The sequence below is a fragment of the Brevundimonas sp. genome, from assembly GCF_041648615.1.
Classification (GTDB): domain Bacteria; phylum Pseudomonadota; class Alphaproteobacteria; order Caulobacterales; family Caulobacteraceae; genus Brevundimonas.
Map to the genome: position 1 here is coordinate 1 of NZ_JBAZOS010000018.1, position 53475 is coordinate 53475.

Annotated in this window: 47 protein-coding genes and 1 pseudogene; 29 read left to right on the forward strand and 19 right to left on the reverse strand. The window is 66.2% G+C overall.

From position 1 onward, the window contains the following. The 10 genes from WC555_RS08590 to WC555_RS08635 form a co-directional block, all read left to right on the forward strand. Positions 1–1650 (forward strand): ATP-binding cassette domain-containing protein (locus tag WC555_RS08590; RefSeq protein WP_373252888.1); only part of this gene is annotated, 1650 nt, incomplete at its 5' end. Next, positions 1647–2741: an ABC transporter permease gene (locus WC555_RS08595; protein WP_154725701.1), complete on the forward strand. Its 1095-nt coding sequence runs from the start codon at positions 1647–1649 to the stop codon at positions 2739–2741. The genes WC555_RS08590 and WC555_RS08595, both read left to right, overlap by 4 nt. Further along, entirely contained in the window at positions 2741–3844 is a 1104-nt protein-coding gene (locus WC555_RS08600; protein WP_154725702.1) for an ABC transporter permease, read from the forward strand. The genes WC555_RS08595 and WC555_RS08600 overlap by 1 nt, the downstream gene beginning before the upstream one ends. A 17-nt stretch (positions 3845–3861) precedes the next feature. Then, entirely contained in the window at positions 3862–4899 is a 1038-nt protein-coding gene (locus tag WC555_RS08605) for an NAD(P)-dependent oxidoreductase (RefSeq protein WP_154725703.1), read from the forward strand. 157 nt (positions 4900–5056) lie between these two features. Then, positions 5057–6001 carry a ribose-phosphate pyrophosphokinase gene (locus WC555_RS08610; protein WP_154725704.1) on the forward strand — a complete coding sequence of 315 codons (945 nt, stop codon included), beginning with the start codon at positions 5057–5059 and terminating at the stop codon, positions 5999–6001. A 770-nt stretch (positions 6002–6771) separates the two neighbouring features. Then, positions 6772–8004 (forward strand): TolC family protein, encoded by a 1233-nt coding sequence (locus tag WC555_RS08615; RefSeq protein ID WP_305758990.1) that lies wholly within the window; start codon positions 6772–6774, stop codon positions 8002–8004. Continuing rightward, positions 8001–9314 carry an efflux RND transporter periplasmic adaptor subunit gene (locus tag WC555_RS08620; protein ID WP_373252890.1) on the forward strand — a complete coding sequence of 438 codons (1314 nt, stop codon included), beginning with the start codon at positions 8001–8003 and terminating at the stop codon, positions 9312–9314. The genes WC555_RS08615 and WC555_RS08620 overlap by 4 nt, the downstream gene beginning before the upstream one ends. Then, positions 9311–12460 (forward strand): efflux RND transporter permease subunit, encoded by a 3150-nt coding sequence (locus tag WC555_RS08625; RefSeq protein ID WP_373252891.1) that lies wholly within the window; start codon positions 9311–9313, stop codon positions 12458–12460. The genes WC555_RS08620 and WC555_RS08625 overlap by 4 nt, the downstream gene beginning before the upstream one ends. Next, a complete protein-coding gene (locus WC555_RS08630) occupies positions 12457–12834 on the forward strand; it encodes a copper-binding protein (RefSeq protein ID WP_373252893.1) in 378 nt (125 codons plus the stop codon). The genes WC555_RS08625 and WC555_RS08630 overlap by 4 nt, the downstream gene beginning before the upstream one ends. 438 nt (positions 12835–13272) lie before the next feature. Continuing rightward, entirely contained in the window at positions 13273–13659 is a 387-nt protein-coding gene (locus WC555_RS08635) for a cytochrome c (RefSeq protein WP_373252895.1), read from the forward strand. Between the two features lie 183 nt (positions 13660–13842). On the opposite strand, the gene WC555_RS08640 is transcribed toward WC555_RS08635, so the two are convergent. Beyond that, positions 13843–14271 (reverse strand): hypothetical protein, encoded by a 429-nt coding sequence (locus tag WC555_RS08640; RefSeq protein WP_373252896.1) that lies wholly within the window; start codon positions 14269–14271, stop codon positions 13843–13845. A 215-nt stretch (positions 14272–14486) separates the two neighbouring features. Here WC555_RS08640 and WC555_RS08645 point away from each other — a divergent pair, with 215 nt between their 5' ends. From WC555_RS08645 to WC555_RS08655, 3 genes are all read left to right on the forward strand, one after another. Continuing rightward, entirely contained in the window at positions 14487–15128 is a 642-nt protein-coding gene (locus WC555_RS08645) for a Crp/Fnr family transcriptional regulator (protein WP_373252898.1), read from the forward strand. A 61-nt stretch (positions 15129–15189) separates the two neighbouring features. Beyond that, positions 15190–15735, forward strand: coding sequence for a pyridoxamine 5'-phosphate oxidase family protein (locus WC555_RS08650; RefSeq protein WP_373252900.1), 546 nt, complete (start codon positions 15190–15192; stop codon positions 15733–15735). After that, on the forward strand, positions 15732–16670 hold the full coding sequence (locus WC555_RS08655; protein WP_373252901.1) for an L-lactate dehydrogenase: 939 nt from the start codon (positions 15732–15734) through the stop codon (positions 16668–16670). The genes WC555_RS08650 and WC555_RS08655 overlap by 4 nt, the downstream gene beginning before the upstream one ends. Positions 16671–17094: 424 nt before the next feature. On the opposite strand, the pseudogene WC555_RS08660 reads toward WC555_RS08655, so the two are convergent. The 8 genes and pseudogenes from WC555_RS08660 to ppk2 all read right to left on the reverse strand — a co-directional run. After that, positions 17095–17784 (reverse strand): annotated as a pseudogene (locus WC555_RS08660) (PAS domain S-box protein); the annotation flags it as partial. A gap of 316 nt (positions 17785–18100) precedes the next feature. Then, complete coding sequence (locus WC555_RS08665; protein ID WP_373252902.1) at positions 18101–20383, reverse strand: glycoside hydrolase family 65 protein; 2283 nt, start codon at positions 20381–20383, stop codon at positions 18101–18103. A 14-nt stretch (positions 20384–20397) separates the two neighbouring features. Continuing rightward, positions 20398–21147, reverse strand: a complete 750-nt coding sequence (locus WC555_RS08670) for an HAD family phosphatase (RefSeq protein ID WP_292072334.1) — start codon at positions 21145–21147, stop codon at positions 20398–20400. A 255-nt stretch (positions 21148–21402) separates the two neighbouring features. After that, complete coding sequence (locus WC555_RS08675; protein WP_221205264.1) at positions 21403–21963, reverse strand: DDE-type integrase/transposase/recombinase; 561 nt, start codon at positions 21961–21963, stop codon at positions 21403–21405. Positions 21964–22112: 149 nt separating this feature from the next. Continuing rightward, complete coding sequence (locus WC555_RS08680; protein WP_373252904.1) at positions 22113–22643, reverse strand: hypothetical protein; 531 nt, start codon at positions 22641–22643, stop codon at positions 22113–22115. Positions 22644–23230: 587 nt separating this feature from the next. Continuing rightward, positions 23231–23857 carry an RNA polymerase sigma factor gene (locus WC555_RS08685; RefSeq protein ID WP_246331797.1) on the reverse strand — a complete coding sequence of 209 codons (627 nt, stop codon included), beginning with the start codon at positions 23855–23857 and terminating at the stop codon, positions 23231–23233. 142 nt (positions 23858–23999) lie between these two features. Then, positions 24000–24518 (reverse strand): ParB-like protein, encoded by a 519-nt coding sequence (locus WC555_RS08690; RefSeq protein ID WP_373252905.1) that lies wholly within the window; start codon positions 24516–24518, stop codon positions 24000–24002. A 130-nt stretch (positions 24519–24648) separates the two neighbouring features. Continuing rightward, entirely contained in the window at positions 24649–25428 is a 780-nt protein-coding gene (gene ppk2, locus WC555_RS08695; protein ID WP_183197591.1) for a polyphosphate kinase 2, read from the reverse strand. 732 nt (positions 25429–26160) lie between these two features. On the opposite strand from ppk2, the gene WC555_RS08700 reads away from it, so the two are divergent. From WC555_RS08700 to WC555_RS08745, 10 genes are all read left to right on the forward strand, one after another. After that, positions 26161–27474 carry a cyclopropane-fatty-acyl-phospholipid synthase family protein gene (locus WC555_RS08700; RefSeq protein WP_183197589.1) on the forward strand — a complete coding sequence of 438 codons (1314 nt, stop codon included), beginning with the start codon at positions 26161–26163 and terminating at the stop codon, positions 27472–27474. A 319-nt stretch (positions 27475–27793) separates the two neighbouring features. Then, on the forward strand, positions 27794–28879 hold the full coding sequence (locus WC555_RS08705; protein ID WP_183197587.1) for a type II glyceraldehyde-3-phosphate dehydrogenase: 1086 nt from the start codon (positions 27794–27796) through the stop codon (positions 28877–28879). An 87-nt stretch (positions 28880–28966) separates the two neighbouring features. Continuing rightward, positions 28967–31396 (forward strand): cation-translocating P-type ATPase, encoded by a 2430-nt coding sequence (locus WC555_RS08710; RefSeq protein WP_183197585.1) that lies wholly within the window; start codon positions 28967–28969, stop codon positions 31394–31396. Continuing rightward, the gene (locus WC555_RS08715) at positions 31393–32667 is read left to right on the forward strand and encodes an MFS transporter (RefSeq protein WP_373252906.1); all 1275 of its coding nucleotides are present in this window, start codon (positions 31393–31395) and stop codon (positions 32665–32667) included. The genes WC555_RS08710 and WC555_RS08715 overlap by 4 nt, the downstream gene beginning before the upstream one ends. A gap of 93 nt (positions 32668–32760) precedes the next feature. Then, entirely contained in the window at positions 32761–33222 is a 462-nt protein-coding gene (locus WC555_RS08720) for a DUF305 domain-containing protein (protein WP_230307565.1), read from the forward strand. 80 nt (positions 33223–33302) lie between these two features. After that, complete coding sequence (locus tag WC555_RS08725) at positions 33303–33797, forward strand: pyridoxamine 5'-phosphate oxidase family protein (protein WP_373252908.1); 495 nt, start codon at positions 33303–33305, stop codon at positions 33795–33797. Further along, positions 33794–34243 (forward strand): hypothetical protein, encoded by a 450-nt coding sequence (locus WC555_RS08730; protein ID WP_373252909.1) that lies wholly within the window; start codon positions 33794–33796, stop codon positions 34241–34243. The genes WC555_RS08725 and WC555_RS08730 overlap by 4 nt, the downstream gene beginning before the upstream one ends. Positions 34244–34439: 196 nt before the next feature. After that, a complete protein-coding gene (locus WC555_RS08735; protein ID WP_373252927.1) occupies positions 34440–36821 on the forward strand; it encodes a xylulose 5-phosphate 3-epimerase in 2382 nt (793 codons plus the stop codon). After that, the gene (locus WC555_RS08740; RefSeq protein WP_373252910.1) at positions 36818–38176 is read left to right on the forward strand and encodes an MBL fold metallo-hydrolase RNA specificity domain-containing protein; all 1359 of its coding nucleotides are present in this window, start codon (positions 36818–36820) and stop codon (positions 38174–38176) included. The genes WC555_RS08735 and WC555_RS08740 overlap by 4 nt, the downstream gene beginning before the upstream one ends. Beyond that, entirely contained in the window at positions 38173–39699 is a 1527-nt protein-coding gene (locus tag WC555_RS08745; RefSeq protein ID WP_373252911.1) for a thymidine phosphorylase family protein, read from the forward strand. The genes WC555_RS08740 and WC555_RS08745 overlap by 4 nt, the downstream gene beginning before the upstream one ends. Here WC555_RS08745 and WC555_RS08750 read toward each other — a convergent pair. The 3 genes from WC555_RS08750 to WC555_RS08760 form a co-directional block, all read right to left on the reverse strand. Continuing rightward, the gene (locus tag WC555_RS08750) at positions 39657–40241 is read right to left on the reverse strand and encodes a sigma-70 family RNA polymerase sigma factor (RefSeq protein ID WP_325740744.1); all 585 of its coding nucleotides are present in this window, start codon (positions 40239–40241) and stop codon (positions 39657–39659) included. The two genes, WC555_RS08745 and WC555_RS08750, sit on opposite strands and share 43 nt — an antisense overlap. A 381-nt stretch (positions 40242–40622) precedes the next feature. Continuing rightward, complete coding sequence (locus WC555_RS08755; protein ID WP_154725716.1) at positions 40623–41282, reverse strand: isoprenylcysteine carboxylmethyltransferase family protein; 660 nt, start codon at positions 41280–41282, stop codon at positions 40623–40625. A gap of 11 nt (positions 41283–41293) precedes the next feature. After that, positions 41294–41422: a DUF2933 domain-containing protein gene (locus WC555_RS08760; protein WP_230307571.1), complete on the reverse strand. Its 129-nt coding sequence runs from the start codon at positions 41420–41422 to the stop codon at positions 41294–41296. On the opposite strand from WC555_RS08760, the gene WC555_RS08765 reads away from it, so the two are divergent. Genes WC555_RS08765 through WC555_RS08775 form a run of 3 tightly spaced genes read left to right on the forward strand, consistent with a single transcriptional unit; the run spans position 41363 to position 44310 of the window. Then, positions 41363–41635: a hypothetical protein gene (locus WC555_RS08765; RefSeq protein ID WP_230307572.1), complete on the forward strand. Its 273-nt coding sequence runs from the start codon at positions 41363–41365 to the stop codon at positions 41633–41635. The genes WC555_RS08760 and WC555_RS08765 overlap by 60 nt on opposite strands. Before the next feature lie 52 nt (positions 41636–41687). Then, the gene (locus WC555_RS08770; RefSeq protein WP_305758998.1) at positions 41688–42902 is read left to right on the forward strand and encodes an acetate/propionate family kinase; all 1215 of its coding nucleotides are present in this window, start codon (positions 41688–41690) and stop codon (positions 42900–42902) included. 49 nt (positions 42903–42951) lie between these two features. Further along, positions 42952–44310 carry a hypothetical protein gene (locus WC555_RS08775; RefSeq protein ID WP_373252913.1) on the forward strand — a complete coding sequence of 453 codons (1359 nt, stop codon included), beginning with the start codon at positions 42952–42954 and terminating at the stop codon, positions 44308–44310. On the opposite strand, the gene WC555_RS08780 is transcribed toward WC555_RS08775, so the two are convergent. The 5 genes from WC555_RS08780 to WC555_RS08800 form a co-directional block, all read right to left on the reverse strand. Continuing rightward, positions 44295–44819 carry a hypothetical protein gene (locus tag WC555_RS08780; protein WP_304881369.1) on the reverse strand — a complete coding sequence of 175 codons (525 nt, stop codon included), beginning with the start codon at positions 44817–44819 and terminating at the stop codon, positions 44295–44297. The two genes, WC555_RS08775 and WC555_RS08780, sit on opposite strands and share 16 nt — an antisense overlap. A 251-nt stretch (positions 44820–45070) precedes the next feature. Beyond that, positions 45071–45364: a hypothetical protein gene (locus WC555_RS08785; protein ID WP_373252915.1), complete on the reverse strand. Its 294-nt coding sequence runs from the start codon at positions 45362–45364 to the stop codon at positions 45071–45073. Between the two features lie 327 nt (positions 45365–45691). Beyond that, a complete protein-coding gene (locus WC555_RS08790) occupies positions 45692–47326 on the reverse strand; it encodes an oleate hydratase (RefSeq protein WP_373252916.1) in 1635 nt (544 codons plus the stop codon). A 178-nt stretch (positions 47327–47504) separates the two neighbouring features. Continuing rightward, positions 47505–47762: a DUF5676 family membrane protein gene (locus WC555_RS08795; RefSeq protein WP_292100470.1), complete on the reverse strand. Its 258-nt coding sequence runs from the start codon at positions 47760–47762 to the stop codon at positions 47505–47507. A gap of 57 nt (positions 47763–47819) precedes the next feature. After that, the gene (locus WC555_RS08800; protein WP_373252918.1) at positions 47820–48008 is read right to left on the reverse strand and encodes a DUF2933 domain-containing protein; all 189 of its coding nucleotides are present in this window, start codon (positions 48006–48008) and stop codon (positions 47820–47822) included. Positions 48009–48346: 338 nt separating this feature from the next. Here WC555_RS08800 and WC555_RS08805 point away from each other — a divergent pair, with 338 nt between their 5' ends. After that, positions 48347–49003: a DUF6629 family protein gene (locus WC555_RS08805; protein ID WP_373252920.1), complete on the forward strand. Its 657-nt coding sequence runs from the start codon at positions 48347–48349 to the stop codon at positions 49001–49003. A 379-nt stretch (positions 49004–49382) separates the two neighbouring features. On the opposite strand, the gene WC555_RS08810 is transcribed toward WC555_RS08805, so the two are convergent. Together WC555_RS08810 and WC555_RS08815 are read right to left on the reverse strand one after the other, a co-directional pair. After that, positions 49383–50489, reverse strand: a complete 1107-nt coding sequence (locus WC555_RS08810; protein ID WP_373252922.1) for a glycosyltransferase family 4 protein — start codon at positions 50487–50489, stop codon at positions 49383–49385. Further along, complete coding sequence (locus WC555_RS08815) at positions 50486–51265, reverse strand: lysophospholipid acyltransferase family protein (RefSeq protein WP_373252924.1); 780 nt, start codon at positions 51263–51265, stop codon at positions 50486–50488. Before WC555_RS08815 ends, WC555_RS08810 begins: the two co-directional genes overlap by 4 nt. Positions 51266–51482: 217 nt before the next feature. Between WC555_RS08815 and WC555_RS08820 the strand changes: the two genes are divergently transcribed. Together WC555_RS08820 and WC555_RS08825 are read left to right on the forward strand one after the other, a co-directional pair. Next, complete coding sequence (locus tag WC555_RS08820) at positions 51483–52703, forward strand: class I SAM-dependent methyltransferase (RefSeq protein ID WP_373252925.1); 1221 nt, start codon at positions 51483–51485, stop codon at positions 52701–52703. 96 nt (positions 52704–52799) lie between these two features. Next, complete coding sequence (locus WC555_RS08825) at positions 52800–53384, forward strand: general stress protein (RefSeq protein ID WP_373252926.1); 585 nt, start codon at positions 52800–52802, stop codon at positions 53382–53384. The last annotated feature ends 91 nt before the right edge of the window (positions 53385–53475 follow it).

Genomic DNA, 53475 nt, shown 5'->3' on the forward strand with positions numbered 1-53475 from the left:
GTGCTGGAGAACATCGATCTCGACGTCCACGCCGGGCAGGTGTTCGGCGTGGTCGGCCCCGACGGAGCGGGCAAATCCACCCTGCTGCAGATGCTGGCCGCCATCCTGCGCCCGAGCGCGGGGACATGCCAGGTTCTGGGGCGCGACGTCCGGCGCGATCCGGCCGGGGTGCAGGCGCGGGTCGGCTACATGTCGCAGGGCTTCTCCCTGTACGATCGCCTCACCGTCGCCGAAAACCTGGCCTTCGCGGCGGACATCCGCGACGTCACCGGACCGGACCGGGCCGTGCGCGGCGCCGAGCTGCTCCGCATGGCCGGGCTGGACCGATTTCAGCACCGCCGCGAGGGACAACTGTCGGGGGGCATGCGCAAGAAGCTGGCCCTGTGCGCCAACCTCATGCACGAGCCCCCGCTGCTCATCCTCGACGAGCCCAGCCTGGGCGTGGACCCACTGTCGAGACGGGAGCTGTGGCGAATCCTCGACCGGGCGCGAACCGAGGGCCGGACGATCGTGTTCGCGACCTCCTACATGGACGAGGCCGACGCCTGCGACCGCGTCCTGCTTCTGCGGGATGGAAAGCCCCTCGCGCTTGGAGCCCCGCAGGAGTTGCGACGCGACGTGGCCGGGCAGGTCTACAGGATCACCGGTCCGGCCCTGGACCGGATCGAGGCGGCGCTCGAGACCGACGTCGGCGTGATCAGCTTCCAGCGCCGCGCGGGCCGGGAAGTGCGAGCGCAGGTCCGGGACGGGTCGAGGCTGGCGCCGATCGAGGCGGCCGTGGCGGAGGCCGCCGTTCCCACCATGGAGGACGTGTTCACCTTCGCCTCGGCGCCCCCGCCCGCGCCGCCTGGCGCGGCCTCCGCCGCGCCCCCGCAGCCGCCGCCGCCGCGCATCCGGAATGACGTGATCGTCTCGCGCGGCGTCAGCGTTCGGTTCGGGGATTTCAAGGCTGTGGACGATGTGACGATCACGGTCGCCGAGGGGGAGATCCTCGGCCTGCTCGGCCCCAACGGCGCCGGCAAGACCACCCTGATCCGCATCCTGTGCGGGCTGCTCTCGCCCGGGGAGGGGACCGCCGAGGTGGCGGGGTTCGACGTGGCGCGCCAGAGCGAGGCGGTGCGCGCGCGCATCGGCTACATGTCCCAGCGGTTTTCCCTCTACCCCGACCTGAGCGCGCGCGAGAACCTGACATTCTTCGCGCGCGCCTATGGCGTGCCCCGATCCGAACTGCACGGCCGAATCGCCTGGGCCAGTGCGCGCGCCAGTCTCGAGGACGCGGGGGAGGGCGCGGTGCGGGACCTGTCCGGGGCCACGCGCCAGCGGCTGGCGCTGGCCTGCGCCATCGTCCACCGGCCCAGGGTGCTCTTCCTCGACGAGCCGACCTCCGGGGTCGACCCCCTGTCCAGATTCCGGTTCTGGCGCCTGATCGCGGCCCTGGCCGCCGACGGCGTGGGGATCGTCGTCACCACCCACTACATGGAGGAGGCCGCGTTCTGCGATCGTCTGGGGCTGATGATGGACGGCCGGCTCATCGCCCTGGGCCCGCTGACGAGGCTGACCGACGAGCTTGGACTCGTGACGCCCGATGTCGAGGCGGTCTTTCTCGGCTTCATCGAGCGAGAACGCACCGGGCAGGGGAGGGCGGCGTGAAGGCGCGGCGCGTTCTGGCCTTCGCCCGCAAGGAGGTGCTGGAGATCTCGCGCGACCGCTTCACCATGGGGGTGGCGCTGCTCATGCCCCTGATGATGCTGTTCCTGTTCGTCTACGGCATATCGCTGGATGTCGACCGGGCGCCGCTGATCGTGGTGGACCATGACCGGACCGCCGCCAGCCGGGAGCTGCAGGCCCGGTTTCTCAACTCGGGATATTTCATCCTCCAGGCGGCGCCGGAGGACGAACGCTCGGCCGAACACGCCCTGATGCGCGGGACGGCCCGGGCGGCCCTGTTCATCCCGCCGGGCTTCTCCGGCCGCCTTGGACGCGGCGAGGACGCGCCCGTGCAGTTCGTGGTCGACGGCACCTACGCCAGCACGGCGGCGATCCTGTCGGCCTATGGCCGGGCCATCCTCCACGCCTATCCGGAGGAGGTGCGCCTTCCTCTCAGGCCCGAGGTGCGCGTCTGGTACAATCCGCAACTGCGCAGCCGCAACTTCATCGTACCGGGCCTGTTCGCGGTGATCCTCATGGCCTTTCCGCCGTTGCTCACGGCGCTGGCCGTGGCGCGCGAAAAGGAGCTGGGCACCATCGCCCAGATCTACGCCTCGCCCCTGACCGGGAGCGAGTTCATCGCCGGCAAACTGCTGCCCTACGCCGTGATCGCCTATGCGGAACTTCTCCTCGTCGTCTTTGGCGGGGTAGTCTGGTTCGAGGTGCCCGTACGGGGAAGCGTGGGGCTGCTCCTCGCCGTGGGGCTTCTCTACGTTCTTTGCACGGTTTCCATCGGACTGCTCGTCTCCACCCTCGTGCGCACCCAGCTGGCCGCCATGTTGACGGCCCTGATCGTGACCCTGATGCCGGCCTTCCTGTTTTCCGGCTTCGTCTATCCGCTTTTCACCATGCCGCCGGCGTTTCAGGCCTACGCCTCAGCCCTGCCCACGCGGTATTTTCTCGAGTTCTCACGCGGGGTCGTGCTGCGGGGCGCGGGGCTCGGGGACCTCTGGCCCAACGTCCTCGTGTTGGCGGCCTATACCGCGACGGTGTTCGCGCTCGCCGCCTGGCGGTTCCGCAAGAGGATCGCCTGATGCTGTCCGGCCGTCTCGCGGGATTGATCACCAAGGAATTCGCCCAGTTTCTGCGCGACCCGGTGATGCTGTTCGTGGTGATCTTTCTCTACACGGCCGAACTGGTCATGTGCACCATGGCCCTGGGTTTCGACGTCCAGCATCTCAAGCTGGCCGTGGTCGATCACGACCGCTCCGCCGTCAGCCGCGCCCTGATCGAGGAATTGACCACGGGCGACAATTTCGTGCTCGCCGATCAGTTCACCAGCCTGCGCGAGGCGGAAGACCGGCTGCGGCGCGGCGCGCTCGACGTGGTCGTCGAAATACCGCCGCGCATGGGCGCCCGGCTGGCCGCCGGACGCCCGGCGTCGTTCGGAGTCGTGGTCGACGGATCCAACGGCAATGTCGCGGCGCGCGCGCGCGCCTATGTGATCGAACAGAGCGCCCGCTTCGTGGAGAGCCGGCGTCCGGCCGGGGATCGGCGGGCCGCCGTCCGGCCGGAAGTGCGGGTCTGGTACAATCCGGACCTGACCAACACCCGGTTCATGGCCCTGTCGATGCTGGCCCAGGCCGGTCTGATGCTCGGCGTGGTCCTGCCGGCGGCCGCGATCGTTCGGGAAAAGCAGGAAGGCACCATCGAGCAACTTCGGGTTACTCCGATCCGCGCCCACGAATTGTTCATCGCCAAGATCACCCCGACCCTGGTGATCTGCACCGGCGCGGTGTTTCCCGCCCTGGTCATCATGACGCTGATGGGCGTGCCGATGCGGGGCGATGTGTTCATCCTGCTTATTCTCACGGTCGTCTACCTGTTGAGCGCCGTCTCGCTCGGCACCTTCGTGGGCGCCATCACCCAGACGCTGCAGCAGGCGATGCTCGTGGGCTTCTTCGGCCTGTTTCCGCTTCTCTTCCTGTCCGGGAGCATCGCCCCCATCGAGAGCATGCCGCCGTGGCTCCAAACCGCCTCGCTGGCCAGTCCCCAACGCCACTATGTCGAGATTGTATCGGGGCTGTTCCTGAAGGGGGCGGGACTGGCCGAACTGTGGCGGCAGGCGCTGGCCTTGGGGGCCATCAGCGGCGCTATGTTTCTGAGCGCCTGGCTGGTCTTCAGGCGCCGCTGGTAGGACAGGGAGGGCCCGAAATGAAGATCGTGATTTTCGAAACCGAGCAGTGGGAGGCGGCCGCCTGCGCCCGCCTCGCCGGGCCCCATGCCCTGGCCTGCACTCCGGAACCACTCCGCCCGGACAACGTCGCCCGCTTCGCCGATGCGGAGGTGATCAGTCCCTTCGTCCATTCGAACCTCGGCGCCGCCGTTCTGGCCCGCATGCCCCGGCTGCGGCTGATCGCCACCCGATCGACCGGATACGACCATGTCGATCTCGCCTATTGCCGAGAGGCCGCAATCACCGTTTGCAATGTGCCGGACTACGGCGATCATACCGTCGCCGAGCACGTCTTCGCCCTGCTGCTGGCCTTGTGCCGACATATTCCGGAGGCGACGGAGCGGGTGCGCCGGGGCGATGTCCGGGCGCGGGACCTCCGCGGGGTGGAGCTTACGGGAAAGACCCTCGGCGTGATCGGCGCCGGCCGGATCGGTCGCCGCGTGCTCCAGATCGCGCGCGGCTTCGGCATGCGGACGCTCGCTTCCGACCCGTCTCCGGACGCCGCAGCGCGAAAAGATCCCGACTTCCACGCTGTTTCATTGCCGGTGCTTCTCGCCGCCTCGGACGTGATTTCGCTGCACGCCCCGGGCGGCTCCGGCCTGCGCCTGTCGGATCCGGAGTTTGCACTCATGAAGACCGGCGCCCTGCTCATCAACACGGCGCGCGGCGGAGCCGTCGATCCCGCCGCCCTTCTTCGCGCGCTCTCGTCGGGCCGGCTCGCGGGCGCCGGCCTCGACGTCATCGCCGAGGAGCAGGCGTTTGGCGATGAGGCGGAGATCTTCCGGCAGGACGCCCAGGTCGACCCCGCCCGGCTGCGCGCCTTGCTGGCGGATCACGCCCTGGTTCGGCTGCCCAATGTCCTGGTCACGCCCCACATCGCCTACAATACCCAGGAGGCGGTCGACAGGATCATCGAGACCACCCTTGGCAACATCGAAGCCTATGCCGCGGGCGCGGCCCGGAACGTGGTGACGGCGGTCACGCCGGCCTCACCATCGCCGGGGGGGCCGACCTGAGCGTCGTCGGACATGCGGTTCCGACCGCCGGAGCCGCATCCTTCCGCGCTCGCCGACACCCGCTTTCGCGATCAGTCCGGCGCCGCAGTAAGATTTCACGCGCGCCTGCGTCTGTCGGAGAGCCTGCCGGCCGTCCGCCGGTCCATCGGAGGTTCTCGTGCGACTGATCGTGCCGCTGCCTGGAAATGAGGCCTTCGCCGAACGGCTCGCCACGGCCGGCGGGTTCGAATTGGGCCGTCTCGAAACCCGGCGCTTTCCGGACGGGGAGAGCTACGTCCGTCACCTCTCGGATATGGCGGGTCGGACGGTCGATCTGGTCTGCAGCCTGGCCCGCCCGGACCCCGGCTTTCTGAGCCTGCTGTTCGCGGCCGACGCCGCGCGGGATCTCGGCGCCGCGCAGGTGAGCCTGGTCGCGCCCTACCTCGCCTATATGCGCCAGGACCGGCGGTTCAAGCCCGGAGAGGCGGTCACCTCGCGCCCGTTCGCGCGTCTGCTGTCCGGGGCGTTCGACCGGTTGATCACGGTGGATCCCCATCTGCACCGCTATCCGGATCTGGCGGCGCTGTACGCCATTCCGACCGCGACGCTGCATGCGGCGCCCGTGCTGGCGGACTGGATCGCGGCCGAGGTTCCGGATGCCCTGATCATAGGTCCGGATGAGGAGAGCGAACAATGGGTCGCGGCCGTCGCCGCCAGGGTGGGAGCCCCGCACATCGTGTTGCGCAAGATCCGCCGGGGCGATCGCGAGGTCGAGATCGTTCTGCCCGATCTCGGCGCCTGGACCGGCAGACGGCCTGTGCTGATCGACGACATCGCCTCCTCGGGTCGGACCCTGATCGAGGCTGCGCGACGGCTGCAGGCGCAGGGCCTGAAGCCCCCGGTCTGCGTGGTCGTGCATGCTGTGTTCGCCGATAACGCCTTCGAGGAACTGGCCCGGATATCCGATCAGGTGGTGTCCACTGACAGCGTGCCGCATCCGAGCAACGCCATCTCCCTGGCGCCGCTGCTGGCGTCGGCGCTGCGTGAACCTGACGCAGCGGGGCCGGCCCGCCGCCGCCGCAGGTCCGAGTCCGGCGCCGTGACCACCGAGGGTCCGGGATGAACATCTCGCAAGGGAGAGGCGAATGAGACGCGGACAGTGGAACCTGGTTCGTTCCCACTTCATCGGCGCCCGGAGGCTCGCCCGGGCGAGCTTGCGGCACGGCCGCAGATCCCTCTCGTTCGGAATGTCAAGCCGGGGTTTGAGCGGAGCGCTCGCCGTCTTGACACGCCGGAGAGCGAAGCGGAACGTCGATGGCATGTGGCGCATCGTTCGCACGCTTTTGTTCGCCCTCGCCCTGGCTGGCTCCATCGGCCAGGCGTCGGCGTTCGCCGCGCCCCAGCGGCCGGGCGTGACCGCAGACGCCATGGCCGCCATGCCGGATTGCGCCGAAATGATGATGCAGGCAGGCGCCGAAGGTCCGGCGCCCTGCGATGACTCTGGGCCCCACTGCCTGGGCCTCGCTGCCTGCGCGGCAGTCGCGGTTCCTCTTCCGTCCGACGCGGGCGTCACGGCCCGGCCGTCGGCGCCGCATCGCCAGCAGGTCGCATTGAGCGCCGATGACACCCGTGCAGGGGAGCGGCCGACGCCCCTGGGCGACCCTCCCAAGTCTCCGGCATAGCCCGACTTCGCTGACCATGGCCCGCGCTCGCGTGGGCGGTGATCGAACGACTAGCATCCCGCGTCGCACCAAGGTGATCGACGCGGGGCTCGAGGACATTCCCATGAACTCCGGCTCTCGGACGGCTCCAGGCCGTCACATGTCGAGCGCCGCGGTCGATCCCGATCGCGGAAAATCACTCCAGTTGGCCAGGATCGCCCCCAGGGGAACGGTGGCCGCTGCCGCGGCCGCCATCGGCTTGTTCGCCGCCATTGGCATGCCCGCTGCGGCGGAGCCGATGACTTTCGACGAGGCCCTCGCGCTCGCCGCAACCACCGCTCCGCAGCTGCGGGCCAGCGCCCTCGGCGTGGAGGCGGCCTCGGCGGCCTCGGCGGCCGCGGGTCGGCTCCCGGATCCACAGCTCCGGTTCGGAATCGACAACCTGCCGGTCTCGGGCCCCATGGCCGGGCGGTTCGGCGACGACGAAATGACCATGGCCCGCATCGGCCTCATGCAGGAGGTCCCCAGCCGCGCCCGGCGACGGGCGGAACGCGCCATGGCGGAGGCCGACATCGACGTGGCCGCCGCCGCCGACGCGATCGCGCGCCGCGAGGCGCGGGTGGCCGCCGGCGTGGCCTGGCTCGATCTGCACTACGCCGGGCGCCGGCTCGCGACGCTCGAGGAGGTGCTGTCGGCGCTGGAGCCGCTCTGGGAGGCCGCCCCCGCGGGCGTGGCCGCCGGAACGGACCGGCCGGCCGGCGCCCTGGCCCCCGTCGTGCTGCAGGCCGCCCTGCAGGACAGGCACAGCAGGCTCATGGCCGATGTGGCGAGGGCGCGCGCCGAACTGACGCGCTGGACGGGCGACGCGGACCCGGCGGCGAGCGGGCCGGCTCCCGACCTCGAGATCGACCCGACCGGTCTGAGGGCGGGTCTTGAGCGCCTTCCGACCCTGCAGGCCTGGCGGGCGGCTGGAAGCCGCGCCGATGCCGAGGTCGCCCTCGCCCGATCGGGGCGACGGCCCGATTGGGCCTTCGAGGTCAGCTACGGTCGCCGCGATCCGATGTTCGGAGACATGCTGTCGGTGGGCGCCAGCGTCCGTTTGCCGCTCTTCGCCAATCAGCGCCAGGAGCCGCTGATCGCCGCCCGCTCGGCCGACGCCCTGGGCGTCCGGCTGGAGCGCGAGGCCGCGGCGCGCGAACTGCGCGCCTCCCTGGACGCCGACCTCGCCGATCTCGCCGCACGCCGCGACCAGTGGGTCCGGTCGCGCGATGTCATCGTCCCGGCCGCCCGCCAGCAGGCCGATCTGGAAACCGCCAGCTACGCCGCCGGGCGGGCGGGCCTGGCGGATGTCCTGAACGCCTTCACCGCCCTGGCCGACGCGCGTCTGGAAGCCCTCGACCGCGAAGCCGCCGTTGCTCGCGACACCGTCCGCATCACCCTCGCCTACAGGAGCGACGACCAATGACCGGTTCCAACCCTCGCGTCGCGCTCGTCGCGGGCGCTGTCCTGGTCCTCGGCGTGGGCCTCGCGGCCGGCCTGATCGGCCGCCCCATGCTGGAGCGTGCGAATGGGGCCGCCGCCGGCCAGACCGCATCCGCGGAGCGCGAGATTCTCTACTGGTACGATCCGATGCTGCCCAATGAACGCTACCCGGGTCCGGGCCGCTCCTCGATGAACATGGAGCTGATCCCGAAATACGCCGACGAGGCGGACGGCGCGCCCGGCGTGCGCATCGATCCCTCCCTGACCCAGAATCTCGGCATGCGTCTGGCGACGGCGCGCCGGGCGTCGCTGGAGGGCGATCTCAACGCCTCCGCTGTCATCGACTACAACCAGCGCGACGTGGCCATCGTCCAGGCCCGCGCCGCCGGTTTCGTCCAGCGAGTCTACAGCCGCGCGCCCGGGGACGTGATCGCCGCCGGCGCCCCCCTGGTCGACCTGCTCATCCCGGAGTGGGCGGGGGCCCAGGGCGAGTATCTGGCCGTCCGCCGGACGGGTGACGCGGCCCTGATCGAGGCGGCCCGGCGGCGGCTCCTGTTGCTCGGGATGTCCGAGGCGTTGATCGTCCAGGTCGAACGGACCGGACGGCCGAGGACCACGGTGACCATCGTCAGTCCGTCCGCCGGCGCCATCCGCACCCTGGGCGTTCGGGCCGGGATGAGCGTCACCCCGGGCATGACCCTGGCCGAGATCAGCGGACTGTCGACGGTCTGGCTGAATGCCGCCATACCCGAGCTCCAGGCGGGCCGGCTGCGCCTTGGCCAATCCGTCGAGGTCGCGCTCTCGGCCTTCCCCGGCGAGCGGTTCAGCGGACGTCTGACGGCGCTGCTGCCCGAGGTTTCCGGGGACAGCCGCACGCTCACGGCGCGCATCGAGATGGCCAATCGCGCGGGACTCCTGCGGCCCGGCATGTACGGGCAGATCACCTTCGGCGGCGGCGGCGGAGAGGTGCTGGTGGTTCCGTCCGAGGCCGTGATCCGAACGGGCGAAAGAACCCTCGTCATGCTGGCCCTGCCCGAGGGGCGCTACCAGCCGGCCGAGGTTCGGACCGGACGGGAATCCGGCGGGATGACCGAGATCGTAGCCGGGCTGGCGGAGGGCGAACGCCTCGTGGCTTCGGGTCAGTTCCTGATCGATTCCGAAGCCAGCCTGTCCGGGATGGCGGCCCGCCCGATCTCGGGCGAGCGCCCGACTGTGCCTCCGGCTTCATCCGCCACGCCCCCTGCGCCGGCCGCGGCGAACGGGCACGCCGGCCACGGGGGAGCCGCGCAATGATCGCCGCCCTCATCCGCGCCTCCGTTCGCGCTCGCTTTCTTGTGCTCATGGCCGCTGTCGCCCTGGCGGCGGTGGGCCTCTGGGCGGTGCGGACGACCCCGGTCGACGCCCTGCCGGATCTGTCCGACGTCCAGGTCATCATTCGCACCAGCTATCCCGGCCAGGCCCCGCAGATCGTCGAGAACCAGGTCACCTATCCGCTGGCGACCACCATGCTGTCGGTGCCCGGCGCGCGCACGGTGCGCGGCTACTCCTTCTTCGGCGACAGTTTCGTCTACGTCCTGTTCGACGAGGGGACCGACCTCTACTGGGCGCGGTCGCGGGTTCTCGAATACCTGAACCAGGTGCAGGCCCGCCTCCCTGAGAGCGCCCGTCCCGCCCTGGGTCCGGACGCCACCGGCGTCGGCTGGGTCTATGAATACGCCCTCGTCGACCGCTCCGGCCGCCACGACCTGGCCCAGCTGAGAAGCCTGCAGGACTGGTTCCTCCGATATGAGCTGAAAACCGTTCCAGGCGTGGCCGAGGTGGCCAGCATCGGCGGCATGGTCCGGCAGTATCAGGTGGTGCTCGACCCCGTCCGGCTGGCCGCCTATGGCGTCACCCACCAGGCCGTGGTCGAGGCGATCGGGCGCGCCAACTCGGAGACCGGCGGGTCGGTGCTGGAGCTGGCCGAAGCCGAATATATGGTCAGAGCCAACGGCTATCTGACCAGTCTCGATGACTTCCGTGCCGTCCCCGTCCGCACGGCGGCGGGCGGTGTGCCCGTCACCCTCGGCGACGTCGCCACGGTTCAGGTCGGTCCCGAGATGCGGCGCGGGATCGCCGAGCTGAACGGCGAGGGCGAGGTGGCCGGGGGAGTGGTCATCCTGCGCTCGGGCGGCGACGCCCGGGCCACCATCGCCGCCGTCGCCGACCGGCTCGAGACCCTGAAGGCCGGATTGCCTCCCGGGGTCGAGGTGGTGACGACCTATGACCGCTCGCAGCTCATCGACCGCGCCATCGCCAATCTCAGCACAAAGCTGATCGAGGAGTTCATCGTCGTCGCCCTCGTCTGCGGTCTGTTCCTGTGGCACGCCCGGTCCGCCCTGGTGGCCATCCTGACCTTGCCGCTCGGCGTGCTCGCCGCCTTTCTGGTCATGAACCTGCAGGGGGTGAACGCCAACATCATGTCGCTGGGCGGCATCGCCATCGCCGTGGGCGCCATGGTCGATGCGGCCGTAGTCATGATCGAGAACGCCCACAAGCATATCGAGCGATGGGAGCATGAGCACCCCGACGAACCACTCGCGGGAGAGATCCGCTGGAAGGTGATCACCGACGCAGCGGCGGAAGTCGGTCCGGCCCTGTTTCTGAGCCTGGTGATCATCACCCTGTCGTTCATTCCGGTGTTCAGCCTGCAGGCCCAGGAGGGTCGGCTGTTCGCGCCGCTGGCCTTCACCAAGAGCTACGCCATGGCGGCGGCGGCCATTCTTTCGGTCACCCTGGTGCCGGTCCTGATGGGCTACCTGATCCGGGGGCGCATCCCCGCGGAGCAGTCCAATCCCGTCAACCGATGGCTGACGCACGTCTATCGCGGCCCGCTCGACTGGGTGCTGCGGCGACCGCGGACGACCCTGGCGATCGCTGTCATCGCGTTCGCCACCACGGCCTGGCCGCTCAGCCAGATCGGTGGCGAGTTCATGCCCGCCATGGACGAGGGCGATCTGCTCTATATGCCGTCCGCCCAGCCGGGTCTGTCGGCGGCGGCGGCGTCAGCGCTGCTGCAGAGGACAGACCGGATGATCCGCACCATTCCCGAGGTCGCCACCGTGTTCGGCAAGGCGGGGAGGGCGGAATCCGCCACCGATCCAGCGCCGCTGGAGATGTTCGAGACTACGATCCAGTTCAAACCACGCGACCAGTGGCGCCCCGGCATGACGCCGGAGAAGCTGGTCGAGGAGCTCGACCGCGCGGTTCAGGTTCCGGGCCTGGCCAACGTCTGGGTGCCGCCAATCCGCAACCGCATCGACATGCTGGCGACCGGCATCAAGAGCCCCATCGGCGTCAAGGTCTCCGGGGCCGATCTGGCCCTGATCGACCGCATCGCCGGCCGCGTCGCCGAGGTCGCGGGGGATGTGCCGGGGGTGAGCTCGGCGATCGCGGAGCGCCTGACCGGCGGCCGGTATGTGGATGTCGATATCGATCGCGCCGCCGCCGGCCGCTACGGGCTCACCATCGCCGATGTCCAGTCGATCGTCGGCGGCGCCATCGGCGGCGAGACCATCGGTCAAACCATTGAGGGGGTGGCGCGCTATCCGATCAGCGTCCGCTACCCCCGCGAACTGCGCGACAATCCCGAACAGCTGCGGAATCTTCCGATCCTGACCCCGGCGGGCCAGCAGATCACCCTGGGCGCGGTCGCCGACATCCGCATCGCCGACGGGCCGCCGATGCTCAAGTCCGAGAACGGACGGCCGTCGACCTGGGTCTATATCGACGTCCGCGGTCGGGATCTGGCGTCGGTGGTGGGGGACCTGCGGCGGGCGGTCGCTGCGGAGGTCGATCTCGGTCCCGGGGTGAGCATCGCCTACTCAGGCCAGTTCGAATATCTCGAGCGCGCCGCCAACCGCCTGAAGATCGTCGTGCCGGCGACGCTCGCGATCATCTTCCTGCTGCTCTACCTGACCTTCGGCCGTCTCGACGAAGCCGCCCTGATCATGGCCACGCTGCCCTTCGCCCTGACCGGGGGCGTATGGATGCTCTACCTGCTCGGCTTCAACCAGTCCGTCGCGACCGGGGTGGGGTTCATCGCCCTGGCCGGCCTGTCGGCCGAGTTCGGCGTGGTGATGCTGATCTACCTCAAGCACGCGTTGAGGGATCGGGGGCCCCACCCAGACGCTTTGCAGGTCGAGGATGCGGTCCGGGAGGGCGCTCTGCTGCGGGTTCGGCCCAAGGCCATGACCGTGGCCGTGATCCTGGCGGGCCTGTTCCCGATCCTGATCGGCCACGGCGCCGGCTCGGAGATCATGAGCCGGATCGCCGCGCCCGTTATAGGCGGCATGATCACGGCGCCTTTGCTGTCGATGCTCGTTATCCCCGCGGGCTATCTGCTGCTGAGGCGCCGCAGGTTCCGTTCGACCCCCGTCCTTCGAGGAGACACACAATGAAGCGCCGTATAATCCTGCTGACCGGTATCACTGCCGTTCTGGCCGCCTGCGGTCAGCAGGCGGAACCCGAAAGCCCGGCGATCCCGATGGCCCAGCCCGGATCACCGACGGTTGGCGCGGGTGGCGCCTCGACGCCGCCGACCGCCGACGCCACGACCGCAGACGGCGCGGGCGTCATCACAGCCGTGGACCCGGCGGCGGCGACGATCACCATCAACCACGAGGCCATCCGTTCAATCGGATGGCCCGCGATGACCATGACGTTCAAGGCTTCGCCGGCTGTGTTGCGGGAGGCCGCCGTCGGTGACCGCATCCAGTTCGATCTGACAGTACGGGACGGAGCCGGAGAGGTGACGGCGATCTACCCTCACTGATCCCCGGAGCGTCATGCGATGAGGACGGTCCATCGATCAGGTTGGAGGATGGCGCCGGGCCGGCCACCGATGTTGTGCCCAGCTCAAATGGCGGAACCGGTTCGGCCCGTCTGCCCCATGCAACGTCCTGCGTTGTGGAGGCGACGATCTTTTCACCCTTGCCGGCATGCGGAGCATGCTTGCCGGCGTGCTGAGCATTGAGCCGACGGAAGACGTAGAAGCCTCGCTCTACCAAGGCCCTCACCAGGTCTTCGGGGTCAGGTGAGTCCTGGACGGAAGGCGGGGTTTGCGCGCCAGCGAGGACGACATTTTTCACGGAGTTTCCGCTCCCGATAGGCGTCGAAGGTCCAACGGGTGCGCCACGATGACATTGATCGAGATCAATGCCGGGCGCCTCGTCGAGGATCAGGCTGGTTGATGTGCGGTATGGAGAGCGTCTTGAGGCTGATCGCGATTGCCGCCGTGTTGATGCTGACGGGATGTACGGCTGGTCCCGAATTTCGCGAGGCTGCTGGCACGGCTGAAGCGGCGAAATACTATCCCAAACAGGCTGTGGACCTCGCCTCGGCGGCGCGGGGCCGAGCGCTCGTGCAGAGCCGGTGCGCGGCGTGCCATTCGGTCGGGCCGACCGGCGAAAGCCCGGTGGCGGCCGCGCCCCCGCTCCGCCACCTGGGAACCCGTTATCCCGTGACGGATCTTCAGGAAGCCTTCGCCGAGGGCATAACCAACGGCCACAGGAAGATGCCGGAAATCACCCTGGAGGGCGACCAGATCGCGGATTTGATCGCCTACCTTCAGGATGTGCAGAACCATTCGAGACCTTAGCCGGCCAGCGGGCGCCGGCCGATGCTTCAACGGCGCCCCGCCTTATCGTTCTGGCCGAGGTCGTCACAGTACCGGTCTTGGGCGGAGACAATTCGCAGACGAAGCGACCGCGACTCTCCTATCCCTCCGGGATGTCGGGCGGGCTTGCGGATGAGAGGAATGACTTGACGCAGACCGCTCCCCTCAGAACATCTGGCATGCAACCGACGTCTCGGACGCCAGAACCAGGGTCGTTGTGTCGGCGGGCGGACGGCAGGGGCGAACCAGGCTCAGGCTGTCGCAGCCAGCCAGATGACCCATGCGCATGACCTCCGAGACGAGCTTGTCGGCGACAGATCGGGGGGAAGAGACGTCAAAGCTCACCAGTCGCTCGATCTGCACGCACGGCCTGGCCGCGATGCAGGCGGAATGCGAATAGAGCACCAGACCATTCAGGCGCCCGACGGCGTCCCGGGCGATCAGGATGCCCCCGGTGGCAGCGCTACGGTCAAGCTGTCGCCGCGCAGCCCGTCGCCAGGCGATCAAGGTCAGGTCGGGGTATCCCAGGCGCGCCAGGACGAAGGATTCGTCAATCGCGGCTCGGACCAATCGACTAACGACAGCGGCGGTCATCCGGTCAAACTGGAACGTCCGGGGTCACCGCGCTTTGATTCACGTCAACAACATCTGAGAGCGGAACCGCGTCCGACGCCATGGAAGCCAGGACGACACCAAGGCTGGCGCTTACCACCCTTCCAGCCGGGTGTGCGGATCGGCGACCTTTAAACGTCTGTGGTAGCTGTGGGGCGCGAGCCTTCAGCGTTTGCGGCAGCACAGACGATATCGCCATGGATCGGCTCGCAGCCATTGCTGAACCCGTCATGCTCGCGGCGGGTGAGGTCCTGATCCGTGAAGGCGACCGCGCGCCGCATATCTTCAACATCTCCTCGGGTTCGATCAGGGTCTACAAACTCCTGCCCGATGGTCGCCGTCAGATCATCGGCTTTCTCTTTGCGGGTGACTTTCTCGGTCTGGCCGTCGGTGACGCCTATGTCTTCTCCGCCGAGGCGATGGAGCCGGCGTCGGTATGCCGGTTCCGGAAAACCGCATTCAGGTCGCTGATCCAGGACTGTCCCTCCCTGGAGCACGCCCTGTTGAACCGGACCTCGCATGAGCTGGCCGCCGCTCAGAACCAGATGCTCTTGCTCGGGCGCAAAACGGCGATCGAACGCGTGGCCTGGTTCCTGCTCGATCTCCCCGGCCACGACCCGTTGCGTCCGACCCGGGCCGATCATGTCAGGTTGGTGATGACGCGCGGCGAGATCGCGGACTATCTGGGTCTGACAATCGAGACCGTGAGCCGCGTTCTGACCAGGTTGAAAAAGCAGGATGTCATCCAGCTGTTGTCACGGTCGGAAGTCAGAATCGTCCATCGTGAGATGTTGCGCGCTCTCGCAGACGGCGAACCGCAATACGCCGGTGGTGCTTGAGCCAGATCAAAGCCGTTGTCCCTGAGCCGGGCCAAGGGTGATTCAGCGAGGAATTTTTCCGATGCCGATCCAGGACGTCACGCCGGGCTGTACACCCATCCACGGGCGGGCGGTCGACGCCGTTGTGGTCCTTTTGACCAGCGAACGATTGATGAGCCTGGGCGTCAACCGACCGGACGGATGGCCCCAGGTCACGACGCTGAGTTATGTCAACGAGGGGCTCAATCTGTATTTCGTGACCGCACGGGACAGTCAGAAGCTGGCGAATATTCAGGCCGATCCCCGCGTTTCCGCCGCGATAAGAAGCGAGAGCGCCGCGGACGGCGCCGTGGGGCTGTCCCTGGCCGGCAGGGCGGAAGAGGTGACCGTCGCCGAGGATATCGAGCATCTGAACCAGCTCGTTTTCTCGCGCTATCCGGGCCTCAGTGTCTATTGCCCATCGGGCGACTCGGTCGCCCTGATCCGGATCAAACCCGAGATCATCTCGGCCGTAAGCGTCAGCCAGGGCCGCAGTCGATCAGAGTGTTTCTCCGTCGGCGCCGCCGGTCAGGAAGGCGGCGCGGTGAGGCCGACACCAGCCGCGCCGACAGGAAGGAATATCCGATGATCGCACACGACCGGATTGTGATCGTCGGTGCAGGCCACGTCGGATCGACGGCCGCCTATGCGCTGATGCTTCGCGCGTTGGTCCGCGAGATCGTCCTGATCGACAGTGACGCCGGGCTCGCCGAGGCCGAGGCCGCCGACCTCTCCGATGCGAACGCCCTTGCCAGACCCGCGCGCATCTGGGCGGGAAGCTACGCCGATGCGGCAACAGCCCGGATCGCCGTCATCACCGCCGGAGCAGCGACGCACGGCGCGGAAAGTCGCCTGTCGGTCGCGTCGCAAAGCGCCATGATCGTCTCGACCTGCGTCGGAGAACTGGTCCAGGCCGGTTTCACGGGGATCATCCTTGTCGCCGCCAACCCGGTGGATTTGATGACGCTGGTGGCGCTGCGGCGCTCAGGCTTGTCCGCAGCGAGGGTCATCGGCACGGGCACATTGCTCGATTCCAGCCGTCTCAAACAAGCCCTCGCCGAGAGCCTGAGGGTCGCGGCCGGGTCCATTGATGGGGTCGTTCTGGGTGAGCATGGCGATACCGAGGTGGCCGCATTCTCTACGGTCCTGGTCGGAGGGCTGCCGCTAAGCGATTTCTGTCCTTCGGGACAGGAACTCGACCAGGACCAGATCGCCACGGAAGTGCGCGACGCCGGCTACCGTATCGTCCAGGGAAAGGGCTACACGTCCTTCGGCGTCGCGACCGCGATTGTGCGGATATGCGAGGTCATACTGCGCGATGAGCGGGCGGTGCTGCCGGTGTCGACGCTGTTGACCGGACAATACGGCTTCGCCGATGTATGCCTCAGCCTTCCGTGCATCCTCGGGGCCGGCGGGGTCGAGAGGATTTTGCTGCCGGCGCTGTCCCCCGCGGAGAACACAATGCTGGGTGCATCCGCAAAGGCTTTGCAGCAAGCTCTCGCGAGTATGGACCTGGCCGGCTGACATCCTGACCTCGCCAGGCGCCGCCGCCGGCAAAAGTCATCGGCTCCGCCGAGGGGCCGGAGTTGCAGTCATTGAACAGGATTGTCCGCCGGTCGGCTGACGCTACGGAACGGCAGCCTGATGAGGCAGTTGACGCCCTGCGGTGCATAGGTCGAGGCGGCTTTACCGCCATGGGGGCCAAGGCTGCGAGCGATAAGTTCGCTTCCAAATCCCCGGCGCGTCGTGCGACAACCGTGGGCCCGCCCCGTTCCTCCCAGAGGAGTTCAATCAGAGGGATTGCGTCCGCCGACACTTGCCAATCCACGCGCAGCAGCCCGGCTGACGTTGAAAGCGCGCCATACTTGGCCGCATTTGTCGCCAGTTCGTGGAGGACAAGCGCCAATGCCACGGCGACCTGCCCATCGATACTGATATCCGGTCCTGTGAGGGTGATCTTTCCCTCGCTGTCCTGGTAAGGGGCCAGCTCTGTTTCAAGGAGAAGGCGAACGCTGGCCTCGGTCCATGAGCCGCGAATAAGGGAATCGTTCGTGCGCGATATGGCCGCGAAACGCCCCAACAGCGCCTCTTTGAATTCGGCGACAGACGGCGCCGTCCGGGCGGTGAGCGTCACGATCGAATCGACGACCGCCATAGTGTTCCGCAGGCGATGAGCGACCTCGTTCGCGACGACCTGACCCTGCCTTTCCGCAGTTTTCCGGTCACTGACATCACGGACCACGGCCGTGACGATGTGTTGGCCCCCGATCATTTGCCGAGAGAGCGTCGCCTCGATGGCCAGTTCCCGACCGTCCTTTCGTCGTCCGAGGACTTCGCGGCCGGCCCCCATGGATCGGCGCAACGGGGCGTTTGACGAACAGAAGCGCTTGACGTCTTCGCGATGGTGGTCATGAAAACGCGCTGGAATGAGAGTATCGATTGAATAGCCAAGCACTTCGTTCATCGTGTAGCCAAAAATGTCTTCGGCCGCTCGGTTGAACAGAATAATGCGACCATCCTGGTCGGTGCTGACCACGCCATCCCCGATCAAGGACAGGATGGTTTGAAAATCTTCGCCGAAGGGGAACTCTGCCGGAGGCCGCTTCTGGTCCGGGGTTACGCGGTCGCTGCGTTTCATCTGTTTTCGCCCCGCAACGCGACGCTTGCAGCGAAACGAAAGTGATGTCCAGTGACGCTCGACAATGGGCCGCTCGCCACGCCTGTCGGCGCAGTGTCAAAAGCCAACGCAAATGAGCGCGACTGAGTAGAGCGCGCGTTACGCGCCTGAATAACATCTGGCGCGCGCCGCGGGCGTCGTCGCCGCCGACGAGGAATTGGCTATGGTCGTCCTGAGCAAGTTAAGCCGGTGTGAGGCGTGACCTCAAGGGAGGCGGGCGCACGCCTACCCGTTGCGTCGACCTCGGCTAAGACAATGCTGACCGTCAGTTACCTGATCAAGACGGAGGCGACTCGAGGTGGAGGATAAGGGGGGCCTCGGAAGCGAGCGGGTATGGTCGGCCACCGACGATCAGGATCATCGGTTCGCCGACTTCCAGGGAGGCTTCGAGTTGCTGATTGACCTGGTCTACCCTGACGCTCAGGCGTCGCCCTCGCCACTGGACGCTGAAGCTCAGGCTGGACCAACTTGCGGGCAAGTGCGGCGCAAAGGCGAGGCCGTCGCTCCGCAACGACAGTCCGGCGAACCCAAAGACCGACATCATCCAGAGGCCGCCTTGGGCCGCGATGTGAATGCCGCCGCCGATCGCCACCTTGGTGTCGGCGAGATCGATCGCCGCCGTCCTGTGGAAATAGTCCAGGGCCATCTCGACATCGCCTAGGCGTGCGGCGACGAGCCCGTGCAGGGCGGTGCTCAGTGAACTGCCGTGACCGCACCGTGGTTCGTAGTAATCGAAGTTTTTCTTGCCGGCGGCGCCCGCGAATTCCTCAGGCAGCAGGGCCAGCAGAGCCACGACATCGGCCTGTTTGATCACTTGGGACTGCTGCGTGCGTTCGCGTCCGAGGACCACGTCCATCGGGACAGTGCGGCCCGCGTAGGCCGACAAGTCCACGTCCTCGAGATCGAAATAGCCCGTGAACTGCTCGAACAGGCCCGTGCCCGAACCCAGGCCGGTCGCCATCGTCTCCGCGACGCCGGTCCAGTGTTCGAGTTCGGACTCGTTCAGGTCGAGGCGGCGGGAGAGGGCGGTCCATTGTGCGGGCCACTGCTCGCGCAGCATGGCCGCGACCTCAAGTGCGCGCCGGATGTTCCAGCGCGCCATGACGTTGGTGAAGGCGTTGTCGTCGATATTCTCGTGATACTCATCCGGGCCGATGACGCCGCGGATGTGGTGCAAGCCGTCCGCCTCGGGTTGGGCCCGACTGGCCCAGAAGCGTCCGGTTTCGAGAAGGATTTCCGCGCCGGCCGCGACCAGGAATTCGTCGTCGCCCGTCGCCTGCCAGTATTGCCAGACGGCATAGGCGACGTCGGCGCTGATGTGTTGCTCCTGGGCGCCGGTGAGGATGTCGATGATCTGCCGGTCCGGACCGACGGCCTGCTCAGGTGTCGCCTCCAGGCCGGTGTCGGTGGACTCCCAGGCGTAAAAGGCGCCCCGCCAGCCCCTCTCGGCCGCCTTCGCTCTCGCGCCGTCCAGGGTATGGAAGCGGTACATCAGCAAGGACCGGGCCGCCTCGGGCCAGGTCAGGATATAGAAAGGCAGCAGGAAGATTTCAGTGTCCCAGAATACATGGCCCCGGTAATCGGCTCCGGTCAGGGCCCGGGCGCCGATCGAGACTCGCGGATCCTCCGGGTTGGCTGCGCCGTTCAGATGATAGACCGCGAAGCGAAGAGCCTTTTGCGCGGTGCCGTCACCTTCCACCTTGACGTCGCTGCGCGACCAGCGGTTTGACCAGGCCGTTTCGTGTTGCTCGACAACGCGACGCCAGCCCTTTGTCCGAGCGCCATCGAGAACATTCCGCGCCCTCTCGCCTGGGTCCTGATCGGGAGCATCACTTCGGGCCAGAGCAACCAGCCGGTCGAAGCAGACGACCTGTCCGGGTCGCGTTCTCCAGGTCCAGGACCATCTGAACGGGCTGAGCACGGTCGGAAGAAGTGTCTGGCCGTCGATCCGCAAGGCCACGGCGGCGGACATGGCGAGGCCTTTTCCGGAAAGATGGGTGCGCCAGACGCCGAACTCGTGCTCAAGACGCTCGGACGTGAGATCGCTATCGAACCCGTCCATGGAGGCTTCGAGCGTGATCTCGGTCTCGCCCTCGTCGGTCTCCAGGTGAAGCAACTGCAGACCCAGCGCTCGCTGGTCTTGTGAGGTCAGTCGTAGCAGGCGCAGGCGGAGGCTCACGGCCGACCCTTCCACCAGGCGACATTCGGTGAGCAGCAGGCCTCTGCGCATATCGAGTGTCAAAGGATGCGACGGCCCGGGCCCGAAATGCTGGATAAGGGGGCCTCCCGGCAAGGAAACGCGGATCTGAAGCCAGTCCGGTGCGGGGACCAGTTCCGGCACCGGGCGCTCGATATCGCGCGTGTCGAACAGCCCGGCGACATAGGTACTCGGCGGAGCGATGCGCTGCCGTGATTGATTGATCGCCCGAGAGGCCCGGGCGGCCAGGAAACCGTTGCTGACGGTGAAGCGGGTTTCGCGATCGCTCTCCCGGAGCGCGTCGCAGCCATCGTCAACAAGAACCCATGCAGCGTCCGCTGTTGGTTCAAGCGTCTGTTCCATGGTCCCTGGTTCCTTCACGGTGTCCGAGCCTTGAGCCGGCCTTGCGCAAGATCGACCAGCGCGATCTCGTCCAGGGTTTCGACCACAAGATGCGAACCTGCCGTCCGCAGTTGATCCGCGTCGCCCAGTCGAGCCACGCCGAGCGCCGCCATCCCGCCCGCGCGAGCGGCCTGAATGCCGGCCGGAGCGTCTTCGACCACCAGACACCGGGTCGGCGACACGCCGAGTTCGTCGGCCGCGATCAGGAAAAGCTCCGGGTCCGGCTTGCCGTGCTTCACCTCTCGACCGGAGACATTCACGCGGAAGATATCCAGCAGGCTTTGGCCGGTGCCCAGGCGGATTGATCGCATCATTTCGGTGGCGTTTCTGGACGATGAGGCGGCGGCCACGGGCCAGCCGAGGGCGGCGACCGCCTCGATGAAGCGCAGGGCGTCCGGGAAGGCCTCGATCCCGCCGGTCCGCATTAGTTCCTCGAGGCGAGCCTGTTTGCGTTCTGCATAGGCGACCGCGTGGCGCCCGGCGTTGTTCACGCCCAGGGCCTCAAGCGCCGATCGAGCGCCGTCGAGTCGTGGCTTGCCCGCGATCTGGGACTGATACATCGCCGTCGTGAAGCGCTCTGTTTCGGCGAAGCCGGCAAGCGCCTCACGCCACGCGCGCTCATGAGGCGATGCGAGCAGGACGCCATCGACGTCGAAGATGGCCGCGGTCAACATCCGCGACGATCCATCCACGATGTCGTGTCTTTGATCGTATGCGTCGGACATTCCGTCTCATCCATCATTGCAGACTTGCATGCGTCGGCACAGCCACGCCTTGATGTGCATCAAGGCGTGGCTGCTTCATCTCCTGTTCTGTGAACTCACAGAAGATGAAGTCGCTATGATCAGACCAACCCGGGTTGCCGTGAAAGGATACGGCGTCATCGGCAAACGGGTCACTGATGCGGTCCGGGCCCAGAAGGACAGGACCCTGGTGGGGGGCGCTGACGTCGCGACGGACTGGCGCACTCGTGGGCGCTGTCAGTTCAACGCTAACTTGTCTCCACCGGGCACAACTAGGGCAGGGAGCTCATCGTCAGGCGGCGAGCGTGTTCCATTCGGCAAAGGTGGCCGTGCTTCGGGCTTTGAAATCGTCTCGGCTGATGAGGTGGCGGTCCTGGTTGAAGTGGTTGTAGAAGGCGTCGTGGACGGAGCTGAACTTTGCAGCGTCTTCATCCGCCGGAAGCGGAGCATGGCCCGTTCTCGTCGTCGAAACGGCAGATGTGAGTTCTCTGCCCTGTTGCAGAGCCAACGGCCGAGCACCTGCTTTTCAGCGTTCCCCAGCTGCTTCATCGCGACCTTGTATGAGCGGAGCCTGTCGGTGACGACGACCTTGGGTCGGCCGTGACGCTTCATGGCTTTCTTGATGAATTTCAGCGCTGCGGGTTTGTCTCTGGTCCGCGTGACAAAGGATTCCAGCACCTCGTCCTCGCGATCCACGTTTCGCAGCGACAGCGGGTACTTCACGTACATCAGCACTATGAGGCGGATCACCTCGGGCGAACTGTCAAACCAGCGGAACGGGTTGGTCGATTTGGCCATGCCATGAGCCTGGCGCGAGCCGTCTTACCGGGCGGATAAAGTTTGGGCTGACAGGGCCGACCGCGGCAATCGCTGACGAACTGATGAGCGCGCGCTAGAGCAGAAAACGGACCCGCCGCTAACCCGAAGGCCGGCGGCGGGCGCTGGCCTCAGTGCTGGTGGGCCGGTTCAGCCGCGGCGGCTGGGGCCGGGTCGTTCGCACCGTGGTCCATACCCGCCAAACCGCCGGCACAGGCCGCCATCATGGCCTCGTGCTTCGCCTTCATCGCCGCACGCTCTTCGCTCGACATGTTGGAATGGTCCATGCCGGCCATCATGGTCTGACGTCGTTCCATCATCGCGGCCCGCTGCTCGGGGGTCATGGACGAATGATCCATACCCGCCATGCCTGCCATACCGGCTCCATCGGCCGAGGCCGCGCCATGGGTGGCCATCATGGTCCGATGTCGTTCCATCATCGCGGCCCGTTGCTCGCTCGTCATGGACGAATGATCCACGCCGGCCATGCTGTGACAGGCCGACATGTTCGTCGCCGGCGCTTCAGGTGCCGCCTGGGCTGCTGCGGCGTGGGCGGCGTGGGCGTTGGCCGCCGGAGGCGCGGTCTGGGCGGCGACGGGACCGGACGCCAGCGCAGCCAGCAGACCGGCGATGGCGAGCGACGAAATTCGGGTTCTGGTCATGAGGTGTCTCCAATGATCACCGCCGGATGGCCATGCCATCGGGCACGGTCTCGACCGATCAGTTTTCTCTAGGTTCTACGCACCGCCGGCCGTCTGCCCCCAAGGATAGCCGGCACTGCGGCCGCATGCCGCAGTGCCGGTGCAAATGATCTTTTATCCCTTCAGCCGCCAGGTTGCGCCGCCGGGGGCTGTCCATCACCAACACGTTCAGGGCGTTGAGCCTGTCGCGGAACGGCTTACCGAGCGACTAAAGTTTGGGCTGACGGGACCTCCAGGGACGACTAAGCCGATCCAGAAACTGCTTGCCTCAATTAAAGAACCTACATCAGCATCACGAGGCGGATCACCTCGGGCGAACTGTCAAACCAGCGGAACGGGTTGGTCGATTTTGCCATGCCATGAGCCTGACGCGGAACGGCTTACCGGGCAGATAAAGCTTGGGCTGGCAGAGCCATCAGAATCGTTCAGGTCATAGGTTCCCGATTCCGTGCCACATGACCAACAGATCGAGCCGTTGAAGTTTCCCGACCGGTGCGGTATATGCGTGGGGAAGCGGTTGTTGAATGATTAGCGCGGTGTAGGGTCTTTCATGACTGACTAATCTTCTCGACCCGGCTATTTCCTTGGCGGATGTCGTGGATGTGCTGACCCGTGTCACACTGACAGTCTAGGTAACCGTGCTCCGGACAGGTCAGGCAGACATCCTCCAGGCGAGTCTTGAGCGCCCGGCGGGCGCGGTGGAGTTTGACATTGACGTTGTTCAAGTTGAGTCCAACGCTCACGGCGACCTGATCGCGCGGCTCACCAAGCAGATCGATGCGCCAAATAAGGTCGCTATAATCCGCCTTGATCGTCGGCAGGAGTCGATAGAGACAGTGGCAAACGGCCGCGTCAATTTCGTCGTCGGGTTCGCCGACAAAATCTTCCATCTCACTGGGTTCGCGGAGCGTTTCTTTGCGGCGCGACGTCCGACGATAATGGTCAATGAGCGTGGTGGCTAGAACCCGGCTCAACCAGCCACGCAAGGACTGGATGTCTCGCAGGTCGCCGGCGCGCCTCAGCGCACGTTCCATGAAGTCCTGCAGAACTTCCTCGGCGTCCGCTTGATTGCTGACGCGCCGGCGCAGGAACATCAGAAAAGCGCGATGGCATTCGACCAATTCTTGTCGCACAGCGGCGTCGGTGACATTGGCCACATCTTTGGCGTCATCCAACGAAAAATCTGACTCGTCACTCGGCATTGTCTTCAACAATTCTCGCACCACCTGAACACTGACGCACTGCCAAGCTTACTGGTGCGCCCTTTCTCGCGAAAGGGACAAACCTCCTCAATGGAAAAATCTTCGATCCTTTTGTCTACCCAAAGGAACCAGGAAGGCCAGCGGCTTCCGGGCGGCGAGCAAGTTGCAGCGCGGTCTCAACTGCCGTCTCGAAATCTCGCTCCACTAGCGCCTGAGCAATGTGCGTTCGAAGGTGATCGGCCCAGCGGAACTCGCTAAAGAGGCCTGCGGACTTGCTAAATCCACCCTGGTGGCGGAGGGCGCTGGCCAGGCTTCGAAAAGGATCATCACCAAGCTCCACCAAGCGTTCTGGCATGTGGCGGAAAGCGCGCCGTTGGCCGTTGGCATCATAAGGTCGGCACCAACCAAGGTGATCCATCCGTCGCCAAAAAGCAGCGTGAGGCAGGTGCTGCAGGTCCTCAACAATATGAACCTCTGCGACCGTTTCGCCCTGCTGTTGTCGGGCGCACAAGCTATGGTGACAGTCTAGGACATAGGCGCTGCCCTTTGGGCCGATCACTGCCGGGGCGCTCCTTGCCGCGGTTCCGAGGCCTCGTCGGCGTTTTTCCGCAACTTCGCGCCAGCCGACAGTCATTTGGGTCGGCCGAAGTAGCGCGAGGGGCCAAAGATATCGGTCCGCGCCGAGCCGCACGGGGCGCGCGAGCGAACTGGACAGCGCCAGCGACTCGGCTGGCTTTAGAGCACAGGATGGCACGAGCGCCGTCTTACTTGGCCAGCCCGTCGGGGTCGTGATAGTTCGAGATGACCATAGGATCGGCCGGCGGGCTGTCCTTTCCCTCGAACTCGAAGCGCGAGACCAAGTCGCGAATGAGCGCCACCCGTACGGCGCGCTTGTCATCGGCCCTGACGATGGTCCAGGGCGAGATAAGCGAATTGGTGCGGGCCAGCATGACGTCGCGCGCGGCGGTGTAGTCGTCCCATCGCTTGATCGCGACACGATCAATGTCGCTCTTCTTCCACTGGCTCAAGGGATCCTCCGCCCGCGCGCGTAGGCGTTGGCGTTCTTCATCCTTGGAGACGTCCAGATAGTATTTGATGAGTTTGACGCCGCAATGGTCGAGGAGGTTCTCGAACAACGGTGTGGTGATCAGGAATTCTTCGTATTCCTCGTCGGTGCAAAAACCCATGACGTGTTCGACGCCGGCGCGGTTGTACCAACTGCGGTTGAACAGGGCCATCTCGCCCGACACTGGCAGGTGCGCCACATATCTCTGGAAATACCAGGCGCGCCGCTCACGATCAGAAGGGGGATCGAGCGCAACCACCCGGGTTTCGCGAGGGCTGAGATGGCGGATGATCCGTTTGATCGCCCCATCCTTTCCTGAGGCGTCCCGGCCTTCCAGCACTACCAGCACCTTCAGGCCGTCCCGGATGATCTGGTTCTGCAGGCGGGTCAGCTGAATTTGAGCCGCCTTTAGGTCTGCCTTGTAGGTGGATTTTTCCGATACTTCCGTCTTCGTCTTCGTCTTCGTCTTCGTACTCATGGCAATGGGCCCCAATCGGTCATTTGGCTGGCACCAGCGCGCTGCCTGAAGGGTAAGACGCCTGCGAACCGGCAGGCTTACACTCGGTCGTCGGCTGGAGTGGAGGCCTTCTGTTGAGGCAGGCATGCTCGGGCTGCCCGTCGAGCCCGGAGCCACCTTAATCCTGCTCGTTTGGTGTCTCTTAGCGAGCCAACGTGTTGATGCGGCGAATCCTATAACTGACTGTTGCAGCAGCTTTCAGTCGTCTGCCTGCTTGATCCTCGGTACATTTGAACTGCCGCGCCAATGCCGATCGCATTGAACCTTCGAGGAGCGCTCGGTTAGCGTTCTGGCGTAGGCCGTCGAGGTCAATCATCCGAGCTCCGAGTGCTCGAGGTCGGGGTGGATCATCTGCTCCCCGGCCTCTAGCGCCGAGTGGAGGACGTTCTCAGGGGCAGGTCAGGTTCCCAAAGGACTGATCGTTTACAAGCTGTTCGAATACGGTCGGCGAATCCTCTTCAAAAAGAGGACGGGGTGTTCCTGTCGGACAGCCAACAATTGAGAGCCGAAAAGTCCACGGCATCGTAGGTTGCGAAATGGCCCAGGCCGCTTGAATGCCCAGGACCGTTTGTGACTCGCCCCGCGATTTCGCTCCAACGATTTTTGCTTACCGCGACTGTAATGCACCGGTGATTCCGCCGTCTGATTAGTGAAATCCCGTCGCCGATCCGACAGTCAAGGAGAGACCACCTGATGCTGAAAAGAGCCCTGCGCGCTGTCTTGCCAGATCGGGCTGCCTTCACTGTGCTGGCCCAGGTGCTGGAACGGGCGGTTCAATACGGTACGCTCGTCGTCGTCGATCCCTGGGAGGGGCGCCATGTCTTCGGGACGGGCGAGGCACCGTTCGTGACCGTGCGGCTGACCAATCCCCACGAACCGGCCCGATTGCTCGCCAGCCCCAGTCTTCGGGCGGGCGAAGCCTATATGGACGGCGGCCTCCTCGTGCAGGAAGGCACGTTGCGCGACTTTCTCCTTATCGCGGTCGCCGCGGCCGAGACATTGACCAAGGAGGCTCAGACGGTTCGCGCTTTCGCCGCGCCGGTCCAGAAGCTTCAGCGCCGCAATCCGGTCGAGCGCGCGCGCGTCAATGTCGCTCATCACTACGACCTGTCGAAAGAGCTCTACAAACTCTTCCTCGACGACGACCTTCAGTATTCCTGCGCCTATTTCCAGACTGGCGATGAAACCCTCGACGAGGCGCAGTTCAAGAAGAAGCGGCACATCGCTGCGAAGCTCTGCCTCGAACCTGGTGCTCGCGTTCTCGACATCGGTTCGGGATGGGGAGGGCTCGCGCTCGACCTTGCGCGGCGTCATGGGGTCGAGGTCGATGGACTCACCCTGTCGCAGGAGCAACTGGCTGTTGCGCAAGAGCGCGTACACGACGAGGGAATGGATGATCGCGTGCGATTTCATCTGCAAGATTATCGACATTCGTCAGGCACTTTTGATCGAATTGTCTCCGTCGGCATGTTCGAACATGTCGGGGAACCGCATTTCAGCGAATTTTTCGACGTGATCCGTTGCCGGCTCGCGCCGGATGGCTTGGCCGTGATCCACGCGATCGGCCACCGCAATCCACCGGGCGACGCCGACCCCTGGCTCGACAAGTACATTTTCCCGGGCGGCTATTGCCCATCGCTGTCTGAGGTATTGGCCAGTGTTGAGAAGAGCGATCTGTGGGTGACTGACGTGGAGATTCTGCGGCTGCATTATGCCGAGACCCTGCAGCGCTGGTCTGAACGCTTCCAGGCCCGGCGCGCACAAGCCGCCGCCCTCTATGACGAGCGGTTTTGCCGGATGTGGGAATATTATCTCGCCGTCTGCGAAGCTGGGTTCCGCGTCGGTGGCCTAATGGTGTTCCAGATTCAGTTGGCGCGGCGAGTGTCCGCCGCTCCCCTTACACGAGACTATATGTTTGATGCGGAGCAATTCCACACCTCCAAATCAACTGGCCAAAAAACCAATACTGCCCCATCCAGCGCCACCTTGAAGCAAGTCGATCCATGAGGGCACTTGAACAGATCCGAGTAAGCGTCATCGAATTCGACGTGTTTCGCAAATATGTAGTATACACTATAGCGCCCCCAAGGGAGGCGCTCCGGAAAGATTTTGCGAACTTGAGCGCTGAATTGCGACTTAAGATGACCGCAGTCAGAATCCGCAGATCTCTAGCCACGATGTGGTGTCTTCGATCATATGCGTCCGACATCCCGTCCCATCCGACATCGTTCCAGACTTTCATGCGCTGGCGCGGCTACGCCTTGATGTGCATCAATGCGCGGCCGGTTCGTCGCCTGTTTTGTGATCGAACTGGAGAGGTGTTGCCATGACCAGACCAACCCGGGTCGCCGTGAATGGATACGGCGTAATCGGCAAACGGGTCGCCGATGCGGTCCGGGCCCAGAAGGACATGACCCTGGTGGGGGTCGCAGACGTCACGACCGACTGGCGCACCCGTGTCCTTCAGGATTCGGGCGTGCCGCTGTTCGCCGCCACAGCCCAGGCGCTGGATGAGCTCCACGTGGCGGGCGCGCCGACTGCCGGCCGCCTGGACGATCTGTTGGACGAGGTCGATGTCATCATTGACTGCACGCCCAAGCACGTGGCGGCGGACAACGTTCCCCTCTACCGAGCCCGGGGCCTGAAGTTCATCCTTCAGGGGGGAGAGAAGCACGCGGTCACCGGCCATTCCTTCGTCGCGGAGGCCAATTTCGAGACGGCGGTCGGGCGCCAGTCGACCCGGGTGGTCTCCTGCAACACCACAGCGACGGTGCGGACGCTGGGTGCCCTCAAGCGCGCGGGATTGCTCCTCCGGGCCCGCGGCGTCCTGCTTCGACGCGCGACTGATCCGTGGGAAAGCCACCTGGGCGGCATCATGAATACCCTCGTTCCGGAGCCCGAAATCCCCAGTCACCAGGGTCCCGACGCCCAAACCGTCGATCCGGACCTCGATGTGGTGACCATGGCGGTCAAGGTGCCGGAGACCATCGCCCACCTGCACTACTGGTCGGTCCAGATGACCCGACCGGCGGCCAAGGAGGAGGTGCTCGACGCCTTCCGATCCTCGTCACGCATCCTGCTGATGAAGGACGAGTATGGTCTGGACGCCCTCAATGCCGTCAAGGAGCTGATGGCGGATCGGGGCCGATCCCGCAGCGACCTCCATGAGGTGGCGCTCTGGGCCGACATGCTCACGGTGCAGGGCGATGAACTCTTCTACGCCTATATGGTCGACAATCAGGCGATCGTCGTGCCGGAAACCATCGACGCCATAAGGGCGCTCGACGGACGCGAGACGTCGGGCCGCCGGTCGATCGCCGCGACGGATCTGGCCATGGGGATCGACAACGACCTGTTCGCCGGGAAGCGGGTCTGGACGTCGGAGACGCCGCTGCCCGAGGTGGATTTGTAACGAGAGCCGGGTCGTCGCCGTCAGAGAGGGCGAAGACAATCGAGCGGGGTGTCCTTCGGACGTCCCGTCACCAGTCAGAAAGCAGCCATGACCACCCGCACACTCGACGTCGGCAATCTGTTCTCCGTCCTTGGCGCGCGCGGGATAGAGCGACAACTGCGCCGCATCGACGGCGTCGGCCGCGTGTCGGTGAACCCGGTGTCCGGCTCCACGACGGTCGCCTATGACGCGGCCAGGACCAGCCTGTCCGATATCAGGGCGGCCATCGAGGCCTGCGGCTTTCACTGCGCCGGCGAGGCCCTGCCCAAACATGTTTGCCAGGACCACCCGGCGCCGGCCAAAGGCGCCCCGGAGCCGGGCGGATCCGCAGCCGCCGCAGCGCATCGAGGGCATTCCGGGAGCGCATCCGCCGAGGTGAAGCCCGTCGCGAAGAAGGGGAAAGACCCGGCGCACGGCAAGGCGCAGAAGGACGCCATGGCCCATGAAATGGGCCATGGATCCGGCAAGGACATGCAGTCGATGGTGCGCGACATGCGCAACCGCTTCTGGATCGCTCTGGGCTTCAGCCTGCCCATCTTCGCCTTCTCGCCGATGGGCATGGACTTTATCCGGGTTCCGCCCCCGTTCGGTCTGAGGCTGGACCTCGTCCTGTTCATTCTGGCCAGCGGCGCGATCCTCTATCCGGTCTGGCCGTTCGTCGTCGCGGCCTGGCGCTCGCTTCGGAGCGGCGTCGCCAACATGGCGGTGCTCGTCGTCCTAAGTGTGGGCACGGGCTATTTCTTCAGCGTCGGATCGACCTTCATCTACGGCGGCCAGCAGTTCTACGAAGCATCGTCCATCCTGCTGGTCTTCATCCTGCTGGGTCACTGGCTTGAGATGCGCGCCAGGGCAGGCGCGTCTGAGGCCATCCGCGCCCTGATGGATCTGACCCCACCCATGGCCACCGTCCTGCGCGACGGCAAGGAACTGGAGCTGCCGACCGCCGAGGTCGTCTCCGGCGATACGGTCGTGATCCGCCCCGGCAACAAAATCCCGGTCGACGGAACCGTGCTCGAAGGGGCCTCGCTCGTCGATGAATCGATGCTGACCGGCGAGTCGATGCCGGTGGAAAAGAAGGTCGGCGACACCGTCATCGGCGCGACGATCAACAAGAGCGGCACGTTTCAGTACAGCGCCACCAAGGTCGGCGCGGACACCGCGCTCGCCCAGATCGTCAAGCTGGTCCAGGAAGCCCAGAACTCAAAGGCGCCGTCGCAACTGCTGGCGGATCGCGCAGCGCAATGGCTGGTCTGGGCCGCGATACTCGTCGGGCTGCTGACCTTCGTGGTCTGGTTCTGGGTCATCGGCCAGCCCCTGCTGTTCGCCGTCAGCCTGACGATAACCGTCTTCGTCATCGCCTGTCCCGATGCGCTGGGCCTGGCGACCCCGATGGCGATCATGGTCGGAACCGGGCTCGGCGCCATGAACGGCATCCTGTTCAAGAACGCGTCGGCGCTTGAGGACGCGACCAAGCTGGACGTCATCATCTTCGACAAGACAGGAACGCTGACGATGGGCCAGCCCGAGGTGGTCGATCTGGTGACGGCGGACGGCGCCACAGAGCATCAGTTGCTGGCCACGGCCGCGGCCGTGGAGGCCGGATCGGATCATCCCCTGGCCCAGGCCATCCTGCGCCGGGCGGCCAAGGTCAAGGCGCCCAAGGCGACGGGCTTCACCAATATCGATGGCAAGGGCGCTCGCGCCAGGATCGGCGGCAAGACCGTGCTGCTGGGCAACAAGCGGCTGATGACGGAGAACAAGATCGGCCTGGGCGAGCTCGGCGGCAAGTCCGAAGCGCTGCAGGGCGCCGGCCGGACCGTCGTTCACCTGGCCGTGGGCGGCAAGCTGGTGGGTCTGATCGCCATTGCCGACGCGGTGAGGCCGACGGCGATCGAAGCGGTCAAGGCCCTGCGCGCCCGGGGCGTCGAGGTCATCATGCTGACCGGGGACAACCAGGGTACGGCCGAACGGATCGCCAAGGGTCTGGGCATCGACCGCGTGTTCGCTGACGTCCTGCCCGGCGACAAGGCGAGCAAGGTCAAGGAACTCCAGGCCCAGGGCAAGAAGGTCGGCATGGTCGGCGACGGCGTCAACGACGCGCCCGCCCTGACCCAGGCCGATGTCGGCTTCGCGATCGGCGCCGGTACAGACGTGGCCATGGAAAGCGCCGACATCGTGCTGATGAGGAGTGATCCGTTCGACGTCGTGGGCGCCATCGAACTGTCGCGGGCCACGCTCAGGAAGATGCACCAGAACCTGTGGTGGGCGGTCGGTTATAATGTCATCGCCTTCCCGCTGGCGGCCGGCGTGTTCTATCCGTTCCTGCTCGGGCCGAGCATCGCCGCCATCGCCATGTCCGGCAGCTCGGCCCTGGTGGCGATCAACGCCCTGATGCTGAAGCGGACCAGGCTGACCGGCATCCGCCGCCCGGGCGAGGCGTCCAACCCGGCAGCGTCTCCCGGGGAGGCGGCGGCGTGAAACGCCGCGCTCAATCAAACCTCTCTCTCGCGGCGATGGCCGTGTTGATGGCGTCAGCCTTCACGGTGTCGATGGGCTTCGGAGTCGTCCTGCCCCTGCTGCCCTTCCTGATTGAACGCCTGCTTGGCGGGGGGGCTGAGGCAGGACAAATCTCCCGGGCGACAGGCTTGCTGACCGGCCTGTACATGCTGTCGCTGTTTCTCTTTGCGCCCATGTGGGGACGCCTGTCCGACAGGTATGGACGCCGTGTCGTCCTGCTGATCGGCCTGATCGGCTTCGGCGCCACCATGCTGGTCTTCGCCTTCGTCGAGAGCCTCGTCGCCGTCTACGCGGAGCGTGTCCTGAGCGGCCTGTTCGCCGCAGCCGTCACGCCGGTGGCGCTGGCCGCCATCGGAGATCTGGCGGCGACCGAAGAGGCGAGGGCGCGCCGCCTGACCTTCGTCAGCCTGGCGGGGATTTCGGGATTTCTACTGGGACCCATGCTGGGCGTCTTCATCGCTCGCGCCGGCGCCGACATGGTCGCGACCGCCGATCCGATGGCGTCGTTGACGTTTCCGCTGGCCGCGACGGCCGTTCTGGCGTTTGCCATCGCCGGCGCCGCCGTCTTCGCCCTGCCGCGAACCCGGCGCCAGGGTCGGCTCGCCAGTCCGGATCCCACCGTATCGCCGACAAGCCGATGGCTGATCCCCAATCTCCTGATCCTCGGGTTCATCGTCGCCGCCGGAGTCGGTGTATTCGAGGTCGGGCTGGCGCTGCGCGGGAAACAGGAACTGGGCATGACCCCCACCCAGATCGCCCTGATGTTCACGGAGTGCAGCCTGGTCATGCTCGTGGTGCAGGCCCTGGTGTTTTCGCCCTGGGTCAAACCCTCGACGACCCGCTGGCTGATCGCGCCGGCGCTGGCTGTCCTGGGGATCGGGCTGTTTCTGCTGCCGCGCGCCACCGATTTCAACCTGATGCTCGCGGTGATCGGCGCGGTGGCGGCCAGCGCCGGCATTCTGGCGCCGATCCTGACCTACTGGACCTCCAGCAAGGCCGGCGAGGCTCAAGGGGCGCAACTCGGCAAGCAGACAGCCGCTGCAAGCCTGGGGGCGGCCGTCGGTTCGGCGGCGGGAGGGTTGTTGTACGATGTCGCCTGGTTGCCCGACGCGTCATTCCTCATCATGGCCGCGGTGACCGGTTTGGGCGTTGTGCTCAGCCTCGGCTTGCCCCGGATGCTCGGCCAGCGCCGGCCGGCTGACAGTTCAGGCGCACCTCGCCTGGCGAACTGAACCAACGGCGCCGGTGTTCGTTGAAATGGCAGTCGCCGCGGTCCGGTCGTCACGTCCGGTTGGCTGGTGGCTCGATCCAAAGGATCCACCGCCATGTTCACCTTCACAGAACGGCCCGTCAGGCGGACCGCCATTGCCTTGTCGACGCTTTTCTTGCTCGCCGTCGCCGGGTGCGCCGCCACCGCGTCGGACTCCGGTATGGCGATGCCGGATCGGCCGATGGCCGGCATGAGCATGCCACAGTCAGCCTCGAGCAGCGGCATGATGGGCCAGGATCATGCGATGCCGCCGGGGATGAACATGCCTCGGACCGTCTTCTCCGAGGCCGAGATGGGCATGCACCGCGCCATGATGATGGCGACCGACGTGAACACACAGCGCACGTGGGCCCGCAAGATGATCGCCCACCACCGGGGGGCCATCGCGATGTCGCAGGCTCTGCTGGGAAGTGATGCCACCGATGCTGAAGCCCGCCGCATGGCTCAGGCGGTCATTGACGCGCAGACACGGGAAATCGCGGAACTCGAATCCTGGCTTGAGCGCCATCCCGGTTGAACTCTTGAGGGCGGTGCGGCGGTGTCCCGACACCCTCTGCCTTCGCGGTCCGACGCCCCTTGCAATCTGGAGGATTTGAGTTGGACCTTGAACAGAGGGAGTTGATCCTCTCCATTCTCAGCCGGGCAGACACCCTGACCGTGGCGACGGTCCGTGAGGACGGCTGGCCGCAGGCGACGGTCGTGAGTTTCGTGAACGACGACCTCGACCTCTATTTCGGGACGACTTTTCACTCGCAGAAGCTGGAAAACATCGCCCGGGACTCCCGGGTGTCCGCGACCGTCACCCCGGAGCATGGGCCGTCGAAACCCATCCAGGCGATCTCGCTCGCGGCGGTGGCGCAGCGGGTTACGGACCCCGGGGAGCTGTTGAACGTGGCTGGACTGGTTCTGAAGAAGTTTCCCCGACCGGGGCCTCCCGCGCCGGCTGGGGTGTTGGAGGGTGTGGCGGTCGTTCGCCTGCGCCCCACCATCGTCTCGCTTCTGGACTACAGCCGATCCTTTGGTCAGACGGATCTGATCGAGCTGGGTGACCGTCAAGCCTCGCCCGATCACCGGGACGAACGGCTTCCGTGACCGGGATGACGTTGCGCACGCTCGCGACGGGTGCGCTCGCCCTGGGGGGAATGATCCTCATCGGCATGGGACTCTGGTTCGTCTTCCTGCGACCGGCGCTGCTGCCTGAAGACGCCAGATACATGGGGTCCACCGTGGCGCAGATCCAGGACATCCTGCCCCGGCTGGCCCCGTGGCTCCGGCGCGTCTTCGGCGTGCTCGGGGGCTATATGCTCGCCACCGGTCTGCTGACCGTCCATGTCGCGATGACGACTTTCCGGTCCGCCCGGCCCGGGGCGACGATGGTCGCGGCCGTCTCGGGGCTGGTATCGATCGGCGGCATGGCGGTCGCCAACTTCGCCATCGACTCCGATTTCAAATGGCTGCTGTTGGCCTTCACCCTGCCGTGGGTGGTGGCCCTTGCGCTGTCCCGGGCCGACGCGAGGCGCATGGACCCAGGCGCATGAGCTGTCGCGGCGCGCCGGGCGTGGGCGATGAAAACCGGGATGTCAGGACCGGGGTCGGTCACTCAGGCGGCAGGCGCCGGTCCTGGAGCCGGTGATCCTGTCGGCCGTCTATCCGCCAGATGTAAGCGTTCCGGGGGGCGGGCGTCATATCTCCGGAGCGGGCACGGCGCCCGTCTGTTCGTGGCAAGGCGCTATCGTGTCGATCACCTGGGCTGAAACGTGGAAACCCGGCTATGGGCCTCTGGTCCGGCAAGCCGACACCGTCACGCGGATCGAGGACATGGCGCAGCGTCTCGTGCGCCGAGGCGTCTGGCCGGACGAGGAGTCGGTCTACCGTCTGGTGGCCGCCGCCGATCGGCTGGCGAGCGCCGGCATGTGGCTGGTGGCGCACATGACCTATGTACGCCGGGTGGATCTGTCCGGAGCGCCCTTGCCGACGGAAGCCTTCAAGGACTTGCCGGAGGGCCATACCGGCGGCTCGCTGAACATGGTCCCGGCCTTCGTCGGCTATTTGCTGGCGAACGCCCTGTCCGGCGTCACGCGGTCCTGGATCATGGGCCAGGGGCACTGCGTGGCTGCGATCGAGGCGGTCAACGCGCTGACCGGCGATGTCTCTGCCCGGCAAAAGGGTCGGTACAGCCGCTCGGACGCCGGCCTGTCCCAGCTCGTTTCGGACTTCTACAGCTACGCCATTGGCGCCGACGGCCGGCCCGCCGCGCCGCTTGGCAGCCATGCCGGGCCGGACACGGCCGGGGCCGTCTCGGAGGGCGGCTATCTCGGGTTCGCCGAGCTCGAATATGTCCATATGCCGCTGGCCGGCGAGAGTCTGGTCGCCTTCCTGAGCGACGGCGCCTTCGAGGAGCAGCGTGGCTCCGACTGGTCCCCGCGCTGGTGGCGGGCGGAGGACAGCGGCCTGGTGACGCCCCTCATGATCCTCAACGGGCGGCGCATAGAGGAGCGCACGGAGATCGCCCAGGACGGCGGCGCGGGCTGGCTCGAACGACACCTGCGCCTGAACGGTTTCGACCCGATCCAGATCGACGGTCACGATCCAGCCGCCGTGGCGTGGGCCATTCTCGACTCCGAGGAGCGATTGAAGCGCTTCACAGCGGAGCCCGACCGGGCCTATCCGGCGCCATTGCCCTATGTGATCGCCCGGGCGGTCAAGGGGTTCGGCTTTCCAGGCGCCGGGACGAACCGCGCCCACAATCTGCCACTGGACGGCGATCCTCGAACGGACGAGCAGGCGCGGGCGGCGTTCAACGCCGCGGCGGCGGCGCTGTTCGTACAGGGAAGCGAGCTCGACGCCGCCCTGGGGGTTCTCACGACCCACGACCTGCAGCGCCGGCCTTTGGAAAGCCGCCATCCGGCCGCGCGGCGCGCGCCGCCGCCGCCCGTGCGGCCCATTCCGGACTGGTCGGACACGGCGAGGTCCCCGATGGAGGCGATCGACGCCTGGTTCGTGGAATTCGTCGACGCCAACCCGGGCTTGCGCGTCCGCCTCGGCAATCCCGACGAGCTTCGCAGCAATGGCATGGGGCGTACGCTCGACCGGCTTGGCCACCGGGTGAACCGACCGGAACCCGGCGTTCCCGAGGCGATCGACGGGGCGGTGATCACCGCCCTCAATGAAGAGGCGGTGGCCGGCGCCGCGCTGGGCAACAAGGGCGGGCTCAATCTCATCGTCAGCTACGAAGCGTTTGCGGTGAAGATGCTGGGTCTCCTGCGCCAGGAGGTGATTTTCGCGCGCCATCAGCGCGAGAGCGGCCAGGTCCCGGGATGGCTCGCCGTCCCGTTGCTGGCCACATCCCACACCTGGGAGAACGGCAAGAACGAACAGTCGCACCAGGATCCCACGCTCGCCGAGGCCCTGCTCGGGGAGATGTCGGACACCGCCCGGGTGCTGTTCCCGGTGGACGCCAACAGCGCCGTCGCCGCGCTCCGCGGGGTCTACGGCCGGCGCGGAGAGGTCGCGTGCCTGATCACGCCCAAACGGACGCTGCCGCAGGTGCTCGACGGGGCCGCGGCCCAGGATCTTTGGGAGCGCGGCGCGGCGCTCATCGGCGGGGACCTGGACAGGGCCGAGATCCAGATCGTTGCGGTCGGCGCCTATCAGGCGCGGGAGGCGCTGGCGGCGGCTGCGCGACTCACGCATCATGGCCGCCGCGCCTGTGTCACGGCTCTGCTCGAACCGGGACGATTCCGGGCCCCGAGGGACGAGATCGAGGCGGCGCACGTGGTCTCGGCCGAGGCGCTGGAAGCGCTCTTTCCCCAACGCCTGCCCCGTCTGATCCTCACCCACACCCGCCCGGAGCCGATGCTCGGACTGCTGCGCCGCCTCGACGGAGGGCCCGAGCGCACCCGGGCGCTCGGCTACCTCAGCCGTGGCGGGACGCTCGACACCCCCGGCATGCTGTTCGCCAACCGCTGCACCTGGGCTCACGCCGCGGTCGCCTGTGCGGACCTCCTCGGCGCCGACGCGGCCGACGTCCTGACACCCGGGGAGATGGCCGCCGTCCGCGGCGAAGCACACCCCCGCATCCTGCAAATCTCACCCCCGGAAGGATCTCCATCGTGATCAGTCTCACCAGCCTCGGCGGCGCCGGCACCGTCACCGGATCAAAACACCTGCTGGAGGCCGATGGCCGCCGCATCCTGATCGACTGCGGCCTTTTCCAGGGCCTCAAGACCCTGCGCGAACAGAACTGGGCCCCCCTCCAGGTCGAGCCCTCAAGCATCGACGCGGTGGTCCTGACCCACGCCCACCTGGACCACTCCGGCTACCTGCCGAAACTGGTGAAGGACGGTTTTCGCGGGCCCATCCTGGCCAGCGCCGCGACGCGGGATGTCGCGGAGATCATCCTGCGCGACAGCGGCCATATCCAGGAGAAGGACGCCGAACAGGCCAACCGCTACGGCTACGGCAAACACAAGCCGGCCTTGCCGCTCTATGGCGTGCACGACGCCGAACGCGCGGTGGAGCGCTTTACCCCGATCGCGTTCCACACGTCGGTCCAGCTGCCGGGCGGAGCCAGCCTGACGCTGCGGCGCGCCGGGCACATCCTCGGCGCGGCCACCGCCGAGGTGACCTGGAACGGGACGAAGATCCTGTTTTCCGGCGATCTCGGCCGCTACGGCGACGCCACCATGGTCGATCCCGAGCCGGTGGCGGAGGCCGACTATGTGGTCGTGGAATCGACCTATGGCGACCGGCGCCACGACCCCCAGGACCCCACGGAAGCCCTCGGCGAGGTCATCGAACGCACCACCGCGCGCGGCGGGACCGTGGTCATTCCCACCTTCGCCGTCGGCCGGGCCCAGTCGCTGCTGTACCACATCTGGCGGCTGAAGCAGGCGGGGCGGATCGGCCTGACGCCGATCTATATGGACAGCCCCATGGCGATCAACGCCACCGACCTCCTGTGCGCGCACCTGGAGGACCACCGCATGCCGGCCGACGTGTGCGACGCCGCCTGCGGCATCGCCACCTATGTGCGCGATGTGGACGCCTCCAAGAAACTCACCGCCAGCCCCATGCCCAAGGTCATCCTTTCGGCCAGCGGCATGGCCACCGGCGGGCGGGTGCTCCACCATATCAAGGCCTTCGGCCCGGACCGGCGCAACACCATCCTGTTTTCAGGCTTCCAGGCGGCGGGAACCCGCGGGCGTTCGATGGTCGAGGGCGCCAAGGAGGTGAAGATCCACGGTCAGTGGGTTCAGGTCAAAGCGGAGGTGGCCAACCTGCCGATGCTCTCGGCCCACGCCGACTACGAGGAAATCCTGCGCTGGCTTTCCGGCCTCAAGCGACCGCCGCGCAAGACCTTCATCGTTCACGGCGAGCCCCATGCGGCGGACGCCCTGCGGGTCCGGATTCAGGACCGGCTCGGATGGGACTGCGTCATCCCGCAGATGATGGAGCGGCACGAGCTGTGAGCAAAGTGGTCAAGACTGCACCCCATGCGGCGGCGCCCCTCAAGGCGCGCCGCTTCGGCCTGTACGCCCAGCACGAGTCGATCGTGCTGATGCGGCGCGACTGCCACGTCTGCCGCTCCGAAGGCCTGTCGTCCCGCGCCCAGGTGGTGCTTTCGGCCGCCGGCCGGGAGGTCTACGCCACCCTGTACCAGATGGACGGCGACGTTCTCGGCCTCGACGAGGCGGCGCTCTCCGAAGAGGCCTGGCGGCAGTTGGCGGTGGCGCCGGGCGATCCCGTCGTCGTGCGACACGCTCCGGCCATCGAATCCATGTCCAGCGTTCGCCGCCGGATCTATGGAGCGCGGCTGGATGAGGCCGCGATCCGGGGTGTCGTCAGGGACGTGGCCGCCGGGCGATACACGCCGATCCATCTCGCGGCCTTTCTGACCGCGACATCGGTGCTGCCGATGGACGACGCCGAGACGGGGGCGCTGACCCGGGCCATGGTGGACGTCGGCGACCGCCTGAGCTGGCCGTCGGATATCGTCATGGACAAACACTGCATCGGCGGACTTCCCGGCAACCGCACGACGCCGATCGTCGTCGCCATCCTCGCCGCCTGCGGCCTGGTCACGCCCAAGACCTCCTCGCGGGCCATCACTTCACCGGCCGGCACGGCCGACACCATGGAGACCCTGGCGCCGGTCGATCTCGATCTGCCCGCCATGCGCCGCGTGGTGGAAGCCGAGAACGGCTGCGTCGTCTGGGGCGGGGCTGTGAAGCTCAGCCCGGTCGACGACATCTTTATCCGCGTGGAGCGGGTCCTCGACGTCGACACCGAAGGCCAGCTGATCGCCTCGGTCCTGTCCAAGAAGATCGCGGCGGGTTCCACCCATGTGGTGCTGGACATTCCCGTAGGCGCCACCGCCAAGGTGCGGACGAGAGAGGCGGCCGCGAAGTTGGCGCAACGGCTCGTCGAGATCGCGGCCCGGTTCGACCTGAAGGCCCTCTGCGTTCAGACCGACGGGGAGCAGCCGGTCGGCGTCGGCATCGGCCCGGCGCTGGAAGCGCTTGATGTCCTGGCGGTGCTGCAGAACCGACCCGAAGCGCCGCAGGACCTGCGCCAGCGCGCCTGCCTGCTGGCGGGCGCCGCGCTCGAACTTGCCGGCGTGGCGAAAGCCGGTCGGGGCGCCGAAGCGGCCGAGGCTGTTCTCGCTGATGGTCGCGCCTGGGCGCGATTTGAGCGGATCTGCGAGGCGCAAGGGGGCATGCGCACACCGCCCGTCGCGGCCCAGCGGGCGCCCATCCAGGCGACCCGATCCGGCCGCGTCATCCTCATCAACAACCGCCAGGTCGCTACGCTGGCCAAGCTGGCTGGCGCGCCTGAACGCAAGGCCGCCGGCGTCCAGATGCAGGTGCGCCTGGGCACGGAAGTCTCAGCGGGCCAGCCATTGTTGACGGTGCACGCCGAGACGGCGGGCGAACTCGCCTATGCGCTCGACTATGCGGCGTCGCATGGCGATATGATCGAGATCGAGGCCTGACCCGCCGTATCGACGGCTTGCCTCCACCGCGCCGCGAGGGCGCAGGGCTCCGGGCAGGCGCCGCAACGCGCCTGCATGCGTTCACGCAGCGCCGCCCGGGCGCGGTGGACCCGAACACCGATGTTGTTGGTGGTCAGCTGCATCTCGACGGCGATCACCTTCAGCGGCGTCTCCTGGAGCTCGGCGCGCCGCAGGAGCTGGGCGGTCTCCGGCCCCAGGTCGTCCAGTGCTCCCGCCAAGCATTGCAAAGCCCGGTCCAGACCCTCGGGCGCATCATCTGCGGCGGGTACAGGAAACTCCGACAGCATGGCCTCATTCAGCCGTGTACGGCTCGCATTGCGCCTGTAGCGGTCGAACAGGGCGTTGCGCAGCGCGATGCCGAGCCATGCATCAATCTTGCCGGGGTTGGTCAGGTGTCCTGCACCCTGGGTGGCCTTCAGGGCGAACTCCTGCAGAACGTCTTCGGCGTCTTCCTGGGACCGGAGGCGTCGCCTGAGGAAACGCAAATGGCCGGCCCGGCCCTTTCGAAGCCGGAGTTCCACGAGCTGGTGAATGTCCTCGGGACGGGCCGACGCCGGGACAAGGCGGATCGGAGCGCGCGCTGTCCCGGGCGCGGTCAATATGGAGGCGCAATTCAGGCTCATCTGACAAGTCCCGCTCTTCAACATGAAGGCAGGATCGGTCCGGAAATGTCGGCCGGGATTGCGATAGATCAAACGGTCAGATCAAGAATATTTGCAGCCGATATTCCGAGGGATTGTCCTTTGCGGCGCGTATTGGCTCTGTGAGCGAGGCAAGGCCGTCCGGCGAAAGCTGAAACGAATCCTGCGGTCGTGTGGTGAGCGCCCTTCGGATGCAGGCGGCGCCAATCGCCGACCTGTAATGGGCGTAGGGAGCTTTGAGATCGGGACCCGAACGGAATATCAGAGGCGGGAAGGCGCCGGGGCCGCCCGGGAGCGCAGCCGCGGAATGAAGGCCGGCGTGGCCCGCCTGTAGGTTGCGTACTCCGGGCCGAAGCGGGCTTCGGTCTCGCGTTCCTCGCTCCTTGCCAGCCGCCAGTACATGAAGACCAGGACCGGGAACATGCCCAGGGTGAGAACCGTCGGCCACTGCAACAGGAAGCCGAACATCACCAGGACGAAGCCGACGTATTGCGGATGGCGGATGGACCGATAGGGTCCGCTGGCGGCCAATGCGCCTTCCTGCTGAGCGCGATAGAGCACCGGCCAGGCCGCGGAGATGAGCCAGAAGCCGCCGCCGATGAAGGCGAAGCTGAGGATGTGGAAGGGTCCGAAATGGGGGTTCGCCCTCCAGCCGAACATCGTCTCCAGGAGGTGGCCGGCGTCGTGCGACCACCAATCGACGCCGGGGAAGCGCGTTTGCAGCCAGCCGGACAGGAAATAGAGGGTGAGCGGAAAGCCGTACATCTCGGTGAAGAGCGCCACCAGGAAGGCGCTGAAGGCGCCGAACGAGCGCCAGTCCCGGCCCGTCCTCGGCTTGAAGAAGGTGAAGGCGAAAAAGATGAAGAGGACCGAGTTCAGGATGACCAGGGACCAGAGGCCGTAGGCTTGCGGTTCGGGCATGGGAACCTCGCTCAGGATTGGTGCGGATGGGAGGAATCGGCGGCCGAAGGGCCCGGCGGTCCCTGACGATGCCCGCGCCCATGACCGCCGTGCATGGTCATGTGCAGCAGCGGGCAGAGCAGGATCAGGAGGAACGGCAGCCAGCCGAGGAGATGAACACGATGCTCCCCGATGAGCAGATAGGCCAACCCTGCGCCGAAGGCTGCGAAGGTGAGGAGATTCAGGATGCGTCCTGGTCGGTTCGAAGCCATGGGGCTGAATCCTTTCGGGAGAGACTGAACATCGCTGCCTGTCTGACGCCGCCGGCGGCAAAGTATTACGCCGCGGGCGGATCGCGGGAGAGGGCGGTGTGAGGCGGCCGGCGTGGTCGGGTCCGTAAGGGGCGAGGATTGGCTGCGTCAGGACGTGAACAGCACGCCCGGCGTGCGCCAGCCCGAGGTCAACGCCAGGATGCCGCCTGTCCTCGCCCTCAACGTCGGCTCCTCCACGGTCAAGTTCGGCGTGTTCGAAGCCGCCCGGGGACACCTTGCACCGGTGTTGCGGGGCCGGATCGAATCTAACGGCGCGGGTCGACGGCTCGTGAGCCAGGACGCCGCCGGCGGCGTCCTGTCCGAAACGCCCTGGGTCGCCGGGGGCGACGACGCGACGTCAGATCTGTTGCGTTGGGTGGAGGCGCGACTGGCCGGGCCCGTGGCCGCGGTCGGACATCGCGTGGTCCACGGCGGCCCCGACTTCAGCCAGGCGGTCGCCGCCTCCGAACCGGTTCTCGAGAGCCTTGAGGCCCTTGCCCCGCTTGCGCCCCTGCACCAGCAGCAAGGACTTGCGGGGGTCCGGGCGCTCCGCAAGGCGTGTCCCGATCTGCCTCAGGTCCTGACGTTCGATACCGCCTTCCATGGCGGTCACGAACCGGTGGCGGATCGGCTGGGTCTGCCCCGGCTCTGGGAAGCCAGAGGGCTTCGCCGCTACGGCTTCCACGGCCTGTCCTACGAGTCTGTGGCCGGACAGCTTGCGATGCTCGATCCGTCGATGGCTGAGGGACGCGTGGTTGCGGCCCATCTGGGTTCGGGCGCGAGCCTTTGCGCGCTGAGGAACGGCCGGAGCATCGACACCACCATGGGCGCCACGCCGCTCGACGGCCTGGTCATGGGCACGCGCTGTGGGAGCCTGGACCCTGGGGTGGTGCTCTATCTGCAGCAAGCCGGGGGCCTCGACGCCGCCGGATTGGTCGATCTGCTCTATCGGCGCTCCGGCCTGCTGGGCGTCTCGGGTCTCAGTGGCGACATGCGGGTTTTGCTGGAAAGCGACAGCCCGGCCGCGCGGGAGGCGGTCGATCTGTTCGTCTATCGGGCGGCGCGCGAGGTCGCGGCCCTGGCGGGGAGCCTGGAGGGTCTCGACGGTCTGGTCTTCACCGCGGGCATCGGCGAGAATTCGCCGCGGATCCGCGCGGAGACCTGCGCACGGCTCGCCTGGTTGGGGGTCGAACTCGACCCGGCCGCCAATCGTCGCGGTTCTGGACGCCTGAGCCCGGTCGGCGCTCCCGTCACCGTCCGGATGATCCGCACAGATGAAGAACGCGTGATCGCCCGCCACACGTCGCGGCTGCTCGGCCTTGACCGGTGACCCGGCGCGGTTCACGCCGGTTCGCCACCACAAGGAGGCCCGTTCATTGATGTCCGACCTGTCGCCCTCGGCCGGCTCCGTACGCGCAGACCAGCTGAACGGCGGCTGCTTCTGCGTGGGGGTGGATCAGACGGCCCTCGCGGCCGCGCTTGATCGTGAGACGGGGATCCCCGGATTTGCCGCGGACCTGGCGGAAACCCACCCCTGGCTGTTCGCGCGGTCCCCCGTCTTCCTGCCCGCGGAGACGCTCGACCGGATGATGGCCGTGGTCGCGGCCGCGGAAACGGCTGTAATGCTACCCGGCTATCGCGAGGCGGCGGCCGCATGGACGCCCCCGCTCGCACGTCGGGATCCCGGTCCTCATGGCGTCTTCATGGGGTATGACTTCCACGTCACGCCGTCCGGCCCCAAGCTCATCGAGATCAATACAAACGCCGGAGGCGCCTTCCTGAACGCGGTTCTCGCCCGCTCGCAGCAGATCTGTTGCGCCGGCGTCGTCGCCGGTGTCGAAGCGCCGGGACCCGCTGCGTTCCAGCAGCAGGTCGGCGAGATGTTTCGCGACGAGTGGCGGTTGCAGAATGGGCAGGGGACTCCCGCAACGGTGGCCATCCTCGATGATGATCCGCAGGCGCAGCCGCTTTACCCGGAGTTCAGGCTCGCCCAGGCCCAGCTTCGGGCGGCCGGCCTTGAAGCTCTGGTCGCGGACCCTCGCGATCTGACGATCGTAGGTGATGCGCTGATGCTCGGCGGCGTCCGGGTGGACATCGTCTACAATCGTCTCGTCGATTTTCTGCTGGAGCAGCCGACCCACGGGGTCCTGAGGCAGGCCTATGAGCGAGGCCTGGTGGTGGTCACGCCCAACCCGCACATCTATAGCCGCCTCGCGGACAAGCAGAACCTCACCCTGCTGTCCGACCCCGACAGCCTCCGCAGCTGGGGACTGGCGGCGGAGCCGGCCGCGGTTCTTGCGGCGGCCGTTCCCCGCACCGTCCTCGTACGGCCGGAAAACGCCGCCGAGCTTTGGGCGGACCGGCGCAACTGGTTCTTCAAGCCGGCCCGGGGCCACGCCAGCAAGGCGGCCTACCGCGGCGACAAACTCACCCGCCGGGTCTGGGAAGAGATCAAGAACGCCGCCTACGTCGCCCAGACCTATGCCGCTCCGGGAGAACGACGCATCCCGCCCGCTGCCGAGCCGGTCAGTCTGAAGGTCGATGTGCGCCTCTACACCTACGGGGGCAGGATGCTGCTCGCGGCCGCCCGGCTCTACCAGGGGCAGACCACCAACATGCGCACGCCCGGCGGTGGTTTCGCGCCGGTCCTCGTCCTGCCGGCAGCCGTGGCCGACATTGATGAGTGCCCCGGCGCCGTCAAACCGTCACCCGGCGCGGCCTGTCACGACCGTTCATAGGCGAAGACGGCCCTGACCGGATCATCACGCCGACCAGGGCGCGCCACGTGAAAGGTCAGCAGGTAGCGCCCGGGTCGCCGAAGCGAGACATAGCCGCCGTAGGTGGCGAAACCGTCCAGGGGCATGAGTTCCAGCGGGCCGGCTCCGGGGCCGGGGTTATGTGGCCCGCTGATGCTCAGGGACACCTCGGCGTCATCGATGCGCCGGTTTGTTGCGGCGTCGAACACAGCGAGCGTGACGTGATCGGTCCCCGAAGGCGGCCCGTCGTGCATCCCGGACTCGGGGTGGGACCGGGGGTGGGCGGCCACGGTCGCGCTATCGACCACGCCATACTCAAGTCGCAGCCCGTCAACGGTCTGGGATTGACCGTCAAAGGTCTGCGACTGGCCGTCCACGGTCTGCGAGGGGTCATGGGAGGGCTCGGCCTGGCAGGACGCCAGCGACAGCGCCCCAAAGACGCCCAGCAGGAACGGGCGCGCCCTGTGGCGCAAGGAGTGGACGACAGACATCTTCCGGCCTTTTCGCGGTGATCGGAACTGAACGCTCATCGATGAATGACGCGCGCCCGCGCGCCGACATTACAGGACTTCCGTCCCCACACGGCCGGACGACCGCTTCGAACCCGCCTCTCCGGCGCAGGATGAGCCGGATTGCGGCTTCTGCTGGCCGAATGGATCACCGCCCAGTCCACCACCCGTTGATCATCGGGTTCGGCGGCGTGCTGCAGCACATTTGTTTCACTGAGGCGGATCAACGGGTGTTATTCGCCGAGCACCCGTCCCGCCAGATTGTAGCAGTGGGCTATCAGCACGCCGAAAATTCCGCCCACGAGGAAGGCGCACAGGCTGCCGATCCCCAGCGCCGCGACAGAACCCACGGATTGGTCTGTGAGTTGCGTTGTGAACAGGCCGATGAAGGCGTCGGCTCCGGGCAGGCCCAGGGCGGCCCATATCCACCCCAGAACAAAGAGCCATAGCGTCGCGAATGCGCCCGTGCTCGCGACGCGAAGGACACGCAGGCGAGTGCGTCCCGGCAGGACTTTGGCTTCAGTCATGGCGATCCTCTTTGAGGCTGGTCGGGTCCGCGACAATCGTCGGCCCGTGCTGGCGAAGACCATGACGCGCGGCGAGCCTGGAGTTTACGGGGCCGCCCCCGGGATCGACGAGGGTGAGGCTGAACGGTCGGGACACGGCCCAAAAATGCAGCGGCGGCCGCCTCCCGCCGATTCACCGGGGCAAGGTTCCCACAGGCTGTTGATCGGCCTGGAGGGCGGCTCGGTGGTCTCGCGATTGTGTCGCCAGCCCCGTCAAACGGTTTGAAGGCCGATGCGCGCACGCCGGCCGTCCGCGCCGTCGATGGCGCTCGATGGCGGTCACAGCCCTCAGGATCGAATGTCGTGCAGCGCCTTGAAGGCCCGGTAGAGCACGCGTGGGTCGGATTGGCCCTTGTAAACCGCCGGTGGCGTCAGCTTCAGATCCAGGAGTTCATAGACCGCGACCTGTGCCGAACGGATCGAGTATTCGACCGTGAACACGACATCATCCGGCAATTCGCAGAACTGGCCGATGAACGCCAGATTTGTGAATCCGGTCGGGATCACCTGCGGGCGGTCCCCCTTCCCGCGGGGGAGGAACTGACTGGTGATGAACGGCATCATGCAGGGGATACAGATGGAGGTTTCCAGAATCCCTGGAGCCCCCGAGCCGATTCCCAGATGACCGAGCACCTCTGTCATGATCTCGCGGCCGTTGCAGGCCGACATCGGCTTTCTGACGAAATCGCCCGGCTGATCAACCGCGAGGCCATAGCCCCAGAAGACGCTGACGTCTTCAGGCTGACCGATGAAGTGTGGCTGGTGGGGGATGACGATGGACGCTAGCCAGCTCGACTCGGGGAATGTGATCAGGCCCCCTTCGCCCGGCACATTGCCTGTGAGGTCGCGGACGATGTGCAGGAACGTTGGATCGCTCTGGGTCGTGGTGAATGACAGCCATTTGGACTCGCCGATATGATCGGCGAAGGCGGAAGGTCGTCCAAATGCAGGCCGACCCGCCGAGATCGTCTCCCAGAGCGTCCAGGCGCCGCCGTCGCGTTTGCCGTTGAGCGACGCCGCCTGGTCCATTGAGCCCAGGCTTGACGCCTCGGTCATTGAACCGAGGGTCACCAGCACGAGGTCGTCCGTGTCGATCACAATCTCCTCCGGCACGCCGTTTCGAGCGCACGCAATGCGTGCGACGGACTCCCGGCCGGTCGGTCCGCCAAAGACGAGATCGGTGACGCGGCAGTTCATCTCGAACACCACCCCGCGGTCGTCGAGCCATTTTCGCAGCGGCCGCACGAGCGAATCGTACTGGTTGTAGACGGTTCGCAGAATGCCTTCGAGACGCTCGAAACCCCCCACCATATGGGCGAACCGCACCAGATAGCGCTTGAACTCAACGGCGCTGTGCCACGGCTGGAAAGCGAAGGTCGTGCACCACATGAACCAGAAATCCGTTTTGAAGAACGTCGGATCGAACTGATCCGCGATAGTGCTTCTGCCCAGCATGGCTTCCGGTTCGATCGCGAGCCGCTCAATCGTCAAGATATGCGTCTCGCGGAGGCCGAACTCCGGTGCGGTCTGCCTCTTGCCGTTTCGGAACAAGCGTGATTTCGACGATGTCTTTATCGTCTCATTCCATTCGAAGATCTCCTGGGTGACTGTCTTGTCGCCGGTGAGCGCGGGAATGGAAGAGAACAGCTCGAATGTGCAAAGGTATTTGCTCTCCAGCATCCGGCCGCCGCGCAACACATAGCCTTCCTCAGGCGATCCGGAACCGTCGAGGCTGCCGCCGATGGTGTTCAGTTCCTCCAGGATCGTGATCTGCTGGCCAGGAATGTCGCCGTCGCGGATCATGAATGCGGCCGCTGCCAACGAAGCGATGCCCCCCCCGACCAGATACGCCTTGGGAGGGCGTCGATCCGTGTCACGATCCTCGCCCAGGGAGGTGTCGATGGAGCGGACGTTTTCTGCCATGGCCGAAGACTCCTGTTGGGATGACTTGCGTTTCAATGCCCATCTGCGGACGCCGTGACGACGCCGGTCAGTGGTTTCCCACTCGTGATTCTCTTATCGCGTCAGCAACGGGACCGTGACGCGCGCGCTAAACGTCGCCCGACCCCGAGAGTCCCGAAAGCCCGATGGCCTTCCGTATCTAACCCCGACCCCAGCGCCGGTTCAGCCAGTTGTAGACGGGGCAAAAAACCAATCCGGCGTAGGCCCCGTAGAGAAAGCTCTCAGCAAGGCCCAACAGGAATCCGGGCCATGTCAGCCACTGGAAGGCGGGCAACAGCTGCTCCAGCAGAGCCTGCGCATGCAAATTCTCGGGCGCGATCAAACCGTAGACCACGCACAGGAGGAACGTCACGGACGCCCATATGCCGAGGGCCCAGCTCACAATTCTAGTGTCCATCATGCGGCGTTTCCTTCGATGGTTCTGCAACCTCGCCGGGCCCGGGCCCGATCCAGCTCAGTGGACATGGGGCGGTTTTCGGTCGTCCTCTCGCGGAACGCCGCCATCGCTGTCCTCCTCGGGTCGGCGCGACCCATGACCGCCGTGCCCGCCGTGCCCGCCATGACCGCCATGCCCCACAAGGTGCAGCCCTACGAAGGCTGCCCCGAACAGGAGCCAAGGCCAGTTGTCCACCACCCAATTCATCGGTCTTTCCTGGATCTTTCGGTGGAGCGTTCGGTCCGAGCTCCGGCATGGCCGAAGTCTTGTCAGGATCGCTCCGATGAAACCTATGACGCGGCCGATCCAGGCTCCTTACAGAACAGGGGCGGATCACGCCGGGAGCGCTTCCGGCGCCGCCGCTTTTGAAGTCTCGGGGTCAGGTCGGTTCCGCACGGACAGATCGCGTCTCTGGGTGTCTGACCGGACCCGTGTCGTTTGAGATTGGTCGCCGCCGGCTTTTTGGCTCGGGACTTTATCGGCCGGCGGGATATAGTCCGGCCAACCCGTCCCCGAGACTGTCGAGCGTTTGGGATTGAACACGCATGTGTTTTTCAGCCACGGCCAGTTTCTCAGCAGGCGCCGCGCTGCTGATCATCGGCACGGTGACGGTTCGGCGCGCACGGCGGCGCGCTGAACTGCCCTTTGCTTTGATTCCGGTCTTGTTCGGCATTCAACAGCTGATCGAGGGAGCCATCTGGCTGACGTTTCCCGACAAGGCGCCGCTGTTGAACACAGTTCTGACGGTCGTCTATTCGGTTTTCTCGCACGTGCTTTGGCCGGTCTATGTTCCGATCGCGGTTCTGCTGCTTGAGCCCATACCGTGGCGTCGCCGGGTGTTGCTCGCCATTGCGTTCGTCGGGGCCGCGGTAGGCCTCTACCTCCTGTATTTCATCGTGAACTTGCCGATCGTTTCGAAGGTGCAGGGCGCGCACATCGCCTACGTGTCCCCACACTTCTATGCCGCCGCTGTAATGTTGCTGTACGTCCTCAGCACTTGCGTCAGCATGCTTTTTTCGAGCCACTCCAGGGTCAGGCTGTTTGGTCTCGCAGCCTTCGTGGCCTTCGTCGGGGCCTATGTTTTTTACGCCGTATGGTTGATCTCCGTGTGGTGCTTTTTCGCGGCAGTGCTCAGTGTCATCGTGCTGCTGCACTTTCCTCGGCGACCTCCGACCTCACAGCGTCGTTCACCCGCTGTATGACAGGGCGTTGCGGATGCGGCGCGAAAGGCGTTCAGTCGCCCACAGCGCCTGACTCCCGAAACTCGCGGGCTGGGGCTGAAGCCAGAGCCAGGCCTTTGTGAGGAACGGAAGGGGTCCGCGCCGCGCTCCGGCGTCCCCGTCCTTCGAACCGTCCTCTGCCTCGAACGGATCCTGTGCCGGATCCCGTGACAGACTCGCCCCTGACCTGCCCGTGCTGGTGTCACGCTCGCGACGCTCATGCCGCCAACGCTGTGATGGCGCCGGGGCGTGGAAGGGGTCGGCGACCACCTGAGGTCAACATAGCCGCATGATCCGGCGCGCCGGTCATGACTTCTGACCGGAGCGCCGGACCGGGCAAGAGCGATACTGGCGGCCTATCTCAGGCCAGGACTGCGAAGCTCAACGGTTCGTGCCGGGGCGCCGCGTAGCCGTCGATCAATTGTTCGGCAAAAGGCCGTTGCGCCGACAGGTCGCCATAGACGTCCAGATAGCGCCTCGCCATGGCCGTGGCCGAGAAGCGCAGGTCGAACCGGGCGCGGATCGCTTCGCGATCGAGCAGATGGGCCCGCCCGGCGGCCGCGACGGCCTGTTCCAGGGTGTCGACGAGGTAGCCGGTCTCCCCGTCCTCGATGACCTCGGGCGTCGAGCCGCACCGGAAGGCCACCACCGGCGTGCCGCAGGCCATGGCCTCGATCATCACCAGGCCGAAGGGCTCGGGCCAGTCGATGGGGAACAGCAGCGCTTCCGCTCCGCCCAGGAACGCCGACTTCTGGTGGTCGCCTATCTCGCCGATGAACTCGACCAGCGGACTGGCGTCGACCATCGGTTTGATGACGGTCTCCCAATAGACCTTGTCGGCCGCGTCGACCTTGGCCGCCATCTTGAGCGGTTTGTTCAGGGCGGCGGCGATCTGGATGGCCCGGTCCGGCCGCTTCTCGGGTGAAATCCGGCCCAGGAAGGCCAGATAGCCCTCCGGCTTCGGCGAGAATTTGTAGGTCTCGCCCGGCATGCCGTGGTGCACCGTGGCCTTCCAGTTGGCGAAGGGCAGGGGGCGTCGCTGGTCGTCCGAGATCGAGACGAGGCCGAACTGCGGCCAGCGCTCGTAGACGCCGCCGATATCCTTCATGTCCAGGCGCCCGTGCAGGGTGGTGAGGGTCCGATCGGCGTACCGCTCGAACATCGGGAACTGGATCATGTCGGTGTGGAAATGGATCACGTCGAAGTCTTCGGCGCGCTTCAGCACCTCCGACAACATGGCCAGGTGTGCGGCCAGGTCCGACTTGAACGGCGCCGGATCCAGCCGGATCGCCTGATCGCGTACGGGGATGAGACGCGCGCGCGTCTCGGCGTCGGCCGAGGCGAACAGGGTGACCTCGTGCCCCAGATCGACCAGAGCGTCGGTCAGGTGGGCGACGACCCGCTCGGTGCCGCCATACAGCCTGGGTGGCACGGCCTCATACAGCGGCGTGACCTGGGCGATCTTCATGGACGGAGCTCCGGCATTTGAGAAGATGCGAGCCAACCCGCCGACAAGCCGGGCGCCGCCACTCGCCGCTTCTCGATCGCACCGACTTCGGCTTGCATGGCAGCTTGCGCCGTCCGGGTGAAATCCTTTGCGCTGAGGCCGGGGTTGATCGGCTCCAGGAGCGACACGGTGATGACGCCTGACCGCTCGGGAAGGCCGCCGAGACCCCAGAAGCGCCCCGAATCCAGGACAACAGGGAGGGCCGGGACGCCGAGCGCCTTGTAGAGAAACTCCACACCACGCCGGAATTCGATCGGTTCGCCGACCGCCTTGCGGGTGCCTTCAGGAAAGATCAGCACGGGGCGTCCGAGCGCCAGGGCCGCCCGACTTTGCATTGTCATCTCCCGGAGGGAGGCGGCCGCCGATGCCCGATCGATCAGGATCATCGGCGAGTGCCTCAGGTACCAGCCCATCACCGGGATACGCAGGAGTTCGCGCTTGGCCACAATCGCAACATCAGGAAACAGGATGAGGGCCGCCAAGGTTTCCCAGGTCGATTGATGGTTGGAGACAATCAGACCCGGCATAGGATGAACGTGCTCCCGGCCCCGCTCCCGATGCCGCAATCCGACGACGCCAGCCAGCAGGGCCAGCACGCCGCGGGCCCAGACCCGCGACAGGGTTCGCACCGCGGCCGGCGGGGACCCGGCGATCGATACGAGCGGGATCGCCAGACCAAAAAGCGCGGTCCAGAGTCCCCACAGACCGCCAAACGCGAGTGAACGTAGCGTAGACACGAGACCCTCCGCTCACGGAACGACTGGGAGGAACGCTCCAATCATTACAAGGGACGCCCCGGCGGCCCTTCCATTACATGTCGGGGCGGCGTGCCCCTGAGCCCCAAAGAGCAAGGCAACGGTTCAACGTTGGGTTTGGTCGCAAACCGCGTTGCCTGTAATGTCTCCCAGACTCCGGCGTCTCACCGTACGCCCCCTCTCCACCACGGTGAGCCTGATGATCAAGGAAGCCCTCCGGTCCATTCTGCCCGACCGCACCGCATTCCACCTTCTCGCCACGGCGCTCGGGCGCGCCGTTCAGCATGGCTCGCTCGTGGTTATCGATCCCTGGGGACAGCGCCATGTCTTCGGCCCGGACGACACGCCAACGGCGAGCATCCGGCTCACGGATCCCCGAATCCCGGGGCGCATCCTGGCCGACCCCATGCTGGGCGTGGGTGAAGCCTACATGGACGGCACGCTTGTCCTGGAACAGGGTTCGCTGCGCGATTTCCTGATGATGGGGGCTTCCATCGCCAGTGATCTCGCCAGCCCGTCCCAAAAGCCCCAACGGCCCAACCCGGTCGAACGGGCTCGCACCAATGTCGCCCACCACTATGACCTCTCCGAGGAACTCTATCGCCTCTTCCTCGACCCCGACCTGCAGTACTCCTGCGCCTATTTCCAGGATGGCGACGAAAGCCTTGAACTGGCCCAGGCCAAGAAGAAGCGTCACATCGCCGCGAAGCTGCGCCTGGAGACCGGCGCCCGCGTGCTCGATATAGGAAGTGGCTGGGGTGGCTTGGCGCTTGAGCTGGCGAGCCGGCACGGCGTCGAAGTCGATGGTCTGACGCTCTCACAGGAACAGTTCAAGGTCGCCACCGCCCGTGTGGCGGACGGCGGTCTGGAGCCGCACGTGCGGTTTCACCTTCGCGACTACCGTCATGAGACCGGGGTCTACGACCGGATCGTGTCGGTCGGGATGTTCGAACATGTCGGCCCGACGCACTATGGAGAGTTCTTCAATATCGTACATCGATTGCTGGCGCCGGACGGGCTCGCCGTCATCCACGCGATCGGCAGAACGGGTCCGCCGTCGGGTTGTGATCCGTGGATCGAAAAATATATCTTTCCCGGCGGTTACTGCCCGGCATTGTCGGAAGTGTTCACCGCGATCGAACCTAGCGGGCTCCGCGTGACTGATGTGGAACTCCTGCCGCTCCACTACGCCGAGACCCTTCGGTGCTGGTCCGAGCGGTTCCGGGCTCATCGGGCTCGCGCGGCCGAGATTTACGACGAGCGCTTCTGTCGGATGTGGGAGTTTTACCTCGCAGCCTGCGAGGCGGCGTTCAGGGGCGGCAATATGACGGTGTTCCAGATTCAGCTCACGCGAAGCATCAAGGCTTCCCCGCCCACGCGTGACTACATGATCGACGAGGAGCGCCGGTTGCTTGTCTAAGCTGAATGGCCGGGATCATGTAATGCCGCCGGACCGTGCGCGTCTTGTCTCGGTCAGGACCAAGAGGGTCGGACAGCAAGATCAAAGGGCCGAGCCATGAGCGAAGAAAATGTTGTTGTCGCGGTGTTTGACAACCATGCCGAAGCCGAGGAAGCGGTCCGTGAAATCGGCCGCTCGGACTTTCCAGTGCGGCAGCTCACCATCATCGGTAAAGGCTATCACAGCGACGAGAAGGTGATCGGCTTCTACAACGTCGGCGATCGAATCAAGCTCTGGGGCACGAACGGCGCTTTCTGGGGCGGCCTATGGGGCCTCTTCGTGGGCGGCATTTTCATGACAGTGCCGCTGATCGGTCCCGTGGTCGTGCTGGGGCATCTCGCCGCCATGCTCCTGGGCGCCGTCGAGGGCGCGCTACTGGTCGGCGGCGTAAGCGCTCTCGCAGGCGCCCTGGCTGGCATCGGCATCCCGAAGGACTCGGTCATCCGCTACCAAGAAGCAGTCAAGGCGGACAAATTTCTGGTCCTGGCCCACGGCGCGCCGGAAGAGATCAAGCGCGTTCAGGTGTTGCTGAAGTCAGCCGCGCCCAGCGACTTGCAGGTTCATCATGGCACCTGCGCCGGCCATGAAGGTCACGCGGCCCAACAGCGGCACCATCACGCGCCGGCCGAGGCGAAGGCCTGAGCTGAGAACGGCGATCCGGCGCGCCAATCCGGCTCCGTCCGCGGCTTGAGATCCGGGACGGAGCCGGATTGGCGCAATTTGCCGGCGACCG

What these genes read in the sequence shown, in the direction of transcription:
- WC555_RS08795 (WP_292100470.1), bottom strand. Translation starts at nt 47,762, where the DNA reads ATGGACACTAGAATTGTGAGCTGGGCCCTCGGCATATGGGCGTCCGTG.
- WC555_RS08605 (WP_154725703.1), top strand. Translation starts at nt 3,862, where the DNA reads ATGAAGATCGTGATTTTCGAAACCGAGCAGTGGGAGGCGGCCGCCTGC.
- WC555_RS08645 (WP_373252898.1), top strand. Translation starts at nt 14,487, where the DNA reads ATGGATCGGCTCGCAGCCATTGCTGAACCCGTCATGCTCGCGGCGGGT.
- ppk2 (WP_183197591.1), bottom strand. Translation starts at nt 25,428, where the DNA reads ATGAGTACGAAGACGAAGACGAAGACGAAGACGGAAGTATCGGAAAAA.
- WC555_RS08665 (WP_373252902.1), bottom strand. Translation starts at nt 20,383, where the DNA reads ATGGAACAGACGCTTGAACCAACAGCGGACGCTGCATGGGTTCTTGTT.
- WC555_RS08825 (WP_373252926.1), top strand. Translation starts at nt 52,800, where the DNA reads ATGAGCGAAGAAAATGTTGTTGTCGCGGTGTTTGACAACCATGCCGAA.
- WC555_RS08720 (WP_230307565.1), top strand. Translation starts at nt 32,761, where the DNA reads ATGTTCACCTTCACAGAACGGCCCGTCAGGCGGACCGCCATTGCCTTG.
- WC555_RS08680 (WP_373252904.1), bottom strand. Translation starts at nt 22,643, where the DNA reads ATGACCAGAACCCGAATTTCGTCGCTCGCCATCGCCGGTCTGCTGGCT.
- WC555_RS08655 (WP_373252901.1), top strand. Translation starts at nt 15,732, where the DNA reads ATGATCGCACACGACCGGATTGTGATCGTCGGTGCAGGCCACGTCGGA.
- WC555_RS08620 (WP_373252890.1), top strand. Translation starts at nt 8,001, where the DNA reads ATGACCGGTTCCAACCCTCGCGTCGCGCTCGTCGCGGGCGCTGTCCTG.
- WC555_RS08700 (WP_183197589.1), top strand. Translation starts at nt 26,161, where the DNA reads ATGCTGAAAAGAGCCCTGCGCGCTGTCTTGCCAGATCGGGCTGCCTTC.
- WC555_RS08785 (WP_373252915.1), bottom strand. Translation starts at nt 45,364, where the DNA reads ATGACTGAAGCCAAAGTCCTGCCGGGACGCACTCGCCTGCGTGTCCTT.
- WC555_RS08675 (WP_221205264.1), bottom strand. Translation starts at nt 21,963, where the DNA reads ATGGCCAAATCGACCAACCCGTTCCGCTGGTTTGACAGTTCGCCCGAG.
- WC555_RS08810 (WP_373252922.1), bottom strand. Translation starts at nt 50,489, where the DNA reads ATGAAGATCGCCCAGGTCACGCCGCTGTATGAGGCCGTGCCACCCAGG.
- WC555_RS08800 (WP_373252918.1), bottom strand. Translation starts at nt 48,008, where the DNA reads ATGAATTGGGTGGTGGACAACTGGCCTTGGCTCCTGTTCGGGGCAGCC.
- WC555_RS08710 (WP_183197585.1), top strand. Translation starts at nt 28,967, where the DNA reads ATGACCACCCGCACACTCGACGTCGGCAATCTGTTCTCCGTCCTTGGC.
- WC555_RS08625 (WP_373252891.1), top strand. Translation starts at nt 9,311, where the DNA reads ATGATCGCCGCCCTCATCCGCGCCTCCGTTCGCGCTCGCTTTCTTGTG.
- WC555_RS08650 (WP_373252900.1), top strand. Translation starts at nt 15,190, where the DNA reads ATGCCGATCCAGGACGTCACGCCGGGCTGTACACCCATCCACGGGCGG.
- WC555_RS08670 (WP_292072334.1), bottom strand. Translation starts at nt 21,147, where the DNA reads ATGTCCGACGCATACGATCAAAGACACGACATCGTGGATGGATCGTCG.
- WC555_RS08790 (WP_373252916.1), bottom strand. Translation starts at nt 47,326, where the DNA reads ATGGCAGAAAACGTCCGCTCCATCGACACCTCCCTGGGCGAGGATCGT.
- WC555_RS08705 (WP_183197587.1), top strand. Translation starts at nt 27,794, where the DNA reads ATGACCAGACCAACCCGGGTCGCCGTGAATGGATACGGCGTAATCGGC.
- WC555_RS08755 (WP_154725716.1), bottom strand. Translation starts at nt 41,282, where the DNA reads ATGCCCGAACCGCAAGCCTACGGCCTCTGGTCCCTGGTCATCCTGAAC.
- WC555_RS08690 (WP_373252905.1), bottom strand. Translation starts at nt 24,518, where the DNA reads ATGACTGTCGGCTGGCGCGAAGTTGCGGAAAAACGCCGACGAGGCCTC.
- WC555_RS08820 (WP_373252925.1), top strand. Translation starts at nt 51,483, where the DNA reads ATGATCAAGGAAGCCCTCCGGTCCATTCTGCCCGACCGCACCGCATTC.
- WC555_RS08780 (WP_304881369.1), bottom strand. Translation starts at nt 44,819, where the DNA reads ATGTCTGTCGTCCACTCCTTGCGCCACAGGGCGCGCCCGTTCCTGCTG.
- WC555_RS08805 (WP_373252920.1), top strand. Translation starts at nt 48,347, where the DNA reads ATGTGTTTTTCAGCCACGGCCAGTTTCTCAGCAGGCGCCGCGCTGCTG.
- WC555_RS08630 (WP_373252893.1), top strand. Translation starts at nt 12,457, where the DNA reads ATGAAGCGCCGTATAATCCTGCTGACCGGTATCACTGCCGTTCTGGCC.
- WC555_RS08600 (WP_154725702.1), top strand. Translation starts at nt 2,741, where the DNA reads ATGCTGTCCGGCCGTCTCGCGGGATTGATCACCAAGGAATTCGCCCAG.
- WC555_RS08775 (WP_373252913.1), top strand. Translation starts at nt 42,952, where the DNA reads ATGTCCGACCTGTCGCCCTCGGCCGGCTCCGTACGCGCAGACCAGCTG.
- WC555_RS08765 (WP_230307572.1), top strand. Translation starts at nt 41,363, where the DNA reads ATGACCGCCGTGCATGGTCATGTGCAGCAGCGGGCAGAGCAGGATCAG.
- WC555_RS08640 (WP_373252896.1), bottom strand. Translation starts at nt 14,271, where the DNA reads ATGACCGCCGCTGTCGTTAGTCGATTGGTCCGAGCCGCGATTGACGAA.